Origin of the sequence: Bradyrhizobium sp. 153 (genome assembly GCF_023073835.1) — a bacterium.
In the GTDB taxonomy this organism is placed as follows: Bacteria; Pseudomonadota; Alphaproteobacteria; order Rhizobiales; family Xanthobacteraceae; genus Bradyrhizobium.
This window is the reverse complement of record NZ_JADPKH010000118.1, coordinates 1-45,964: the sequence shown is the minus strand read 5'-3', so window position 1 is coordinate 45,964 and position 45,964 is coordinate 1. Positions and strand designations below refer to the sequence as shown.

Here is a 45,964-nt window from a genome sequence, read left to right as displayed (position 1 = left end):
CTGCTGGCGCGAGTTCAGGCCGAACGGTACCGAGCAATAGAGTGCGAAGGTCGGATCCTTGCCGATGAAATAATAGGCGGCGGTGTGGCACATTTCGACCGTTGCGTTGCTTACCGCATCGACCGCCTGCAAAGCAGGCACGATCTCGCCGCCTGCGAAGGGCTGAATCTGAAACTTGTTGTCGGTAGCTTCTGCAACATATTTCGCGATCGTCTCTGATGCACTGAAAGGCACATCCAGTGACTTCGGCCAACTCGTGGTGCAGCGCCACTTCAGTTCAGGCATCGACTGAGCGATGGCTGGCGCAACAACGGCGGCAGACGCGGCGAGGCCAGCGCCTGCCGTACTTAGAAATTGACGACGTTTCATGGCGTTTTCCCCTGTGGATGATTGCGCATTGAATAAAACCGCGGCCCGCGGCCATTTCGACGGCAGTGCTTCTCCGGGGATCAATTTTTTATGCGGGCCTTCTTGGACGAACCCGGCACATATCAATTATATCAGACATTGGGATGCGCGGGAGATACGGACATCCGCCACCTGCGAGTCCAAATAGGACCGGATGGATTGGGAAGCGGTCATGCTGCGTTGCGGCAGTCTTGCGCCGACGAACCCCGCAAGCTCGGACTGAGACGAGCGCCAGCGTTGCGGCCCTGGACCTTCGCTTGCCATCTCGCCTGACGACGCAAGCCGAAGTGGTGGCGTCGTTTATATTGCGTCGCTTCGCGCCGTCAGTGGTTCGCAAGTTCGCGGTCCCGGTTGCGGGCAAGCTGAATCAGCGAGATCGGTCGAATGCCGAGCCCGTAGAGCGTCATCCCTCCGCCGTAGGACATTGCCGCCGGTAAATCGCTCCGGGCTATTTTACCGCCGTCGCACTCCGGCGCGGCCTCCTAGGGCCGCCCCGGCGATAGAGCGCACACGCGGCGATCTATGGCCGTTTGAGGTCCGCCTCGCTCAGCGCCAAATCGGCGAGCCGCGATACCGTGACGCCAGGCGCGCCGTTCTCGCTCACCACCGGCCTGCGCTGCCGGGCGTACGCTTGGCGAAAGAGCTGGTACGAGCCCCCGGCGTATTCGCCTAGTCCATGGTTGTGCTTAAGCGGGGGAGCAACGTGGCAGAGAAGCCGGTGATATTGGTCGTCGAGGAGGATAGCGACATACAGCGCATCGTCGAAGATGCTCTGACCGATGCAGGCTTTGAGCCCGCCGTCGCGGCCTCCGGTGAAGAAGCGTTCACGCTGCTCAAGGGTCGCGTGGGCCGCTATCGCGCGCTCGTTCTCGACATCAATTTGAGGGGCAGGATGAGCGGTTGGATCACCGGGCGGCAAGCCCGAGAAATCGATCCGGCATTTCCCATCATCTACATCACAGCAGGGGCCGGTCACGAGTGGCCCTCGCAGGGCGTGCCGAACAGCATCATTTTGCAGAAGCAGTTCGCACCTGCCCAACTCGTCACTGCTGTTTCGCAGCTTCTCAATGGGACGCCGCCAACATAGCCCGATCGTGATAGGCTCCTGGCGGGACAACCATGCCGGAGAGCGGCCATGCCGAAGGCTTACTTGATCGCTGAGCACGTCATCACGGAGCCCGCCGTATTCGAGGAGTACCGGGCCAAGGTCGGGCCGATGATCGAAAAATATGGCGGACGGTATCTGACAAAGGGCGGCGCACATCTATTGCCCGAAGGCGGCCATTGGGAGCCGGATCGGGTTGTCATCATCGAATTCCCGGATAAGCAATCGCTCGACGCTTGGTATAACTCGCCTGAGTATCAGCCGCTCATAAAGCTACGCAAAGAGAGCACGAGTGATCTCGATATGCTGATCACGCTCGAAGGCGTCTAACAAGACCCGCTGCCGCCGGGAAGCGTTCGAATCGTGAGCAAGGGCACTCAGCAAGTAAACAGCGCAACGGCGCCTGCCGGGCCGCATCACCGCCACAGTGGCCATGATGCCTAACGCTGGCGACGATCGGGGCTCGGTCGCTGATGTTTTCGCCAACGTCTATAATCAATGCATCGAGCTGATGGCCGGAAGGGCTGCCCAAGCCATGTTGCTCAGCGACCGCGATCCTGAGCCGCCCACCGATGATCTGCTGCAGGCGCGAGAGCTGGCCCTGCTATTCTGCAAGAGCGAGGAGGCGATCGAAACGTTCATCGCGCATTGCGATGTCGCCGCCCGTGATTTGTTGTTGCCCTACGGCGATGTCGTGATTGTGCTGTCCACCGTCCTGCGCATCAAGCGCACGCTGGACGGCGCCGAGATTGATCGAATCATCTGGGACGTGGAGACGCGCAAGGCGCTGGGGGCTGAGCATCGGCGCCGCGCCGAGTGGCGCGAGGCCGAGCTGGCGGCCGATCGCTTTCGTGCCTCATGTGATGACGCAACCGGGTCCTGATCTAAACCAGACCGGATGCGGTAATCGGCGACACCGAGGATCAGACGGCACGGCGGAGGTAACCGGCCTGATGATCGCGAATGGCCCCGGCGTCTGATAGCGTTGGGGCCATTTCTTTTTCGGTCGTGCGTGTGGCGCAGACGTTAGCTTTTGGGTGCGACATAGGTTCGACGCGGGCAAGCCCGCCAGCGTCGCTCCTTAGCGCGGCGTTACAAGGGCTGGATTTGCACCCTGCGAAACTTGATCGTTCCCGCGCCGTGTTGTAGCGCAATCCAGCCTTCATCGAACATTCCGTTCCGCAGTTCGGCCGTTTTCTTTTCGTTGAGCACGACGGTGATGTCGCGTCCCTTTGCCGTGATCTCGAACGTATTCCAATTGCCGCCGGCTTTGGGCATCTGGTTGACCTCGACGTAACGTGTGATCGCGCCAGTGCCGTAACTCGGATCGGGGCGCTCATCAAAGATATTTGCTTCGTAACAGGTCCGGTCGGTGATCTTCTTGGCGTCGAGGCAGCGGAAATAAACGCCGCTGTTTGCATCCTCGCTGGACCAAAATTCGACGTGTAGCACGAAGTCCTTGTACGGCTTCTTGCTGACGAGATAACCAGCCTCTTTGCCGTCCATCTTGTCGGCAATCACCACGCCGTCCTCCAGATGCCAATTGGAAGCGCCGACCTGATCCCATTGTTCGAGGTCTTTGCCATCGAAGAGCGTGATCCAGACCGCTTCCCGGGCTTTAACCTGCGGTAGCGCCTGACTCGCGGCGAAACCCGAGGCGACGAGTGCAAGTGCGACTGCAAAGAAGGTCGCAACGTCTTTGGCATGATCATCTCCTCCTGGTTGTCTGCCGGTTGTCTCTCCGGGAGCTCGTCTGACGATAGGCCCTCGCGCAAATTCTGGCTATTCAACGAAGATAGGAGAGGCATCGATGGACGGAGGCTCCACATGACGAAGTTGGCGATGCGCTCATTGCCTTCGCATGAGGTGCCATTTGGGGCGACGAGGCGCTAACTGTGCGACCGCAGTCGTGGACGCGCTGCGCTAAGAGATGACCCGACCAAGGGCATGCTGGCTGCCGAGGGCGGCCTTTGACCCCTAACGGACTCCGCCCACCGGCAATTTTGCTTGACGTAGCTTCAAGTTGGTAGAACTGTTTCCAAGTTAAGACGCCCGACCCTGCGGAATGAAATACGTCCGAGCGGTCCCGCGCCTTCTGTTTATGGCCCACGTTTGTTGGCAGGAATGGGAGGTGGCAATGGCAGTCGAATACATTTCACCTTCGATTTCGCGATCTCATGCAAGCCCTTCTCAACGGCAGTTCTTCTGCGATGAGATTGGGCGACGGGAATTTGTCTGCGGCGGAGGCGCCGGCATCCTGAGTGCAATACTTGCCACGCTCCTTGCTGGCTCGAAACCGGCTAGAGCCCAGGCCGTCACTGGATCAGTTCCTGAGCTTGACCACATAGCGGTTCGGATCGTGATCGATAGCTATCAGTTCGCTGTCGCTCCAAGCAGGAAGCTGCCTAATGTTGATATCCAGCATTTTGGCTGGGGTCTCAGCGACAAGCCGCCGGGCAGAACGTTGGTCAGTGAATTCGGCCTTGCGATGCAGGTCGAGTCACGACGCGGCAACGAGACGCGCAATATCCTGGTCGATTTCGGGTTCACGCCGGAAGCACTTCTCAACAATACCGGCCTGCTTGGCATTGATCCCGCAGCAATCGACGCCCTTGTGCTCAGCCACGGGCACCAGGATCACTTCGGCGGTCTCGTCGGTTTCCTGCAGGCGCAAAGCGGCAAGCTGAAGCGCAAACTGCCGCTATTTGTCGGCGGCGAAGGATGCTTTTGCGCGCGACAATGGACTGCACCTCCGGTGCGCGGCAACTTCGGCGTGATCGATCGCAAAGCGCTCGAGCAGGTCGACGTCGCCGTAACCTCCACCGAGAGACCCGCTCTGGTTGCCGATCACGCCTTGACCACGGGGCAGATCGGCCAGAAAAGCTTCGAGAAGGTGCTATCACCGAGCGCGATGACCATTGGTTTCGACCGAGGCGTCGGCTGTTATCCCGAGCGCCTCAGCGAGGCGGAACGCAGTGCGTCCGTCGTGCCGGATCAATTTCAGCACGAAATCGCCACCGCATTCAATCTGAAAGGACGCGGGCTTGTCGTTCTGACATCGTGCAGCCATCGCGGCGTGGTCAATGCGATCAGGCAAGCTCAAGCCGCCTCCGGCGTGGAAAAAATTCATGCTGTGATCGGGGGCTTTCATCTCGCGCCTTATCAGGAGGACTACGTTCGGGACACGGTCAAGGCGCTCCAAGAGATCGATCCGACTTATGTGGTTCCGCTGCATTGTACGGGCGAACCCTTCTACGAAATCGCGCGTGCTGCGATGCCGGCGAAAGTCCTTCGCGCGTACACCGGCACTCGCTTGGTTTTCGAGGCGTGACCGGAGCCTCGCGATTACGTAAATGTCCGTTAGTGGCCCTTCTGCGAAGTGTCCGGACGCCTCTTCGAGGTCCGGTGAGTGGGGGTATAGCGGACTAGATTTGCTCACGTTGAGTTCTTCGCATTTTGACCCGTTTCAGACATCGGACCTTGTCAGCGCCTGAGTGAGAGCCATGGATAGTTGCCCCAGCATCTGCGCTGCGATAGGCATCAGCAGGGTTAACATGAGACGACGTGATTTCATTGCCGGCCTTGGCGCCGCAGCGTTGCCTTTGCCAGCGTGTGCTCAATCGAAGAACGATCGTATCGCCCGCATCGCCTATTTGGGCGTTGGGAGCCCGGGCGCCTTCGATCCTCGGCAGATCGAAGGGTTCAAACAAGGTCTGCTCGAGAATGGCCTTGTAGAGGGCAGAACGATCGAGGTTGATTACCTGTGGGGCGAAGGCGATCCAAACCGCATCAAACAACTGGCAGCAGATCTCGGACAACGCGATCTCGATGTCATCATCACTGCCGGCTGGAGACGACACTTGCGCTCATAGCCACAGGAACCAAAACGTCCGTTGTATTTGCAATCATCAGTGATCCGATTGGGACGGGAGTTGTTAAGAGCCTCAGCCGACCCGGCGGTAATGTCACCGGTTTGGCGATGTCTGGCACAGATTTGGAAGCCAAACGCGTGGAAGTGCTGAAAGAGGCTGTACCAGCAACGACGAGGATCATGGTCCTGCATGACCCGAAGGTAGGGCAGGCCGGAGTGGCTGAGGTACAGGCGACTGCGCGTGCGCTCAAGCTTGACCCGCTGATTGTACAGGCCGCTGATCCCAATGAATTTGACGGTGCATTCGCGCACGCGAAGGAACAGGGCGCTGATGCACTTGTAACTATGGCATCTCCGTTCCTGAACTATAATCGCAAGCGACTGATCGAGTTGGCCGGACGCTATCGATTAGCATCGATTTGGTTTGGTGCCGCCTTTGTCAGAGAGGGAGGGCTGCTATCGTATGGTCCGAGCTTTCCGGATATGTACCGCCGGTCGGCCGGTTACGTAGCAAAAATTATAAGGGGCGCGAAGCCCGCCGACATCCCGGTTGAACAACCTGTAAAGTTTGAGATGGTAATAAATCTCAAGACCTCAAAGGCGCTCGGGCTCGAAATCCCAGCGATGCTGATCGCTCGCGCCGATGAGGTGGTCGAATAGCAGGTCACGTCCGCAATTGCCGCTGCCACTGCGACGCCAGCTTTTGACCTAACCCGGACATCGTTTGCGGGCAGTTTGATCGTTTGCATACACAGCATGGAACTGAAGCGGGACCAGCCTGTTGGTTCGATCAGCCAAGCGGAGTCTCGCAATGCGGATCATTCTGATAGCGGCGGTTGGCTGGGCGTTGTCGTGCGGATTTGCGACAGCACAGACCGATCCCAAGGACACGGCAACTGAACGCTCGGCACCGGAAGAAAAAGGTCAATTGCAGCCGCAAGGTTGGACCGGACCGATTGACACGAAATCGGGTGGCGCGCCGCCGGAAAGCCCGCAAGGTCAAAGCCCACCGGGAATGCAGGCAGCGCCGGACGGATCAACCAAAGTGGTGACCGAGCCACGGAAGTAAGTCGAGAGGTCGAGTCAGGGTTCGCCTGGGATGAGCTGACCCATACGTCTGCCTGTGGCCCTTCTGGGACATGCGGGACCGGCCGAACGTCCGGTCTGCGCCAAGAGCGGGCTTCCCCTGACCTGAGGCGTGGGCTCACCAAGCTCCGGCCGTTCTGCATACGGAGATGCGTTATAATTCACCGGCGCGATTTATTTCGGAAACAGCTTGTCTCGAATGTAACGCGAGGTTGGCGTCAACTTGAGCCCGCGCGGTTTACGCCAAGCCGCCCTGTCGATCTCCCTCTTGTCGCCGATCTTCAATGGACCTGAAACTTTCCTGCTCAGGAAGATTGCGTCGCTCATTTTTCGGCCGGACCTTCGGTTCTTGCCGTTGACTTCCTTCCACAGCCTCAACTCGCCAAGCCTGAGCTTGGGCAGCTCCTCCATGATCTCGCGATGGAGGCAGTTTCTCTCACTCTCGCCGGCCCGCCTGCGGCCGCCCGGAAACATCCAGCGCTTGTCGCGCCGCCGCCTGACCAGGAGCACCCTGCCCTTCCTTGCCACGACAAGCTTTGATGACTTCGCCATGCGCTAGTCCGCCAGCTCGATTCCGAGGGGTTGGTGGTCGGACGCATCGGTTGCTGCGTTGACCTCGATGCTGCGCACGCGACTGACCAGATCCTCCGTGACGAAGATGAAGTCGCGACAGTCCGGCCCGTCGGCCCATTGCGCGCGATCAAAGATGCCGCATGTCGGCGCCCGCGGGCGACCCGGACGATTGGCGGTCCACGCATCCCGATAATTCAAGCCAGGCCTGCTGGCGCGGTCGATCAGGGCGTGCTGCGGATCGGCGACGTCGAAATTGAAATCGCCGCACATCAGGCTCGACGCCGCGACGGTCTGGCTCCCATATGGCTCATCGTGCCGGGAGCTGGCCTGCCTGGGGCTCTCCGACGCGTCTTGTTGCAGATCCAGCAGCCGCGTGATCTGCGCGTGACGCTGATCGGCCGAATGAAACTCAAGATGCGTGTTGACGATGCGGATCGCGCCAAATGAGGCCTGAAGCGTCACCTCCAGGGCGTGACGGCGCATGCTGCGCATCCCACCTGCGCCCGGAAACGGCAGGAGGTGATTGGCGATCTGCAGCACCGGCAACCGCGACAGCGTCATGTTGCCGAAACAGTGGATCCTGCCCGCACGATCCATCGTCTCGATCGCCGGCCGGAATATCGCGGAGTAGCCGGGCAGCAAGGCTGCGAGCTGAGCGCTCTGATCCGCGCCATCGCCAAATCTCGAAAAATTGGCGCTCACCTCCTGGAAGCAGAACACGTCCGCATCGAGCGACTGCCTGGCGACGGCAACGATCCTGGAGAGATCGGTGACTCCGTCGCACCCCTTGCCGCACTGTATGTTCCAGGTGAGAAGCCGCATTACCGGATACCCGCGCGCATGAATGATTGAACGAACTGCCGCTGGAACAGCAGGAACGCGATCAACAGCGGCGCCATCGTCATCACGGTCGCGGCCGTGATCACTGACCAGTCCACACCGGTCTCGGGCGCGCCGAAAACGGCGAGCCCCACCGTGAGCGGCCGCGCTTCCACCGAATTCGTGACGATCAGCGGCCACAGGAAGTTGTTCCAGTGATAACTGACGGAGACGAGACCGAACGCGATGTAGGTGGGCCGGGCCAAGGGCACATAGACCCGCCAAAGGATCACGAGCGGGCCTGCTCCCTCGACGCGGGCGGCCTCGACCAGCTCCTGAGGCACGCTCTTGAACGTCTGCCGCAACAGGAAGATACCAAAGGCGCTCGCCAGATATGGCAGCGCGATGGCAGGAATCGTATCGAGCAAACCAAGCTTTGCGATCGCGCGGTAGTTCTCGACGATGAGGACGTCGGGCATGATCATGAGCTGGAGCAGCACGAGGGCAAACGCAATGCCGCTGCCCCTGAATCTGAAGCGCGCAAAGGCATAGGCGGCCAGCGTCGACAGGATGAGTTGGCCGACCAGGATGAACGTCACCAGCACGACCGTGTTGAGGTAGTACCGGCCGAACGGCGCCTGCTTCCAGGCCCGGGCAAAATTCTCCAGCGTCCAGGGCGCGGACAGGCTGAACGACGTGGCATAGGCCGCCGGATGCAGCGCGCTCCAGAAGGCATAGCCCAAGGGGGCGAGCCAGATCAAAGCGAGGAGCCATGCTGCGACGGCCTCGATGGGGTGTGTCCTGCCTCTCATTGGTAGTGGATCCTGCGATCGAGATAGCCGAACTTGAGCAGCGCAATCGCGCTCATCAGCGTCAGAAGCACGACTGTCAGCGTTGCGGCGTAGGAGGAGTCCAGAAACGTGAAGGCGACCTCATAAATGTAATAGAGCAGCAGCGTGCTGGCGTTGTTCGGACCGCCCTTTGTCATGATGACCAGATGGTCCACCAGCTTGAACGAGTTGATGACGGCATTGATGGCCACGAACAGCGTGGTCGGCATCAGCAGCGGGAACGTGATGCGGCGGAACGTGTACCACCGGCTCGCGCCTTCGATGGAGGCGGCCTCATCGAGGTCCGGCGAGAGCTGCTGCAGCGCCGCCAGATAGAAGATCATGAAGAAGCCGGCTTCCTTCCAGATCACCATGACGATCAGGCAGCCCATCACCGTCGAGGGATCACCGAGCCAGTTCCAGCCGCCGAGGCCGAACAGGCCGCGCAGCTGATCGAGCGCACCGTAATCCGGCGTGTAGAAGAACAGCCAGATGTTGGCGACGGCGATCATCGGCAGCACCGTCGGCGTGAAGTAAGCCAGCCGCAGAAATCCGCGGCCGCGCATGTTGCGATTGACCCAGACCGCCATCAGCAGCGCGAGCGCGATCGAGGTCGGGATCGTGCCGAGTGCGAACCAAAAATTGTTGACCAGCGCCTTCCAGAAGATCGGATCGGCCGCCATGGCCCGGTAGCTATCCGTCCCGACGAAGACCTCGCTGCCGTTCCGCTTGGTGATGAACAGCGAATGCCGGATCGTCGCCAGGATCGGCCAGTGCGTGAAGGCAACCAGCAGGACCGCCGCCGGCAACAGCAGCAACCACGCATTCACGGCATTCCACCACGCCTGCGACCGGGCGCGGCGTTCGGAGATTGGCGATGAGGCGGCGAGATCGGTCATCCTGGAGCCGGCGGGATGGCGGCGAACCGCCACCCCGCCACGTCCCTTGCTTTGCGATTACTTGGCGGCGCGCAGCACGCGGTCGGACTGCGCCTGCGCGGCGGCCAGCGCTTCCTGCGGCTTCTGCGAGCCAGTGACCGCGGCCTGCACGGCATCGTTCACGAACTTGTAGATGCGGCCGTTCTCGTGGACGGACAGCTCCGGCACGGCATGCTCGAGCTGATCGCGCGCGACGGTCGCCTGCGGGAAGCCCTTGGCGTAGTCTTCCATCGCCTTGGTCTTGTAGGCGGCCGGCGACACCGCGACGTAGCCGGTCTTCATGCTCCATTCCGCCGCACGCTCGGGCGCCGTCATCCACTGGATGAACTTGACGGCGGCCTTCTGCTGCTCGGCCGAAGCGTTCTTGAAGATGTAGAAGCTGCCGCCGCCGGTCGGCGATCCCCGCCGCTCCTTGGCCGGCAGCATGGCCACGCCGAACTGGAATTTCGCGGCGTCCTTGACCGCCGTCAGATTTCCGGTGGTGTGCCACATCATCGCGGTCTTGCCTTCGAGGAAGTCGGTGCGGAGCGTCGCCCAGTCGATGCTGCCGGTCGGCATGACGTTGTGCTTGCGCGACAGGTCGACCCAGTAGTCGAGCGCGCCGACCGTCTTCGGCGCGGTGAGGTACACCTGGGTGCCGGCCTCGTTCATCATCTTCTGGCCGTTCTCGATGGCGAGCGCCTGCAGCATCCAGTAGCCGTAGCCGGTCGTCGGGATCTCGACGCCCCAACGCGTCGTGTTGGCGCCCTCCTTCTTGACCAGCTTCTTCGACATCTCGACCATTTCGTCCCAGGACGCCGGCGCCTTCTCGGGATCGAGGCCGGCTTCCTTGAAGGCGTCCTTGTTCCAGTACAGCACGATGGTCGAACGCTGGAACGGGATGCTCCAGGTCTTGCCGTCCACCTGGCCGTTGGCCATGAACGCGGGATAGAACTCCTTGAACCAGGCCTTGTCGCCGACGAGGTCGTCAAACGGCACGATCGCGTTTTCGTCCATCAACGTGAACACGTCAGTCGACAGCAGCACCGACAGTTGCGGCGGCTGCCCGCCCTTCATGGCGGTCATCGCCTTGGTCATCGTGTCCGTGTAGTTGCCGGCATAGACTGCCGTTACCTTGACGTCCGGATTGTCCTTCTCGAAACGTGAGACCATGTCGTCGATGATCTTGGTGACGGGACCGCCGACCGCGACCGGATAGTACATGGTCAGATCCACCGCGGCGGCGGGACGTGCTCCCATCGAGAGCACGGCAAGTGCGGCTGCCATCAACATCGTTCGTCGCGCAAACATCTCTCTCTCCCTTTGTAATCCGCCGAGCGCCTGAAGCCACCGTTGCTATCCGGCGGAGGTCGCCAGCCGGCCCTCCCTGGCTGAAGTTTCCAATCGGCGTTCCGTAGCCGGATCGAACCGATGTTCGTGACCGGCCTCCCAGGCCAGGCGGACATCCTCGCCGGGCTGAACCTTGCTGAACCCGTCGAGCCGCACCGAGATCGGCTGACCGTCGATGTCGCAAAGCACGATGCTGTCGGCTCCGAGATGCTCGACGGCCTTGACCCGCGCGGCATGATCGCCACCGGGCACGATGCGGATGTGCTCCGGCCGGATGCCGATCAGATGATCGCCCTGACGCACCAGGTTCATCGGCGGTGTGCCGATGAAACGCGCCGTAAACGCCGTCGCCGGCCTGTTGTAGAGCTCTTCCGGCGAGCCGTTCTGCTCGATACGGCCATCGCGCATCAGGACGACGCGGTCCGCCATCGTCATGGCTTCGGTCTGATCGTGGGTCACGTAGACCATCGTCATGCCAAGGCGCTGCTGCAACGCGCGGATTTCCGTTCGCATCTCGTGCCGCAGCTTGGCGTCCAGGTTGGACAGCGGCTCGTCCATGAGACAGACCCGCGCCTCGGCGATGATGGCGCGTCCCAGCGCGACGCGCTGGCGCTGCCCTCCCGACAATTGCGACGGCTTGCGATCGAGCAGCTGCGCGAGACCAACAATGTCGGCGACGCGACGAAGCCGGGCGTCGCGTTCGGCGCGCGACACCCGCCGCACGCGCAGTCCGAAAATGATGTTCTCGGCCACGCTCAAATGCGGGAACAGCGCATAGGACTGGAAGACCATGGAGATCTTCCGGTCCGCCGGCGACAGGCGGGTCACGTCCACGCCGCCGATGGCGATCGTGCCGGCGTCTGCCTCCTCGAGCCCGGCGATCAGCCGCAACGTGGTCGACTTGCCGCAGCCGGACGGCCCCAGCAGCACCAGCAGCGAGCCCTCGTCCGCCGTCAGACTGATGTCATCGACGGCGCGCATCGCGCCCCACGACTTGGAGACATGATTCAGCGTAATCGCCGACATGGCCGGTTCGCTCTCAGCATGATGCAGCTACGCTGATGGCGGCTCGCTCCAACGGAGCAGCACAGTGCCGGTCAAAGACCAGTCCATGCGTCCTCCCTTGAGCCACGCGCATTCATCGGCGTAGCGACTATTTATGTTCATATGAACACAGTGTGACACCATATGAAACAGAAAATTGCGCCTTGGCCGTTCAAATGATACTTTGCCGCGAACGGAGGGCTCATGGCCAGGAGCGCCACGACACGTCAGGTCCACATACTGGAGATCGTGCGCGAGCAAGGCTTCGCTTCCATCGAGCAGCTTGCGGCGCGTTTCGAGGTGACCCAGCAGACCATCCGCCGCCTTGTGAATGCGCTCTGCGACCAGGGATTGCTTCGGCGCGTTCATGGCGGAGTCAGCCTCCCCGTCCAGAATCAGAACCTCGCCTACAGCAGCAGACACAGGCTGAATGCCGAAGCCAAGCGGCGGATCGCGCATGCGACCGCCAAACTCATTCCCGACGGGACGTCGCTGATGATCGGGCTCGGCACCACGCCCGAATATGTCGCGCAGGCACTTTCCCGTCGACGGGATCTGCGGGTGATCACCAACAGCCTGAACGTGGCCGCAGCCTTCTCGCATAATCCGGATGTTGAGATCACCATCGCCGGCGGCACGCTGCGGCCGCTCGACCGCGATATCATTGGGGAGGCCGCCGTGCATTTCTTCTCGGGATTTCGCGCCGACTTCGGAATCTTCGGCGTCGGCGGCGTCGATGCGGACGGCTCGCTGCTCGACTTCCATGTCGATGAAGTCAAGGCACGCCAATCCATCGCCGCCAACTCACGAACGTCCGTGCTCGTGGCCGACATCACCAAATTCGGGCGCAATGCAACGGTTCGCGGCGGCCACCTCAACGAGTGCCACCATCTCGTTATCGACGACCGATTGCCGGCAGCGTTCGAGCTGAGCGCGCAGCGATATAGCGGCCAGATCCATACGGCCGGCGACGCTCGCGCAGATTTCGAGCTCCTCGGCGACATCTAGCCGGCAACTGCATCTCATCGCTGCTCGGCCCGATCGCGCCTCCCGGAGGCGAGGTCCGCGGTCGTTCCACGCTCCGCGCCAACGGCCGGAGGACACCCAAGTTGTCGCAATTGACTTGTTATAACATTTGGGCAAATGTCCTAACTAACCGGAAGTATAAATCCGGATTTCGGGAGGACAGCATGACGTCATTCAAGCCGACGCGACGAACGCTACTCAAGACCGGAACCGCCGCCGCCGCTTTCGCGACACTTAGCCCGGCCTTTCTCCGGCAAGCTGCCGCGCAGGACGCCGACCTCGCGCCTTACAAATCCGCTCAGATCGACTGGCAGCGGGTTTCCGGCGAGACCATCACGGTCGCCGTGATCCCGGCGAGCTATTTCGAAAACCTCATTGCACTGGCGCCGCAGTTCAAGGCGCTCACCGGCATCGACGTCCGCTTTGAGAAAATTCCGCCGGCGCAGATCCGGCAGAAGAGCGTCATCGACCTGACCTCGAAGACCGGCACCTACGCGACCCATGCCGCCGATCCCATGTATTACGCGCTCTATGCCGCGAACAAATGGGTCGAGCCGCTCGACACTTACCTCGCCGACAGGTCGCTGACCGATCCGGCCTGGTTCAAGCTCGACGACATCATCCCGGCCTGGCGCAGCGCCAACGGCATCGACGGCAAGCTCTATGGCATGCCTTATGACGGTGAAGTCACCATTCAGGTCTATCGCAAGGATCTCTATGACGCGAAAGGCCTGAAGCCGGCCGACACGCTAGAAGCTTACATGTCGAATGCGGCGGCGTTGAACACGCCGAACGATCGTGTCTGGGGTGCAGCGCTGCGCGGCGTCGCCGGTGCCGGCCAGAACATGTACATCTATCCGTCGATCTTCCGCGAGTTCGGCGGCGACTGGATGAAGGGCGGCAAGCTCACCGTCAACGGCCCCGAGGCCGAGGCGGCGCTCGCCTGGTACGTCGACATCATGAAGAAGTACGCGCCGACCGCGGCGGCGAACTGGAACTGGCCGGATATCGCCGACGCCTTCTCGCAAGGCACCGTCGCCAGCTACATCGACGCACACTCGTCGGCTTCGGTCATCAACAATCCCGAGAAGTCCAAAGTGATCGGCAAGGTCGCCTATGCGCGCTGGCCCAAGGGCCCCTCGGGCAAGCGCACCACGTCGATCTGGAACTGGGGCTTCCCGATCAATTCCGCACTGCCGGAGAAGAAGCGCAAGGCGACCTGGCTGTTCATCCAGTGGGCCGCGAGCGCCGAGACCCAGGGGCGCACCGCGCACAAGTTCGCCGGTCCCACCAAACGCTCGGGCGTCAACCGCACCTCGGTATGGAAGGATCCCGACTACATCAAGCTGATGAACGGCTTTGGCGAGAACTTCGTCGAGGCCACGATGGGCGCCCTGCAGGAGGACACCGACGTCGACTGGCGTCCGCGCGTGCCGCAATGGCCGGCGATCGGCGACACCATGGCGACCGCAATCCAGTCGGCCCTCTCCGGCCAGGCCACGGTCAAGGCCGCACTGGACGATGCGCAGCGCCGCATCGAACCGATGATGCGCGGCTGAACCATGGTGACGACAGCGGTGACATCGGCCGGGATCGCGAGCGAGGCGCCTCGCAGCGATTTCGGCCGCGTCCTGACGCAGCGCGAACGCCGGTTTGCAGCGGCCCTGCTTGCACCGGCGTTTCTTGCGCTGCTCGCCACGACGACGTTTCCGCTGCTCTTCCTGGTCTACACCAGCACATTCCGGATGGACCTGGCGATGCCATTCACTAACGGCTTCGTCGGCTTCGAGAACTACCAAGTGCTGCTCTCCGACGAGCGCTTCTGGACCTCGCTGCTGGTGAGCCTGGTCTATACCGGCTCGACCGTCGCGCTGCAGGTCATCATTGGCCTCGCGCTCGCCTTGCTGGTCATGGACATGAAGCGCGGCCAGGGCTGGTTCAGGGTCATCGCCATCCTGCCCGTGGTGCTGTCGCCGGCCGTTGTGGGCATGATCTGGCGTACCTTCATGCTGGCACCAGAATTCGGCATCGTCGATTTCCTCGCCATCAACGCCGGCCTCGGCAGCAAGAACTGGCTCGGCGACCCCACGCTCGCGATGGTCTCGGTGATCGCGATCCATACCTGGCAGTGGACGCCGTTCGCGTTTATGGTGCTGCTGGCCTCGCTGGCCTCCTTGCCCGAGGACATCTACGAGGCCGCGCGGCTCGACCGCGCCTCGGCCTGGCAGCGCTTCCGCCGCATCACCCTGCCCCTGCTGCGCCCGGCGATCGTCATGGTCATCATCATGCGGACCATGGTGGCGCTAACCGCGTTCGCAGCGATCTTCACCGTCACCGCCGGCGGTCCCGGCACCGCGACCGAGATCCTCAATCTCTATGCCTATCGGAAATCCTTCACCGAGCTGTCGATCGGCTACGGTTCAGCGCTCGCGGTCGCGCTCCTGGTCGTGACCATCATCATCTCCGGCATCCTGTTCGCGATGCGGAGGGCGAAATGACCGCCAAGCGCCTCCGCATTATCGCCCTGCTCGCGATTTCCACGGTCTTCCTGCTCGCCTGGGCGTTTCCGATCGTCTGGAGCGTCATGAATTCGCTCAAGACCGATTCCGACGTGCTGGCCTATCCGCCCAAGCTGGTGTTCACGCCGACGTGGGAAGCCTATCGCGACGTGTTGTTCGGCTCGGGATCGATCCTGCCGAACCTGCTCTCCAGCGTCATCATCTCCGTCGGCACCACCGTGGTCACCATGCTGATGGCGGTGCCCGCGGCCTATGCGCTGGCGCGCCTGCGCTTTCGCGGCAAGAAGTTCGCGGGCTTCTACGTGCTGGCCACGCAGATGCTGCCGCCGGTCGGCATCATCATCCCGTACTTTCTGGTGCTGCGGAACATCGGCTGGATCGACACCTATCAGGGCATCATCCTGATCTATCTGTCGTTCTCCCTGCCCTTCGCGATCTGGCTGCTGGTCTCCTATTTCGAGGATATTCCCTTCGAGATGGAGGAAGCCGCCTATCTCGATGGCGCCAGCCGCTTGAAGACATTGTGGCGGATCATCATTCCGCAGGTCCGTGGCGGCATCGCCGTGACGGTCGTGTTCGTGTTTCTCAATGCGTGGAACGAATTTTTGTTCGCCGTCGTACTCAGCGGCAACACGGTGCGGCCGGTCACGGTCGCCATGTTCAATTTCGTCTCCGTCGAGCAGACGCTGTGGGCCAAGCTCGCCGCGGTCTCGGTTCTCGCCATGCTGCCTGTCGTCGTCCTCGGCGTGGTCGCGCAGAAGCATATCGTGAAGGGCCTGACGGTCGGTGCAGTCAAGGGCGGAGGACGCCGATGAGCGGCCAGGGTCAGGTCAGTTTTCGCAACATCGTCAAGATGCACGGCGAGTTCGCCGCGCTGAAGGGCGTCAATTTCGATATCAAGCCGGGTGAGTTCTTCGCCCTGCTCGGCCCGTCCGGCTCGGGCAAGAGCACGACGCTGCGCATCCTCGCAGGCCTCGATGCGCCGACCGCCGGCCGCGTGCTGATCGACGACAAGGACGTCACCTCGACCGATGCGCGGGACCGCGACATCGCCATGGTATTCCAGAGCTACGCGCTCTACCCGCACATGACGGTGGCCGAGAACATCGCCTTTCCGCTGGAGATGGCCAAGCTGCCGAAGTCCGAGATCACGCCCGCCGTGAAGGATGCGGCGCGCAAGGTGAAGATCGACCATTTGCTCGATCGCAAGCCGGGCCAGCTCTCGGGCGGCCAGCAGCAGCGCTGCGCGCTGGCCCGCGCCATCGTGCGCAAGGCGCGCCTGTTCCTGCTCGACGAGCCGCTCTCGAACCTCGATGCAAAGCTGCGGCTGGAAACCCGCGCCGAGTTGAAGAAGCTGCAGCGTTCACTGGGCGTCACCGCGGTCTACGTCACCCACGACCAGGAAGAGGCCATGACGCTTGCGGACCGCATGGCGGTGTTCATGTCGGGCGAGATCCAGCAGGTCGGTACGCCCGCGGAGGTGTTCGCCCGTCCGAACTCGATCGACATTGCCGGCTTCATCGGCAATCCCCCAATGAACCTCGTCCCCGCCCGCTACGTGGATGGCGACGTCATCATCGCGGGCCATCGCCTCAAGACGACGGCCACGACCGCAGGTGAGCGCGACGTGGTGGTCGGGCTTCGGCCCGGCGCCCTCCGCATGGCGGAGGGTGGCCTCGGCGCGCGCGTCGACCTGATCGAGGATCTCGGCGATACCGCCGTGCTCGACCTCGACTGCGCCGGCACCATGATCCGCATGCGCGTCGCCGACGGCAACATTCCTGGCGAGGGCGACACGATCTCGATCACGGCCCGACCGCAAGACATTCATCTGTTCGATCCAGCAACACGCATGCGGCTCTGACACCATGGCTATTCAAACACGCAAGAAGAAGCCCGCGCCGCTCGGCAGCGATGTCGTTGAGGAGGGATCAACGCCCCTGCATATCCAGATCCGTGAATCCATTCGCAGCCAGGTGCGCGACGGCAAGTTGATCGACGAGACTGGCCGCCTGATGACCGAGGCCGAGCTCGGCCGCCATTTCGGCGTCAGCCGCATCACCATCCGCAACGCCATAGCCCCCCTCGTGAACGAAGGCATGTTCGACCGGTCGCGCGGCCGCGGCACCTTCCTGCGCTCGAACCAGCCCGAGAACTGGGTCGGCCACCTCATGGGCTTCTCGGAAACCATCCGCGACGCCGGCTACCAGGCCGGCGCCACGATCCTGCAGCAGGGCATGACCAACCGGCACGATGCCGCCGTTCGCGAGCAGCTGCGCGAACGCGCCGTCTGGCAGCTCCGGCGCTTGCGGCTGGCGGACGACACGCCGATCGCCATCGAGCACGCCTTCTATCCCCCGGATATCGGTCTCGAGCTCGAGAAGCGCGACCTGGTCTCGATCATCATGTACCGCGTCTTCGAGGACGAGCTTGGTCTCGCCATCAAGGACGCCCAGCAGACCATCAGCGCCGACCTCGCCGACGCCGGCAGCGCCAAGCTGCTGGGGGTGAAGGTCGGCTCGCCCCTGCTCTCCATTGAGCGCGTCACCTTCGGCAAGGACGGGCGGGCGCTTGAGCTGCTGCGCGCTGTGTACTTGCCGAAATATTTCCGCCTCAGCATCAGCCTGACGCGCCGCCACTAGCAACGCCACACGTCGAGAACGAGGACACAAACATGCCGAATGGCGCAAAGACCCCCGATAGCCCCAACATCCTGCTCATCCTCAACGACGACATGGGCTTTTCGGACATCGGCTGTTACGGCGGCGAAATCCAGACGCCGAACCTCGACCGCCTCGCGGCGAATGGCTTGCGCTATTCGCAGTTCTACAACACCGCCCGCTGCAGCCCCTCGCGCGCCTCGCTGCTCACCGGCCTGCATCCGCATCAGACCGGCATCGGCATCCTCACCTACAGCAACGGCCCCGAGGGCTACGCCGGCAATCTCAACAAGAGCTGCGTGACGATCGCCGAGGCCCTGAAGAGCAAGAACTACACGTCCTACCTCAGCGGCAAATGGCACATCGCCAGCAGCCTGACGGAGCCGACCGACGCATGGCCGATGCAGCGCGGCTTCGACCACTTCTACGGCACCATCATCGGCGCCGGCTCCTTTTACCATCCCAACACGCTCACCCGCGGCAACGACAATATCGAGCACGAGGCGGTGAAGGATCCCTCGTTCTTCTACACCGATGCGATCAGCGATCAGGCTGCCGCCTTCATCCGCCAGCACAAGGCACAGAAGCCCGACGCGCCATTCTTCCAGTACGTCGCCTATACGGCGCCGCATTGGCCGCTTCATGCCCATGACGAGGACATCGCCAAGTACAAGGGCCGCTTCGATGCGGGCTGGGACAGGCTGCGCGAGGAGCGCCTCAAGCGCCTGGTCGACGACGGCATCATCCATCCGAACTGGCGCCTGACCGATCGCGATCCGACCCAACCGCCGTGGACCGACGCGGAGCAGCGCGAATGGACGCTGCGCTGCATGGAGGTCTACGCGGCCCAGATCGACCGGATGGACCAGGGCATCGGCCGCATCCTGAAGGCGCTGGACGAGACCGGCCAGATGGACAACACGCTGATCATCTTCCTCTCCGACAACGGCGCCTGCGCCGAGGACATTCCGGAAGGCGTCACGGCAAAGGAGCTGGTCGACCAGCTCATGATCGCGCAGGCGAAGACGCGCGACGGCAGACCGGTGCGCTTCGGCAATGACCCGACCCTGATGCCCGGCGCCGAGGACACCTACCAGAGCTACGGCACCGCCTGGGCCAACCTCTCCAACACGCCGTTCCGTCTCTACAAGCACTGGATCCACGAAGGCGGCATCGCAACCCCGTTCATCGTGCACTGGCCGCGCGGCATTTCCGAGAGAGGCGGCCTGCGGCACAATCCGAGCCAGCTCACCGACGTGATGGCAACCATTCTCGACGTCACCGGCGCCACCTATCCCAAGGAGTATAACGGCAACGCCATCCTGCCCTGCGAAGGCGAGAGCCTGGTGCCGTCATTCGCCTCGGCCTATGGCAACCGTGGCCCGCTGTTCTGGGAGCACGAGGGCAATGCGGCCGTCCGCGTCGGCAAGTGGAAGCTGGTGCGGAAGTATCCCGGCCCCTGGGAGCTCTACGACATGGAAACGGACCGAACCGAGATGAACGATCTCGCCGCGCAGCATCCGGATCGCGTCCGCGAGATGACGGCGCAGTATCAGCAATGGGCCAATCGCTGCGGCGTGATCCCCCGCGAGAAGATTCTGGAGTTGATGAAGGCGGAAGGCGGCACAGCCTTCTGGGAGGAAGAGAAGCAGAAATAGGACATGACCGGGGATCGCTCACACTGTTGCACCCAGCGCGCCGCCGGCAGCGGGCCGGCGACGGGCGAGGATGCGCACGCGGCGATCACTCCCAGTACAACCCCGATCCCGCGCCGCTGGAGCTCGCTGATCGGCGGAACCTTCCACATGGGATCCGCCGGTATCGGATTCGTCGAGGACGGCGAAGGCCCGGTACGGCTGGTGACGTTGTCGCCGTTTGCCATTGCCTGCCACGCCGTGAGCAATCTCCAATTCGGCGACTTCGTCCGGGCCACGGGCTACACGACGGATGCCGAACGCTACGGCTGGAGCTTTGTCTTCGACGGGCTGTTGCCGGAAGAGACACGTGCGGCCCGCACGACGCGCGTTCAGGAAACGCCATGGTGGGTCCCGGTGCTGCGCGCCTATTGGGCGCAGCCGGAGGGACCTGCGAGCAGCATCCTGGACAGGCTCGATCATCCCGTCGTCCACGTCTCCTGGAACGACGCACAGGCCTATTGCCGATGGTCCGGCACGCGCCTTCCGACCGAAGCGGAATGGGAGATGGCCGCGCGCGGCGGGCTGGACCAGGCTACCTACCCCTGGGGCAACGAGCTGCACCCGGGCGGTGAGCATCGCTGCAACATCTGGCAGGGCAGCTTCCCCGACCGCAACACCGTGGATGATGGCTACTTCGGTACGGCGCCGGTTCACAGTTTCGTGCCCAACGGATATGGCCTGCACAATGTCGCCGGAAACGTCTGGGAATGGTGCGAGGACTATTTTTCGCCGAGCTATCACCGCCTCACGCCATCACGAGACCCCTTGAACCGCGAGCCTGCTCCCAACCGGTCGATGCGCGGCGGATCCTTCCTCTGCCACGAGTCCTACTGCAATCGCTACCGCGTCGCGGCGCGAAGCTCCAACACGCCCGACTCCGCGTCCAGCAATATCGGCTTCCGCGTCGTGCGCGCCGAACCACCGCGGGATCCGGCCTAGGATGGCGCCCGCATCACATCCTGCGAAGCCGGCCGCGGCTCCCGGCATCCGCCTGCTGCCGTTGTTCCTGCGCAACTTCGTGCGCAATCGCGAGACCGGCCTCGTGCTGGTCGCGATCGTCGTCGGACTGCTCAGCGGCGTGCTGGTGGCTGCGATCTCGAGCCTCAGCCAGGTTTCTCACGCCCTGCTGTTCGACATTCCTTTCGATGCACATCTCAGCGCCACCGGCGTGATCTCCTGGCAGCGCACGCTGCTCGTGCCGATGATCGGCGGCCTGGTGCTCGCGCTAATCGGACTATATTTCGCCCGGCGCGTGAAGGGACAGCAACTCGCCGACGCAATCGAGGCCAATGCGCTCTATGGCGGCCGGGTGTCCTTTCGCGGCAGCCTGCTGATCTCGATACAGACGCTGCTGTCCAACGGGTTCGGCGGATCGGTCGGTCTGGAGGCCGGCTATACCCAGATTTGCTCGATGTTCGGCTCTCATGTCGGCCAGCGCCTGGCTGCCCGTCGCAACGACATGCGGCTGCTGGTAGCCTGCGGCGCCGCGGGGGCGATCAGCGCCGCGTTTTCCGCACCGCTCGCGGGCGCCTTCTACGCCTTCGAGGTCGTGCTCGGCGCCTATACGTCCGCCGGTCTCGTGCCGGTCATCGCCAGCGCCGTCACCGCATGGCTCGTCGCGCGGCAATTGACGCACCAGTCCTTCCTGATGGTGCCCGGCTTCCCCTCGCCGGTCTCCGTCGAGATGATCGGGCAAACCGTGCTGATCGGCATCATCTGCGCTTTCGTCAGCATCCTCGTGATGCTCGCCGTCGCATTCTCCGAGCGCTGCTTTCAGCGCATCACGGTGTTCAAGGGCTTCTTGCGCCCAATTCTCGGCGGCCTCCTCCTCGGCGGCCTCGCCTTGCTGACGCCCACTGTGCTCGGCGCCGGTCACGGCGCGATGCAGATCCTGCTGGTCAGCAATCCGACCTGGCTTCTGCTCACGACCACGATCGTGTTCAAGATCCTGCCCTCCGCCATCTCGCTCGGCTCCGGTTTCCGCGGCGGCCTGTTCTTCGCCTCGCTGTTGCTGGGCGCGCTGATCGGGCAGCTCTACAGCATCGTGCTGACGGGCCCTCTTCCCACGCTGGCGCTTCAACCCGGCACGGCCGCCATCGCGGCGCTCGCCGCACTCGGGACGGGCGTCCTTGGCGCACCATTCAGCATGGTGTGTCTTGCGCTCGAGATCACCGGCGATTTCTCCGTCACCGTTGGAGCGGTGGTCGCGTCGTCGGTCTGCGCGCTGATCGTGCGCGAGCTGTTCGGCTACAGTTTCGCCACATGGCGCTTCCATCTGCGCGGCGAGGTGATCCGCGGCCCGCAAGACATCGGCTGGGTCCGGCAGATGAGCGCGGCTTCGCTGATGCGCACTGACTTCGAGAACGCGCTAACGACGATGCCGATCGGCGAGGCGCAAAAACTGTTCTCGCCGGCACAGGTTCGCCAGATCGTGCTCCGCGATCCCAGCGGCATCTATGCGGGCATCGTGCCCGCCGCGACGCTGCATTCCGTCGCCAACCAGGACGATGAGCAGCTGGGTTCACTGGCCCAGCAACAGGATGAGTGCCTGCTCCCGACCACGCCGGTGCGCGAGATCCTGAAAGCCTTTGAACGCAGCGAGGCCGATGTGCTCGCGGTCGTCGATCGCACCGATCATCGCGCGACGATTGGCACCTTGAGCGAAGCCCACGTCCTGCGCACCTACGGGGAGGAGCTCGAGCGCCGGAACCAGGAACTGTTCTCGCGTTGAGAGGGCTAGGGCCGCAGATCCATGTCGATCCGCACGAAGTCGCCGCGATAGGTGACTTCGCCAAGATAGATTACAGTGCGGTCCGCGGTCGTGAAGATGCGGCGGACTTCTGCTACCGGCGAATTCAGCGGAACGCGCAGCAGCCGCGCGGCTTCGATGTCCGCGGCACCTATGGTCAGGGTCTGGCGCGCGCTGGCGATGGCGGGATCCCTCAGATCGTTCAGGATCGGAATCACGGTCTCGTTGCGAAAACGCTTCGGTGACCTGCGGAAGATCTTCTCGTCGAGATAGATGGAAATGACGCAATACGGCTGCTTCTCCCGCGAATGCAGCCGACGCATGAAGACATATTTTTCGGCCGGCTTGCCGTCGCCGGGAAGCAGCGGCGCGTTGGTGCGGCTTTCCGAGATATTGATGATCTCGGGCGAAGTGTCGCGGTACATGTCGGCGAGATCGGAGAGCGTCGTCTCGACCTTGAGCCAGCGATCCTGCCGCACGGCCCCCGTGACGAAGGTGCCGCGGCCCTGCTGGGCCTCGATCACGCCGTCGCGGGCGAGCAGCTCCACTGCCTGCCTGATCGTGACGCGCGACACGCCAAACTCGGCTGCCAGTTCCTCGTTGGCCGGCAGGCGAAACCCCTGGGTCCAGACGCCGCGTGCGATGCGCTGCCTAAAGATGTCGGCGATCTGCGCGTATTTGGGGACGTGACTATCGGAACTCAATTCCATCTCGCCCTCCACAATTCAGGCCGCGCGATCAAGCCATGACCAGTGCGGCACCGCGTTCGCCAATCATCAGGCTGGTCGCGTTGGTGTTGGCCGACGTGATCTGGGGCATCACAGAGGCGTCGATCACCCGCAGCCGCTCGACGCCGCGCACGCGCAGCTGCGGATCGAGCACGGCCTGCGCGTCGCCGCCCATGCGACATGTCCCGACGCAATGAAACACCGTGCCCCCCGTATTGCGTGCAAAATCCCACAGCCCGGCATCATCCCTTGCTGCCTCACCCGGCACCATCTCGATGTCCCAGAGCGGGCGAAACGCCCTCTGCTGATAGATCTCGCGGAGAATCTTCAGACCTGCAACAATGGTCTTGCGGTCGATCTCCTCGGCAAAATAGTTTGGTACGATACGCGGCTGTTCGAACGGATCTGTTGAGCTGATCGCAAGCCGTCCGCGCGACTTTGCGTGGCACTGCCAGACCGAGGCGGTGAAGCCGGAATAGCCGTGCAGGGGCTCGCCGGGCTTGTCGACCGACAGCGGCATCACGTTGAACTGCACGTCCGGCCGTCCGCCGACCGCGTATTCCGTACAGGCTGCGCCGCCCACCTGCCCCGCCCCGACCGTCAGCGGGCCGCTGCCCGCCAGCATCCACTGCAGACCCATCTTCGCAAGCTCAACGGGATTGCGGACCTGGTCGTTGAGCGAGATGCGATCCTTGAGGCGGACGATCAGCCGGGCCTGATAATGGTCCTGGAGATTGGCGCCGACCTCCGGAGACTCGGCAATAACGGGAATGCCGAGCTTGCGCAGCAGATCGGCTGGACCAACGCCGGAGAGCTGGAGGATTTGCGGCGACTGCAGCGCGCCGCCGGACAGGATGATCTCACGATCAGCCGCCGCACTGTGGACCTGCCCCTTGCTGATCCACTCGACGCCGGTGGCGACGCGACCGTTGAAAACGACCCTGCTGACCTGCGCATGGGTGATGATGGTGAGATTAGGACGGCCGGCGACGGGGCGCAGAAACGCAGAGGCCGAACTGGTCCGCCAGTGCCGCCCGATGCCGAGCTGGTAGGTGCCGACGCCCAGCGTCGTGGCACCGTTGAAGTCGGGATTGCGCGGCAGGCCGAACTCCACACCCGCCTCGACCCAGGCCTTCGATGCCTGGTTGTCGTTGCGGAGATCGGAGACCTCGAACTCTCCGAGCCCGCCATGAAACTGGCTCTCGCCGCCGCGGTAGCGCTCGTAGCGCCGGAAATACGGCAAGAGTTCGCGATAGCTCCAGCCATCGGCGCCAAGGCGCTCCCAATCGTCAAAATCCTCGTGCTGGCCCCGGATGAAGATCAGACCATTGATCGAGGACGAGCCGCCGAGCACGCGGCCGCGCGGCCACACGATGGCACGGCCGCCGCTGCCCTCCGAGGGCTCGGTCCTGAACAGGCGCGAGAACCGCTCGTTGTAGATGGTCCGGTAATAGCCGACCGGAAGCTTCAGCCAGAAATTTCGATCCGACCCGCCGGCCTCCAGCAACAGCACGCGGCAGGACGGATCGGCCGACAGTCGGTTTGCAACGACGCAACCGGCCGAGCCCGCGCCGACGATGATGTAGTCGTAGCCGCGTGCTGACATCAGATCGTCCGGTATTGTTCGATGGCGGCAAGATCGGGCGTGATGCCGAGACCTGCCTCGTCGCCGAGCGTGATCATGCCGTCGTGGACATCGAGCACGGGACCGCAGAAGCGGTCGCGCAGCGGATTTTCGTTGCTGTCGACTTCGAGCAGCCCGTCGCCGCCGACGCCGGCGAGAAGATGCGCGGATGCCAGGAGGCCGATGCCGGCGCCGAGATAGTGCGGGCAGAACATCTTTCCGGACGCAAGGATATCGCGCGCGATGCCAGCGCAAGCCGACAGCCCGCCCCATTTGGCGATGTCCGGCTGGACGACACCGAGCACCGGCTCACGCAGCACCTCGGCAAAGCCGGCATGGCTCGCGATGTTCTCACCGGCCGCGAGCGGAAAGCGGATGGCCTCGCGCAATTGCGCCCATTCCCGCCGGGGACGATCGGCGCGGATCGGCTCCTCGAGCCAGGCGAGACCGAAGTGCTCCAGTTGCGGCGCGAGCTCCAATGCCTGCGCAATGGTCCAGCCCTGATTGACGTCGGCGGCCAGCAGACCTTCGCCCACAAGACGGCGCAGCGCGGCGAGATTGGCGCGGTCGGTTGCCGGATCGAAGCCGATCTTCAGCTTCAACGCGCGGTATCCGCGGCTCAGGGCCGCTTCGGCCGTCTGCTCGGACCCGACCGGATTGATGCCGCTGGCGTAGACATTGATCGTGCGCCTCGCCCCGCCGAGCAGCTTCCACAACGCAACGTTCTGGCGGCGCGCGAAGAGATCCCAGACGGCGAGATCGATGCCGGCGATCGCCTGCGCAAACGGGCCGGCTTCGCCAGATTGCAGCGCAAGCACCGAGGTTCCCCGTGTCAGATGCGCGAACGCAGCGGACGGCTCGGAGGCGGTGAATCCGACCAGAGCTGGCGCAAGCACCTCGTTGACGAGCCGAACACGATGTTCGGCTCCCGGTGCTGGAAAATTGCACCACACTTCACCCCAGCCGACATTGTCGTCGCCGTCCTCGACGCGGACGAAGACGGCCGGCCGATCCTTCATCCGCCCGAAGGACGTGATAACCGGCGTGGTCAGCGGGTAGCGATAGCCAAAGGCCTGGACGCTTCGGATGGTGAAATGCGGCGATGTCATGCGGGAAAGCCTGCGACGCCTACGACCAAAGGCGCCACTTGTATGGTCATCCTATTTATAATATGACGTTTGAAAACATCAACCGCAATCTGGGTGGACGCGTCGAATGAACGGAGCTGGCCTGAGACGCCTCGGTCTCGGATTGATACCGTGGATCGGTGCAATCCTGCTCTGGTACGCCGTGCGCTGGAGCGGCTTCGTCAACGTCTCGCTGATCCCCGCGCCGCACCAGGTCGCCGCCAAATTCTTCGAGCTTCTGGCCAAGGAAGGCCTGCTGATCGACATCTTTGCTTCGACCCGGCGCGTCTTTCTCGGCGTCGCGCTCGGCATCCTCGTGGCCGTGCCGGTCGGATTTCTGCTCGGGTGGTATCGCCCCGCCCGCACCTTCGCCGACCCCATGATCAACTTCTTTCGCGCGCTGCCGCCGATCGCACTGATCCCGCTGGTGATCGTCTATTTCGGCGTCGACGAGCTCGCAAAGCTTGTCATCCTGTTCTACGCCTCGTTCTTCTCCGGCGTGATCGTGATGTATGAGGGCGTCTCCCAGATCACGCCGCTCTACATCCGCGTGGCGCAGACGCTCGGCGCCAACCAGACCGAGATCTTTCGCAAGGTCATCATTCCCCTCACCGTCCCGCACATTCTCACGGCGCTGCGCGTGGCGCTGGGCGTCGCTTGGGCGACGCTGGTCGCATCCGAGCTGATCGCGGCGCAGCGCGGGCTCGGTGCCATGATCCAGAATGCCTCGACCTACTTCCTGCTCGACGTCATCTATGTCGGCATCATCTGCATCGGCCTGATCGCGCTGATCATGGATTTGATCCTGCGCAAGATCACCGCGCGGCTGTTGGTCTGGCAGGATCGGGCCATCGCATGAACAAGCGCGCGCAGTTCGACAAGGTGTCGCTGTCCTTCGAGACGCCGAAGGGTCGTCTCAACGTCGTCGAGAACGTCAGCTACGACATCAACGACGGCGACTTCATCGCGGTGATCGGGCCGTCCGGCTGCGGCAAGACCACGATGATGAGCATGCTCGCCGGCTTCCAGAAGCCGACGACCGGCAAGGTACTGTTCGACGGCCGTCCCGTCGCCGGTCCCGGCCCCGAGCGCGGTGTCATCTTCCAGGAATATGGCGTCTTCCCTTGGTTGACGGTGAAGCAGAACATCGCCTTCGGCCTGACGCTCAGCACCAACCACGTCCCGACCGCCGAGCGCGACGCGATCTGCGATCACTATCTCGGCCTGATGGGCCTGTCCGACTTCGCCAATTCGTATCCGAAGCATCTGTCCGGCGGCATGCGACAACGCCTCGCAATCGCGCGTGCCTATGCGGTGAAGCCCCAGTTTCTCCTGATGGACGAGCCGTTCGGGGCGCTCGACGCCCAGACCCGCTCCAACATGCAGAACCTGCTGCTCAAGGTGCTGGAGACCGAAGGCAAGACCGTCATGCTGATCACCCATTCCGTCGAGGAGGCGATCTACCTCGCCTCCCGCATCGTGGTGGTGACGGCGCGGCCGGCGCGGATCAGGGAGATCATCGACGTTCCCTTCGCTTACCCGCGCGACGAGTCGATCCAGGAGCGTCCGGAATTCGCGGAGCTGCGCAGCCATATCAGGCAGCTGGTGATGGACGAATATCGCGCCCAGCAGGCGCAGATGCGTCCGGTCTCATTGTCGGAATAACAAGCAAAACGGAGGACACATCATGGATCGGCGGCAATTTCTGACCACGACGGCAGGCCTTGCGCTCGGCACCTTCACGGCCTTGGCACCGGCGATCGCGCAAGCGAAAACAAAAGTCCGCGTTGGTTATCTCCACACCGTCGCCGTCGACGGCCAGATCTGGACCGGCATGGACCGCGGCTCCTTCGAAAAGCAGGGCCTCGATCTCGAGCTGCGGCAGTTCAACACCGGCCTCGAAATCTTTCAGGCGCTGATCGGTGGCAGCCTCGACGTGCTGGCGACCGGTGCTGTCCTCTCGAACTTCCCGGCGCGCGGCCAAGGCAAGGTATTTCTCATCAACGACATCGAGGTCGCAACCGCGCAGCTGTGGGTCCGCGGCGATCAGGGCATCAAGTCATTTGCGGACCTCAAGGGCAAGCGCATCGCGACCGCGACGGGCACGACCGCGCACGTCTTCCTTGATACGGCACTCCGGGCCAACAAGGTCGATCCCAAGGAGGTCGAGCTCGTCAACCAGACCATGCCGGCGGCCGTGACCGCTTTCATCTCCGGCGCCGTGCCTGCCGTGGCGCTCTGGGTGCCCTTCAACGTCACCGTCCGCGACAAGGTGCCGGGCGCGACCATGCTCGCCGATGCGTCGGCCTATTATCCCAAGGCGGCCATCATCGGCGGCTGGGCGGCGGCGAACGACTATTACGAACCCAACAAGGAGACCTTGGCCAAGCTGATCCGCGGCTGGGCTGATGCCAATGACTATATCGTCGCGAACAGCAACGAGGCGATGGAGAAGCTGCAGAAGGGTCATTACAGCCAGACGCCGCTGTCGGACATCAACGAGTCGTTCAAGGCGCAGAAGATGTTCACGTCCAAGGACTGGAAACGGATGTACTCGGACGGGACGGTCACCAATTGGCTGCAGCAGTCGACAGACTTCTTCATGGCCAACGCCGGCATCAAGGACTTCACGCCAGCAAGCAAGTACTTCGATCCGAGCCTGTATTTGAAGACGATCGCCTAGATACCAAGGCACCGAGAGACCTCGCCGGACACGTCAGCTGTGCGGCGCGCGCCAGTTGTCTTCATCCCGACCGATGATTTGCTGACGTACCAAGCATGTGTTGAGCACCGAAGCGACATCCCGTCCCTTCCGCACGCTCAACTGCGCTGCTGCACTCCCCTGTTCAAAGCGGTATGGATTGCCCTCCCACGTTGCAACTCTAACCATTCAGCGAGCCGCCTTTCGTTCCGCTCAGCCGCTGTCGCAATTGCGGGAGGACCTGGCAATGAGCACGGACCACGGTACGTGGCCTAGTCGCCCGTCGGGGTAATGCGAAACTCGATTACCTCTGGCAAACCGCGCAGATGTTTAGCAAGTCTTTCTGCATTAAGCCGGTCGCGGCTCTTGATCGTCATGCGGTATTCAAACTGCAGCCCGCCTTCGCTTAACCGGGAAGACAGGTTGGCGATGGTAAACCCGTGAGCGCCGATCATCTTGTGGACTTCATCTTCACCCATGACCCGATCTCGGGCGAACCGAAGCATATGATGGGCGTAAAACTCGCTAGGCAACCGAGCCTCGATATACCTGAACAAGGCGAGCACAATCAGAGTCGCGAGGGCACCGACAACGGCAGCAAACCAGAACCCTATTCCGACCAGAACACCGATGGCCGCGGTAACCCAAATGGACGCCGCCGTTGTCAGTCCACGCACGGTCAGGCCCTCCTTAAAGATGACTCCCGCGCCCAGAAAGCCAATGCCGGTCATGATCCCCTGCGCCATGCGCGTCGGGTCGGTTCGGATCGCATCATGTTCAAGGAACGTCATCCACTGGTGCTGATAGACGGTTACGATCATCAGAATCGCTGATGCGACGCACACCAGAGAATGGGTTCTAAACCCTGCCGGTCGACCGTGAAACGTACGCTCGAATCCAATCATCGCGCCTATGACGAGGGCACCCGTCACTCTGACGACGATCACAAATTCATCGTGCCCCATGGCTCACGTCCCGTAAAATTACATTTGTCACAAGTTATGATCATATGTATAGTCCGCTAATTCAAGCTGCTAAATGGGGTGCGTCAAAAGAGGATAACGTCCGAACCTCAAATCGCTTGTTACAAAATCATTCAACGCGCAGAGACAAGGCGCGAAGTCAATCCAGCGATAGACCGCGGGCGCGACGGATCTACAGCGGGAGGAGGTATCCAGCAGAGGCGTCATGGTCCGAATCATTCAGATTTCCGATACGCATCTCAGCCCGAGCAAGCAGCACTTCGATGCAAACTGGACGCCGCTTGCGCGTTGGATCGCGCATCATAAACCAGATCTCGTCATACATACCGGCGATGTAACGGTCGACGCCGCCGATCAGGAAGCCGACGCAGCCTATTGCGCAACTCAACTGGCGTCGCTCGGCGTCCCGTTCGTGGCGGTTCCGGGAAATCATGACGTCGGCGAGGTGGGCAATCTGCATCAGCCGGTGAATGAGGAGCGGCTCGATCGCTTTCGTCGACATTTCGGCGACGACTGCTGGCTACGCGATCTGGACGGGTGGCGCCTGATTGGGCTCAATTCGATGATCTTCGGCGGCGGCCCCGAGGAGGCGCGGCAAACCGAATGGCTCAAAGCCGCGATGGCCGATGCTGCTGGGCGTCGCCTTGCCTGGTTCACGCATCGGCCACTGTTCATCGAATCACCGACCGAGGGCGACACCGGTTACTGGTCGGTCAAACCGGAGCCACGCCGCGCCCTGCTCGATTTGCTGCATCGCTACCGGGTCGAGATCGTAGCCAGCGGTCATCTGCATCGCTGGCACGAGATCCGGCTAAACGGAACGCACTACGTCTGGGGGCCGGCGGCCGGCTTTCTGGTCGGTGAGAAACTGGCGCCGCCAATGGGCGGCGCCGCCCGGCTCGGCGCAGTGGTCTACGACATCGAGGGCGAGAACATCGAGGTGAGCATTCGTCCGGTGCCTGGCCTTACCGATTACTGGATCGACGACGTCGTTCACGAAGTCTATCCGCCCCGAAAAGCTGAGGACTAATCCGCGATGGCCGGCCTCACATTGCGCGGCATCCATAAGACTTTCGGCGACACGACTGTCCTCAACGACATCGATCTAGACATTGCGGACGGCGAATTTCTGACGCTGGTTGGTCCCTCCGGATGCGGCAAGTCGACGCTCCTGCGCATCATCGCCGGCCTCGAATCGCAGGACGGCGGCTCGGTGTCGATCGGCGAGACCTCGGTCGATCATCTGCGGCCTCATGAGCGCAGAATCGCCATGGTGTTCCAGAATTACGCGCTCTATCCCCACATGTCAGTGTTCGACAACATCGCGCTGCCGCTCACCATGACGCGCCTCAACCTGTTCGAGCGCCTGCCGATCATGCGTCATTTGTCTTCCCGCCGCCGGCGCGTCATGGGCGAAATTGCGCGCGAGGTGCGGGCCGTCGCCGAGCAGCTTCGCATCGAAACCTTCTTTCATCGCAGGCCTGGGCAGCTCTCGGGCGGGCAACGACAGCGCGTTGCGCTCGGCCGCGCAATGGTGCGTCACCCGCAAGCCTTCCTGATGGACGAGCCATTGTCGAACCTCGATGCCAAGCTGCGTGTGCACATGCGCGGCGAGCTGACCGAGCTCCATGCACGGCTGGGCGCGACGATGATCTACGTCACCCACGACCAAGTCGAGGCGATGACGATGTCCGATCGCCTGGCCGTGATGGATCACGGCGACATCCTCCAGCTCGGCACGCCCGCCGAAGTCTATGAGCGTCCCGCCACGACCGCGGTCGCCCAGTTCATCGGCAGTCCGGCGATCAATCTGCTCCCAGCCCGCCTCGGCCCCGGTGGCCAGGTCGAGCTTCTCGGCCGCACGCTGCCGATCGACGTTCGGAACGCCCCTGCCCCGGAATTGATGGTTGGCGTGCGTCCGGAGGCGATGCGGATCGGAGGCGGACCGTGCACGATCACCTGCCGGTTCCGACGCCGCGAGAATCTCGGCTCGGAGAGCATTCTTCATTTCGACCTCACGGCCTCACCCGAGGTCGCAGTGCTCTGCCGGATCGACAACGACGTGCCAATCCCCGAGGGCGAGGTCACGCTCTCCTTCGAGCCGCGGGACTGTCACGTCTTCGACAACAACGGCCGACGCATCGAGGCTGACAGCCGCGCCGCGGCTGGCCGCGACTTGCGCCGCGCGAGCGAGGTCCGATGACCACCGCCGCGGTCGAGATCGCCCCGCTCGGCGCCGCGCCGCCGGCCAGCCGCCAACGCTGGATCGAGCGGTTCGCGGGGCTGGGCTTTGCCGCGCCGGCCTTCATCCTGCTGGTGCTGACAAATCTGGCGCCTCTTGCCGCCCTCGCATTCCTGAGCTTCACCAATTACGAGCTGGGCGCGCTCGACTTCTCGTTGGTCGGCCTCAAGAACTTCAACACGGCGCTCCAGGATCCCGTGATCCGGCGTTCGGTGACCAACACCCTGCTCTATGTCGCGATCGTGGTGCCCGGCGGCGTCCTGATCTCGCTGCTGGTCGCAATCCTGATCCATCAGCGCAAGCGTACGCGCAGCCTCTATGAGGTCATCTACTTCCTCCCGGTCACCTCGACGCTCATCGCAATGGCCACGATGTGGCAGTTCTTGCTGCATCCGACCCTCGGGCTCGTCAATCAGGTCCTCAAGAGCCTGGGTTTAGGGCCGACGGCATTCCTGAGCGAGCCTAGCCTCGTCATCCCGACCCTCGCCGCGATCGGCATCTGGCAGCTCATCGGTTTCAACATGGTGCTATTCCTCGCCGGGCTCTCGGCGATCCCAAGGGATCTCTACGAGGCCCTCGACATCGACGGCGCGAGCCATCCCGTCGACCGCTTTCTCAAAGTGACGTGGCCGATGCTCGGTCCGACCACGATGTTCGTGACCGTGACGACCTTCATCACGGCCTTCAAGATCTTCGACACGGTCGCGGTGATGACCCGTGGCGGCCCCGGAGGTGCATCCGAGGTGCTGCTGTATGCGATCTATCTCGAAGGGTTTCAGTATTTTCACATGAGCTATGCGGCGACCCTCACGCTGGTCTTCCTGGCGTTCACGCTGGTCTTTTCCGTGCTGCAGACCTTCGTCCTCGACCGCCGGGTGCACTACTGATGCATCAGCCAGCCACGATCCTCCGCCCTTCCGCACCGGTCGCGATCCGGATACGCCGCCTCGTCTCGCTCGCACTCGTGCACGCGGTGCTGATCGGCGGCGCCGTCTTCATGCTGCTGCCCTTTGTCTTCATGCTGACGAGCGCGATCAAGCCGCCAGGCGAGATCTTCGAGGCGACGTTTCGGCTTTGGCCGCGTCAGTTCTATGGATGGCAGAACTTCGAATCCGCCCTGAGCACCGCGCCGTTGCTGCGCTTCCTGCTCAACGGACTGATCGTCTGCGGCGGAATTCTCATCGTCCAGCTGCTGGTCGCAATTCCCTGCGCCTACGCGCTCGCCAAGCTGAAATTTCCGGGACGCCCGGTCCTCTTCTCGCTGGTCCTGCTCGGGCTCTGCATTCCGGTCCAGGCGCCCTCGCTCCCGCTCTACATCGCGTTCGCCGAGCTCGGAATTCTCAACACCTACCTCTCGATGATGATGCCGTTCTTCCTGTCGGTCTTCGCGATCTTCCTGTTCCGGCAGTTCTTCAAATCCTATCCGGACGAGATCATCCAAGCGGCGCGGCTCGATGGCGTCGGCGAATTCGAAATCGTCTGGCGCATCGTCGTGCCGAGCGCCTGGCCTGCCATTGCGGCGTTCTCGATCTTCTCGGTCGTGGCGCACTGGAACGACCTCTATTGGCCGCTCATCGTCGTCTCCGACACCAAGCTCGCAACACCTCCGCTCGGCATGATGTATTTCGCCGATTCCGAGCTGGGCTCGAATTACGGCGCGCTGGCCGCCGGTGCCACCATCATCACCGCGCCGCTGGTGATCGCGTTCCTGATCGCGCGGCGGCATTTCATCGCCGGCATCACGATGACCGGAATCAAGTGACGTCAACCACTGCTAGGGGAGACACTGTCATGCTGCATCGCCGAGACCTCCTGAAGAGCGCCGCCGCCGTCGGGAGCACCGCGCTTTCAAGCCCGTTTCTGGCGCGCTCCGCACAGGCGCAGGAAGTGACGCTGGACGTCCTCTATGCCTTCCCCGCCTTCGCGAAATTCCACGAGCCGATCGCCCAGGAATTCATGAAGCAGCGATCGGGCATCAAGGTCCAGTTCCGGGCCCCGGCGGCGAGCTATGACGAAGGTCATCAAACCATGCTGCGGCAGGCCGTCACCAACCAGCTTCCCGACGTCTACTATTCGGGTTACCATTTGCTCGCGGAGCTCGTGCGCACACTGGTGAAACGCAACCAGATCACGGAAGTCGCGCCCTTGCTGCAGAAGGAGGATGCCGCCTGGCGCAAGGCCAACTACTCCGACGGAATCCTGGCGCTCGGCGCGGTCGACGGCAATATCTATGGTCTCGCGTTCAATGCATCCCTGCCGGTCATCTATTTCAACACGCAGCTCGTGAAAGCGGCCGGCGGCGATCCCGACAAGATGCCCGACAATTGGCCCGGCATGATCGACCTGGCGGCCAACATCAAGACCAAGGGCACCGATGTCGCCGGCATCGCCTACAACATCCATGATTGGCCGGACGACTGGCTGTTCCGCTCCCTGATCCTGCAGGGCGGCGGCCAGATGCTCGACGCATCGGAAACCGCTGCCGGTTTCGGCAACGAGACCGGGCTCAAGGCGCTCAGCCATTGCCGCAGATTCGTCGCTGACGCCAAGATGCCATTGATCGATTGGGATTCCTCGCGCCAGCAGTTCATCGCCGGGAAGATCGGCGTCTTCGCGGACACGCCGGCCCGGCTGCGCCAGGTCACCGACCTGATCGGCGACAAGTTCACATTGCGAACCTGCACGTTCCCGATCGACGACAAGCAGAAGGGCGGACTGCCGACCGGCGGCAACGCGGCGATCATCACGGCAAAGGACGCCGCAAAGCAGCAGGCCGCCTGGGAGTTCCTGAAGTTCGTGAGCGGACCTGAAGCGCAGAAGATCGTGGTCGAGACCACGGGCTACATGCCGACCAATCTGCGCGCCTCGGGGCCCGAATTCCTGGCCCCGTTCTACGATAAGAACCCGAACTTCCGCACCGTTTCGCAGCAGATCGAGCGCGCGAAGCCTTGGCAGGGTTACCCCGGCGGGCAGTCCGTGAAGATATGGCGCACGCAGCGCGAGACCATCCACGCCGTGATGCGCGGCGAGACCACCCCCGAGGCCGGGCTCGATCGCATGGTCAAGGAAAGCAACGCCTTGATGAAGAGCTCTTAAGTACTGGATCATCGATTGCGGCAACGGCCACGTGCCGGCCGCAACGCTTCAGGAGACGGAATTACGTGTTCATCATTGCCCAGCTGAGCGATCTCCATGTGCGATCGCGCGGCAAGCTCGCTTACGGCCACGTCGATACCAACGCGATGTTTCACGACGCCATCGACGCGGTTCTGATGCTGGACCCGCGGCCTGATTGTGTCGTAGTCAGCGGCGACCTTACGGATGGCGGGCTCGCGGAGGAATACGGGATCGTCGACGCCGGCCTCGCTAGGCTGCCGATACCTGTGTTCGTCATTCCCGGCAACCACGATAACCGCGAACAGCTCGTCCGCTCGCTCCGGCCACGCCACCATTATCTGCCGCCCGATGGCTTCATCAACTTCGTCGTGGACGATTTCCCGCTGCGGTTGGTGTTCCTCGACAGCGTCGAAGCCGGACAAGGCCACGGGACCTTCTGCGCGACGCGACAGCAATGGTTGCGCGACGCACTGGCGGCGGGGGGCGGCAAGCCGACGCTCGTGATCATTCATCACCCACCGTTCCTGGTCGGAGCCGACGGGATGGACGAGCTGCGCCTCATCGGGGCCGATCCGCTCGACGCAATTATCAAGGACCATCTCGAAATCGAACGCGTGCTGTGCGGCCACTACCATCGCTCGATCACGACGCGCTATGCGGGCACGGTGGGCTATGTCGCCCCCGGCACGGCACATCAAGTGGCGCTCGACCTGCGACCCGGGCACGCCAACCGCTTCATCATGGAGCCGCCCGGATTTGCCTTGCATTGCTGGCAGCCGGACATGGGCGTCAGCAGCCACGTGGTCCCGATCGGAGACTACGGGTGCTCGCTCGAATTCGTATCCGATCGCCAGCCCAGGACGGATCGAGATGACGGCCTTTCGACCCTGCTGGCCCGCGCGGACACGGTCGTCGACGAGGCCGCAGCCAGGCTGGTCGCGATGCAATTCTCGCCCCTGCACACCGAGCGCAAGGAGGGGCTCGACATCGTCACCGAGGCGGACCTCGCCTCCGAGGCGATCGTCGTCGCCGGCCTGAAGCGCCTGACGCCGGATGCCGGCATCCTGGCCGAGGAGAGCGGCGCAAGCCCGGGAGATCACGCCGCGCGCTGGATCATCGATCCGCTCGACGGGACGATCAACTACGCGCGCGGGCTGCCGTGGTTTTCCGTCACGGTCGCCTACGAGGTCGGCGGCGAGACCAAACTTGGCCTGATCGACGCGCCGAAGATTGGATTGAAGGCGCGCTACCTCGCCGGGGAAGGCGCGACGATCGACGGCGTGCCGGCCCGCGTCTCCTCGACGCGTTCGCTGTCGGATGCGGTCATCTCCGTGATCCTGACCTCGCATTTCACGCCCGAGGAAGTCCGGCGGACGGCGCGTGTCATCGAACTGCTCGGCGAGGTGGTGCGCGGCGTGCGTATCGTCGTTTCGGGCGCCTTTGAGACGACGATGGTGGCCTCGGGCCGCCTCGACGGCTTTGTCTCGCTGAAGGCCGACATCGTCTCGCACGCGGCCGCGATGCCAATGGTGTGGGCCGGCGGCGGCAAGGTCACGACGCTGACTGGACGGCCGTGCCGCAACGAAGATCTCGACAAGATCGTCTCCAACGGATTGATCCACGACGAGTTGCTGGCGCTTCTGCGCCAGGCGCTGCAATGACGGAACGCTATCGCGGAAACAGCTTGTCGCGGATGTAGCGAGAGGTCGGGGTCAATCTGGCGCCGCGCGGCTTCCGCCAAACCGCGCGGTCGATCTCCTTCTTGTCGCCGACCTTCAGGCGCCGCGACACCTTCTTGGCCAGGAAGATCGCATCGCTCATCCGCCGGCCGGTTCCGCCTTCTTCGCCTTCACTTCCTTCCAGAGCTTCAACGGCCCGAGCTTCAGCTTGGGCAACTCCTCCTTGATCTCGCGTCGAAGGCAGCGCCTGTCGCTCTCGCCTGCCCGCCGTCTTCCCCCCGGAAACATCCAGAGCCCGTCGCGCCTGCGCCTCACCATCAGGACGCGGCCCTTTCTCGCGACGACGAGTTTGGATGATTTCGCCATGGCCTTACGGGCAGATGATCGCCTTGATGATTCCGTCGCGCCGCGCGACCTGCTGCTCGAACGCGGCAGGCGTCTGGTCGAGCGAGAAGCTATGGGTCGCCAGCGGCGCGAGCTTGACCTGCCCAGACTGCGCGAGGGCGATGGCGCGCGGATAGACCTCAGGCATGCGGCGCGAAAACTTGATCGACAACCCCTTCCGGCGCGACTCCGCGCCGCTGAGGACATACTGGTTGTTCTCGGGAATGCCGACCAGAACGACCCGGCCGCCGATGCGCGCACAGCGTGCGGCATGCTCGAAGCCGTGCGAGGAGTCGGTCGCTTCGATGACGAGATCGACGCCGCGGCCTTCGGTGGCTTCACCGACCTCGGCGAAGCTGCGGCAGGCAACATCCGCACCGAGGTCGCACGCCAGTGCCGTGCGCTGCTCGACAGGGTCGATCGCGATGATCTTGCCGCTACCCGCGAGCCGCGCCAGCTGCACCAGCAGCAGTCCCACCGGCCCGCAGCCGAGCACCGCCACGGTCTCCTGAAGCCGCGGTCGCGCCAGATCCATGGCATGGATCGCGACACCGAGCGTCTCCAGGATCGCCGCGCCGGCGGGATCGATGCTGTCAGGCACCACATGCACGGCGGATTTCGGCACGCAGACGAATTCGGCCATTGCCCCGTTGTGAGGCGCGTAGCCCAGAAACTTTACATTTGGGCAGAGATTGGTGTGACCGCGGTGACACCACTCGCAACGGCCGCAGGGAATGGACGGATCGACCGCCACCAGCGCATCGGCCGAGAACCCCGCCTTGCGGGCCGAGTCCGGCGTCAGGACGCCCGAGAATTCATGTCCCAGGACGAACGGCCTGACTTGCGTCGGGCCCGTCGTTCCGCCCTCAAGATAGGAGTGCAGGTCGCTGCCGCAGACACCGACCGCCTTGACGCGAATGATGAGCTCGTCATCCGCGAGCGGCCTCGGCTCGGGAATATCGAGGACGCGGATATCACGAATGTCCTGGAGCACCGCAGCGCGCATGTCGAAGCATTCCCTCTGAGTAATTGTCTCCGTTATATTACATATGTAATTGTCAGGTGACAAATGCTTTCCACATGCTCACGGCGCACGTGCGTGACCATCGCGCTCCCGGTACCGAAGGCGCGCTCCCCTCTACGCTACGGAAATGCCGCTATTTCTGCTTGTCGAACAGCTTCAGCGCGGCGACGGCGGTGTTCTCGTCCGTCACCAGCACCTTGCCGATCCGGCCGCGCAACACCGCCGCGATGATCGGGGCCTTGTTCAGCCCCCCGGCGATCAGCATCGAGGTCGGCACGCGCGCCAGCTTTTCCAGCGGCATCGCAATGGCGCGACTGTTGATGCCGTGATCGATGGGCCGGCCGGCCTTGTCGAGGAATTGCGCCAGCACGTCGCCGACGGCGCCCGCCGCCCGCAGCTGCTCGGCACGCACGTCCGGCGGCAGTCCATGCCGCATCAAGAGCGAGCGCGGCGTCAAATCTCCCATGCTGAGCAGCGCCAGATCGATCTTCTCGACGCTGTTCAGCACCTCCTGATAGACCTCCTGGGCCAGGAAGGTGTCGCGGGAGCGGCGGCTGCTGACGAAAATCGGTGCCGCCAGATAGCTGCACTGGGCGTGCAGCCGGTGCGCGAGCTCGCCAGCGATTTCGAACGTGTTGAGCTCCAGCCCGCGCGACAGGCCGCCCATCATCGAGACGATCGAGAGATCAGGATAGTCCGCCGGCGTGACGTAACGGATAGTCTCGCGCAAGGTCGCACCCCAGCCGATCCCGATGATGCGCGGGCGCTTCTGCTCGAGGAATTTCGACAAATAGGCTCCGGCCGCCATCCCGATCAGGCTGCCGGTCTGCTCGGGATTCTCCGGGCTCGGAATGACGACGACATCCTCGAGGCCGCATTCCCGGCGCAGGCGGTGCTCCAGCTCCGTGCAACTCGCAAAGGCGGAGTTGAGGCGGATATTGACGATGCCGGTCTGCCGGGCATCCGAAAGCATGCGGTTGACGCGGGCGCGGGTCAGCCCCAGCCGCTCGCCGATCTCGGCCTGGGTCAGATTCTCCATGTAGTAGAGCCAGGCGACCCGCAGGATGGTTTGATCAGTCACGGCGCAGTCCCAAGCAGCGGCCTCGAAACGAGGTCGGACGTCGGAGCATTTGAGGCGATCTTTCGTTGGCCGTCAAATCGGCACCCTGCGGAGATCGTCATGCGGCCTTCGCGCCCGGCACGCCGTCCTCGACTACGAAGCTCGTCAGCCGCCGCACGGCGCTGCCGGCGTCCTTGACGTGGTCGAGGGCCTCGAATCCCACGGTGCAATGCCGGGCGTCGAGCTCGACCGTCGCATAGCCGCGCTTGTCGCCACGCGCATAGATGAGGTGCGGATTCTCCGCCAGCGCCTTGCGGACTCCGGCTTCGCTCGGCCCGTCCGAGGTGATCGAGGTGCCGACGAACTCGGTCGCAATGGTCGGCCCGTCCGGCCGGGCGAAGTCCTGCTTCAGATCGGCGGTGAAGAAGGCGTGGCGGTCGCCGCCGATCACGATCGGATTGCGCCGTCGCTGCGCCACGAGCGAATCAAGTAGCCGGCGGCGGGCATTGGGATAGCCGTCCCAGCCGTCCATCCAGAAACGCGCGCCGTCATCCCCTTTCCGCTTGTCCTGTGCCATCAAGGTCTGCTGCGCGACGATGGTCCATCGGCCGCGGCAGTCGCGCAGGCGCGCATCGAGCCATCGTTCCTGTTCGCGGCCCAGCATCGTTCGCGCTTCGTCCGTCCGGTCCGCGCAGTCCGTCACCCAAGTCGGCCGTCCGCCTCCGACACAGGCCGACGCCGAGCGATATTGCCGGTCGTCGAGCAGCAGCACGTCGAGCATCTCGCCGAAACGATAGTGCTCGTAGATCGTGGCGTCGGCCCCCCGTGGCTGCGCCGAGGGCGGCAACGGCATGTGCTCGTAATAGGCCTGATAGGCTGCCGCACGGATCTTCAGGAACTGAGCGGCATCGCCCACCGTGTAGGAACGAGCATTGGCATAATCGTCCATCACCTCGTGGTCGTCCCAGACCGACAGCCAGGGAAAGGCGGCGTGCGCCGCCTGCAGATCGCGATCGCCCTTGTAGAGCGCGTAGCGGTTGCGAAATTCCTCGAGCGTGGTCGGAATTCCGACGCCGTGCTGGCGGACGTGGCGCGATCCCCAGGATTTCTCATAGATGTAGTCGCCGAGATGCACGACGAGGTCGAGATCGCGTGCGGCCATGTCGCGATAGGCGGCAAAATAGCCCTGCTCGTATTGCTGGCAGGAGGCGAAGGCAAAGCGGAAGGGCCGCGCCGACCCCGCAGGCGCGGTTCGCGTGCGTCCGACCGGGCTGAGCGCCGGGCCGGCACGGAACCGGTACCAGTAGACACGGTCCGGCAGCAAGCCGGTCGCCTCGGCATGCACGGAATGGGCAAGCTCGGCCGTCGCCCGCGCGACGCCACGGGCGACGATGCGCGAGAAGGCCTCGTCGTCCGCAACCTGCCATTCGACGTCCACCGACGCGTCCCGCATGCCGCCGCCCTCGAGCGGCTGCGGCGCGAGGCGGGTCCACAGCATGACGCGATCCTGACGCGGACATCCCGAGCCAACACCGAGCGTGAAGGGATCTGCGCTGAACGACACCGGCGCTCCCCGCACGAAGCCGGCGGGCGCAGCCAGGGCGGCGCTCGCCAGCGATCCCACGAGAAAGCGGCGGCGCGGAATCATGGGCGCGCCGGCATCGTTTCGAGCCTGCGACGAATGCTCACGGCGAGATCCGGCCGATCGGTCGTGATCTGCCGCACCGGCTGGGCAAGCCAGTAAGCGATATCCTCCGGCTCGTTGGTCACCCATGCGCCGAGGCGCTCGGAGCCGAGCATCCTAAGGGCGAGCGGCAAGGCGAGCCCCAGCAGCGATTTTTCAACCGCAACGATGCAGCCGGGAATAGCCGCCAATTGCGCCAGCGCGGGCTCAATCCCGCCCATCATCTCTGCGGAACGGCGGTCGAGCGAAACGAGCACCCGCGCCTCCGGCCACAGCCGGCGCACGGTCTCGATCACGCCGGGCACGAAGCAGGTGACGACCGCGCGCCGTTCCAAGCCCCGGCGCTTGATTTGGTCGATCAGGCGCGCCTCGAGGCCGGAATAGGGATTGCCGAGGGCATCCGTTTTGATCTCGATATGCAGCTCGAACGTGGTCTCGCTGTACACATCGAGCACCTCGTCCAGGGGCGGAATGCAGTCATCGCCGGCATCGCGCAGGCGCGTTGCCGTCAATTGCCGCAGGCTGCGCTCGCCCACCGGCCCGGTCTCGAAGGTGGTGCGATCGAGCAGCGGATCATGGATCACGACAAGACCGCCATCCGTGCTCTGATGGACGTCGAACTCGACTGCGTCGACCCCTTCCCCGCACAGATTGCGGAAGCCGGTCAGGCTGTTCTCCGGCCAAAGATTGCGTCCGCCGCGATGCCCGGCGATGAAAACCATGATCAGACCTACTTGCTGCTGTCGACAAGACCCTTGATGAACCAGCGTTGCAACAGCAGAACGACCAATACCGGCGGCAACATCGTGAGAAGCGCACCGCTCATGGCGATGTTCCAGGCCGGCTCGCTGTCGGAGCGCGGGATCAGGCCCTTCAACGCGATGACCGCCGTTGCCATGTCCTTGTCGGTCGTGAACAGCAACGGCCAGAGATACTGATTCCAGCCGAACAGGAACAGGATGATGGCGAGCGCCACCATGTTCGGCACGGACAGCGGCAGCAGGATGCTCCAGAAGAAGTGCAGCGGCGAGGCGCCGTCCAGCCGCGCCGCCTCGCACAGCTCCTCCGGGATCGTCAGGAAGAACTGCCGAAACAGGAACGTGGCGGTGGCCGAGGCGATCAACGGCAGGATCAGCCCGGGATAGGTATTGACCATGTTCCATTCGAGCGCGATCGCGATCTTATGACCGCTGATCCAGGTCCAGAGATCGGCGACACGCAGAGTTTCCAGGAGCCATTGCAGCGGCAGCGCCGCATTTGCCACGGCTTCGAAGGTCGGCACGATCCGAACCTCGATCGGCAGCATCAGCGACATGAAGATGAGCCAGAATGCGAGCATTCGATAGCGGAAGCGGAAATAGGTGATCGCGAAGGCCGAGAGCAGCGATACCGCAATCTTGCCGGCCGTGATGCCGAGCGCCACGATGATCGAATTGGCGAAGGTGCGGCTGAAATTGCCCTTGCTCCAGGCCAGCTGCAGATTGTCCAACAACTGGCCGCCCGGCAGCCATGGCAGCGGCACCTTCTGCACCTCGGCCACCGTGAGCGAGCCCGCCACGAAGGCGAAATACAGGGGTACGCAGACCATCAGCGCGCCCGCGATGAGGATCGCATGGCAGACCATGTTGAGGACCGGCGAGCGTTCGACCATGCGGCTAGACCCCGTAATTGACCTTGCGGTCGAAGTAGCGGAATTGCAGCAGCGTGCAGATCAGCGCAAAGCTCATCAGGAGGACCGATTGTGCGGCCGAGGAGCCGAGATCGAGATTGACGAAGCCGTCGACGAAGACCTTGTAGACCAGAATGTTGGTCGCACCGGCTGGTCCGCCTTTCGTCACGGCATCGATGATGGCGAAAGTTTCGAAGAAACCATAGATGAAGTTCATCACCGTGAGGAAGAAGATGGTGGGCCCGAGCATCGGCAGCGCAATCGAGACGAAGCGGCGGATCGGTCCCGCGCCGTCCACGGCGGCGGCCTCCATCAGCGAGACCGGCACCGCGAGCAATCCTACGACCAGGAAGATGTAGTCGTAGCAGATGTGCTTCCAGGACGCGGCCAGCGTCACCAGGATCAGCGCATCGGTCGGATTGAGGTTGGGGTCCCAGGCAATGCCGAAACTGTGCAGCACCTGCGCGAGCGGGCCGACCGCCGGATTGAACAGGAAAGCCCACAGGATGCCGGCGATCGCGGGCGCTATGGCATAGGGCAACAGGATGATCGTGCGATAGGCCGAGCGACCGCGCACGATCCTGTCGGTGGCGAAGGCCAGCACGAGCGCGCTGCCCAAGGTCAGCACGTTCTGCGCCACCGTGAACCAGAACGTCACCGCGATCGACTGGCGGTAGTCGGTGCTCGCCAGCAGCGCCTTGAAATTGTCGAACCAGACGAACTGGACATTATTGCCGAAGGGATCGCTGAGCAGGACGGATTGCATCAGCGCCCGCAGCGATGGAATGAAGAAGAAGAACAGCAGGATCAGCAATTGCGGCAGCAACAGCAGCGTCGGCAGGCCCGGACCGTCGCCAAAATTGGCGCGCTTCAGTCCGGCCTCCTCGCGCCGCCGCGTCTTTCCCGCCCTGCGCGAGCTGCCGGCGGCCGCCACCGGCTGGGCCTTGGACCCGCCGCTCCCGTGCCTTCTCTGAAGCACGGGGGCGCAAGCGTCACGCCACGGGATGGACAGGCGCAGCGTCATGGACGCTCGGTTTCCGGAGTCTTCCCGGCATTGAGCTTCTCGAACTGCCGCAGGATCTCGTTACCCCGCTTGACTGCGTCATCCATCGCCTGCTGTGGCTGCTTCTGACCGGCGAACACGGCCTCGACCTCCTGGCGCTGCGCCAGCATCGTCTGCACGAAGTTGCCGAAGCGGAAGCCGCGCGAGTTCTCGTTCGGCGTGCCGCGCGAGAGCTGCAGCACCGCGATCTCTCTTGTCGGATGATCCTTGTAATAGCCCCGCTCCCGCGCGAGCGCATAGGCGCGGTTGGTGGCGGGAACATAACCGGTCGCACCGTGCCACCAGACCTGGGTTTCCGGCTGGGCGACGAAATCCAGAAAGGCCGCGACGGCCTCGTAGCGCTCCGGCGTGTGACCCTTCATGACCCAGATGGCGCCGCCCCCGATGGTGCTGTTGAGCGGCGGATTAATGTCGCTCTCGTGCGGCAGGAACGTGGCGCTCCAGTTGATGGTCGCGTTGCGCTCGATGTTGCCGTGCGAGGCGGTCGAATTGACGAAGGTCGAACACCGGCCCGACGTGAACAATTGCTCGGGACTGAAGCCCTGGCCCGCGATCTGCATCACACCGTCATCGAGCCATTTCTTGAGCCGCGCGACTTGCGATACCACCTTCGTTTTGTTGTAGACGAACTCGGTGCCGAGCCCGTCGAAGCCGTTCGCGAGCGTGCCGTAGGGCTGGTTGTTGATGGCGCTGTAGTTCTCGAGCAGGCTCCAGTAGAAATCGCCGGGCAGCACCGTGCCGCACTCGCTGATCCCCTTGGACTTGATGGCGTAGAGCTGCTTCTCCAGCTCCTGCCAGGTTTCGGCCGGCTTGTCGAAGCCGGCCTTCTGGAAGTGATCCTTGTTGTACCAGAAGATGGGCGTCGACGAGTTGAAGGGCATCGCGGACATCCGCCCCTTGTAGCTCCAGAAGCTCGCCACGGGCTTGATGAAATCAGAAAAGTCGATCTTGTAACCCTTCTGCTCCACCAGATCCTGCACGGGAACGATGGCCCCTGACAGCAGCATGGTCATGTAACCGCGCTCGGCGATCTGCACCATCTCCGGCGGCCGCTTGGCGCGATAGGCGGCGATCACCCCGTTGGTCACCTCGTCATAGTTTCCCTTGGCAACCGCCACGACCGTGTACTTGTCCTGCGAGCTGTTGAACTTCTCGACCAGCTCATTGAGCCGGTCGCCGAGGACGCCACTCATGGCGTGCCACCACTGGACCTCGACCCGTGCCTGCGCCGGACCAGCCAGTGCCAACGCGCCGAACAAGGCCGCAATGAATGCGACTTTCCTACCCATGGGCAGCCCTCCCTCGCCAGGCAAGGACACCTGGACTATACATTTGTATTTCTATCATGACATATGTGTCGATATGATGAAAGAGGGTCGAGGGCCCTCGCGCACAACAGCCAACACGGGCGCCAGAAACGAGCGTGCCTGGGGACACCGGGTCCAGCCTGCAGAGCGGCTAGGAAGCGCTTCTGATATCCCGACCGACCTTTTGCAGGGCCTCGAAGGCTGCAAAGCGCCGGTCGGCCCAATCTGCCAGAGCGGCCTGGGGTCGATGGATGTCTCCCAGAACCGACATCGCCTGCATCGCCTCGCCGAGATCGGCATGGTCGCCCGAAGCAACCGATCCAAGCATGGCGGAGCCGAGCAGGACGGCCTCCGGTGAGGCCGACGCGGCGACCGTCAAGCCTGTCATATCGGCGACGACTTGCCGCACGAGGGGACTCTTTGCGGCGCCACCGCTGACCACCATCGTATCGACCGCGATGCCCTTGTCTTGCTGGGCGCGAACGATCTGCCGCGCGCCGCAGCCGAGACCGCACAGCCCGGCGAGATAAAGCGCCAGCAGGCTGTCCAGATCCGCGCGCATATCGAGCCCGGCAATCAGCGCACGCGCATCAGGATCCGCGAACGGCGCGCGATTGCCGAGGAATTCGGGGACCACATGCACCTCGCCGACCAACTGCGGAATCATTCCGGCACCGCCGCGGGATTCGGTTTCGGAGGCCAGCCAATCGGCAAGCGTCTGCTGCTTCTGGCGTGCAGCCTGCGTCGCTTGCGCGGAATGCGGATGCATCTGCAACAGATGCTCGATAGCAGCGCCGGCGGCGGACTGCCCCCCTTCATTGATGGTGTGGAACGGCCCTTCGAACCGGCATCAAAAGTGCCTAACGTGGTCGCGTAGAGAGGCGCCACAAAGGAAGGACCGTTCCATGGAGAAGATTA

43 protein-coding genes and 3 pseudogenes are annotated in these 45,964 nt (G+C 63.2%); 25 read left to right on the top strand and 21 right to left on the bottom strand.

Annotated elements, in window-relative coordinates; genetic code table 11:
* Nucleotides 1–369 (bottom strand): annotated as a pseudogene (locus IVA91_RS27405) (ABC transporter substrate-binding protein); the annotation flags it as partial.
* Nucleotides 370–1,111: 742 nt separating this feature from the next.
* Here IVA91_RS27405 and IVA91_RS27400 point away from each other — a divergent pair.
* The 3 genes from IVA91_RS27400 to IVA91_RS27390 all read left to right on the top strand — a co-directional run bounded on the left by IVA91_RS27400 (nt 1,112) and on the right by IVA91_RS27390 (nt 2,396).
* A complete protein-coding gene (locus IVA91_RS27400; RefSeq protein WP_247459528.1) occupies nt 1,112–1,495 on the top strand; it encodes a response regulator in 384 nt (127 codons plus the stop codon).
* A 48-nt stretch (nt 1,496–1,543) separates the two neighbouring features.
* A complete protein-coding gene (locus tag IVA91_RS27395; RefSeq protein WP_247459526.1) occupies nt 1,544–1,843 on the top strand; it encodes a DUF1330 domain-containing protein in 300 nt (99 codons plus the stop codon).
* A gap of 97 nt (nt 1,844–1,940) precedes the next feature.
* Nucleotides 1,941–2,396, top strand: a complete 456-nt coding sequence (locus IVA91_RS27390) for a hypothetical protein (protein ID WP_247459524.1) — start codon at nt 1,941–1,943, stop codon at nt 2,394–2,396.
* 209 nt (nt 2,397–2,605) lie between these two features.
* Here the strand turns inward: IVA91_RS27390 and IVA91_RS27385 are convergent, their stop codons facing one another.
* Nucleotides 2,606–3,112, bottom strand: coding sequence for a DUF1080 domain-containing protein (locus IVA91_RS27385; protein ID WP_247459536.1), 507 nt, complete (start codon nt 3,110–3,112; stop codon nt 2,606–2,608).
* Between the two features lie 538 nt (nt 3,113–3,650).
* On the opposite strand from IVA91_RS27385, the gene IVA91_RS27380 reads away from it, so the two are divergent.
* The 4 genes from IVA91_RS27380 to IVA91_RS27365 all read left to right on the top strand — a co-directional run bounded on the left by IVA91_RS27380 (nt 3,651) and on the right by IVA91_RS27365 (nt 6,453).
* Nucleotides 3,651–4,844 carry an MBL fold metallo-hydrolase gene (locus tag IVA91_RS27380; protein ID WP_247459522.1) on the top strand — a complete coding sequence of 398 codons (1,194 nt, stop codon included), beginning with the start codon at nt 3,651–3,653 and terminating at the stop codon, nt 4,842–4,844.
* 223 nt (nt 4,845–5,067) lie between these two features.
* Nucleotides 5,068–5,385 carry a hypothetical protein gene (locus IVA91_RS27375; RefSeq protein WP_247459520.1) on the top strand — a complete coding sequence of 106 codons (318 nt, stop codon included), beginning with the start codon at nt 5,068–5,070 and terminating at the stop codon, nt 5,383–5,385.
* Nucleotides 5,277–6,044, top strand: a complete 768-nt coding sequence (locus tag IVA91_RS27370) for an ABC transporter substrate-binding protein (protein WP_247459519.1) — start codon at nt 5,277–5,279, stop codon at nt 6,042–6,044. Before IVA91_RS27375 ends, IVA91_RS27370 begins: the two co-directional genes overlap by 109 nt.
* 151 nt (nt 6,045–6,195) lie before the next feature.
* Nucleotides 6,196–6,453, top strand: coding sequence for a hypothetical protein (locus IVA91_RS27365; RefSeq protein WP_247459517.1), 258 nt, complete (start codon nt 6,196–6,198; stop codon nt 6,451–6,453).
* A gap of 191 nt (nt 6,454–6,644) precedes the next feature.
* On the opposite strand, the gene IVA91_RS27360 is transcribed toward IVA91_RS27365, so the two are convergent.
* From IVA91_RS27360 to IVA91_RS27335, 6 genes are all read right to left on the bottom strand, one after another.
* Nucleotides 6,645–7,022 (bottom strand): NUDIX hydrolase, encoded by a 378-nt coding sequence (locus IVA91_RS27360; RefSeq protein ID WP_247459515.1) that lies wholly within the window; start codon nt 7,020–7,022, stop codon nt 6,645–6,647.
* 3 nt (nt 7,023–7,025) lie between these two features.
* Entirely contained in the window at nt 7,026–7,865 is an 840-nt protein-coding gene (locus IVA91_RS27355) for an endonuclease/exonuclease/phosphatase family protein (RefSeq protein ID WP_247459534.1), read from the bottom strand.
* Nucleotides 7,865–8,674: a carbohydrate ABC transporter permease gene (locus IVA91_RS27350; RefSeq protein WP_247279409.1), complete on the bottom strand. Its 810-nt coding sequence runs from the start codon at nt 8,672–8,674 to the stop codon at nt 7,865–7,867. Before IVA91_RS27350 ends, IVA91_RS27355 begins: the two co-directional genes overlap by 1 nt.
* On the bottom strand, nt 8,671–9,591 hold the full coding sequence (locus IVA91_RS27345; protein WP_247459532.1) for a sugar ABC transporter permease: 921 nt from the start codon (nt 9,589–9,591) through the stop codon (nt 8,671–8,673). The genes IVA91_RS27350 and IVA91_RS27345 overlap by 4 nt, the downstream gene beginning before the upstream one ends.
* A gap of 57 nt (nt 9,592–9,648) precedes the next feature.
* The gene (locus tag IVA91_RS27340; RefSeq protein ID WP_247459530.1) at nt 9,649–10,902 is read right to left on the bottom strand and encodes an ABC transporter substrate-binding protein; all 1,254 of its coding nucleotides are present in this window, start codon (nt 10,900–10,902) and stop codon (nt 9,649–9,651) included.
* A gap of 63 nt (nt 10,903–10,965) precedes the next feature.
* Nucleotides 10,966–11,985, bottom strand: coding sequence for an ABC transporter ATP-binding protein (locus IVA91_RS27335; RefSeq protein WP_247459513.1), 1,020 nt, complete (start codon nt 11,983–11,985; stop codon nt 10,966–10,968).
* A gap of 222 nt (nt 11,986–12,207) precedes the next feature.
* Between IVA91_RS27335 and IVA91_RS27330 the strand changes: the two genes are divergently transcribed.
* The 9 genes from IVA91_RS27330 (at nt 12,208) to IVA91_RS27290 (ending at nt 22,636) form a co-directional block, all read left to right on the top strand.
* The gene (locus IVA91_RS27330) at nt 12,208–13,011 is read left to right on the top strand and encodes a DeoR/GlpR family DNA-binding transcription regulator (protein ID WP_247459510.1); all 804 of its coding nucleotides are present in this window, start codon (nt 12,208–12,210) and stop codon (nt 13,009–13,011) included.
* A 182-nt stretch (nt 13,012–13,193) separates the two neighbouring features.
* Nucleotides 13,194–14,588, top strand: coding sequence for a sugar ABC transporter substrate-binding protein (locus IVA91_RS27325; protein ID WP_247459508.1), 1,395 nt, complete (start codon nt 13,194–13,196; stop codon nt 14,586–14,588).
* 3 nt (nt 14,589–14,591) lie between these two features.
* On the top strand, nt 14,592–15,527 hold the full coding sequence (locus tag IVA91_RS27320) for a sugar ABC transporter permease (protein WP_247459506.1): 936 nt from the start codon (nt 14,592–14,594) through the stop codon (nt 15,525–15,527).
* Nucleotides 15,524–16,363, top strand: coding sequence for a carbohydrate ABC transporter permease (locus IVA91_RS27315; protein ID WP_063684287.1), 840 nt, complete (start codon nt 15,524–15,526; stop codon nt 16,361–16,363). The genes IVA91_RS27320 and IVA91_RS27315 overlap by 4 nt, the downstream gene beginning before the upstream one ends.
* Complete coding sequence (locus tag IVA91_RS27310; protein ID WP_247459504.1) at nt 16,360–17,412, top strand: ABC transporter ATP-binding protein; 1,053 nt, start codon at nt 16,360–16,362, stop codon at nt 17,410–17,412. Before IVA91_RS27315 ends, IVA91_RS27310 begins: the two co-directional genes overlap by 4 nt.
* A 4-nt stretch (nt 17,413–17,416) precedes the next feature.
* Nucleotides 17,417–18,190: a GntR family transcriptional regulator gene (locus IVA91_RS27305; protein ID WP_247459502.1), complete on the top strand. Its 774-nt coding sequence runs from the start codon at nt 17,417–17,419 to the stop codon at nt 18,188–18,190.
* A gap of 32 nt (nt 18,191–18,222) precedes the next feature.
* Nucleotides 18,223–19,866 (top strand): arylsulfatase, encoded by a 1,644-nt coding sequence (locus IVA91_RS27300; RefSeq protein WP_063684290.1) that lies wholly within the window; start codon nt 18,223–18,225, stop codon nt 19,864–19,866.
* A 3-nt stretch (nt 19,867–19,869) separates the two neighbouring features.
* Entirely contained in the window at nt 19,870–20,844 is a 975-nt protein-coding gene (locus tag IVA91_RS27295) for a formylglycine-generating enzyme family protein (RefSeq protein ID WP_247279416.1), read from the top strand.
* A 1-nt stretch (nt 20,845) separates the two neighbouring features.
* Nucleotides 20,846–22,636, top strand: coding sequence for a chloride channel protein (locus tag IVA91_RS27290; protein ID WP_247459500.1), 1,791 nt, complete (start codon nt 20,846–20,848; stop codon nt 22,634–22,636).
* Nucleotides 22,637–22,641: 5 nt separating this feature from the next.
* Here the strand turns inward: IVA91_RS27290 and IVA91_RS27285 are convergent, their stop codons facing one another.
* From IVA91_RS27285 to IVA91_RS27275, 3 genes are read right to left on the bottom strand one after another with little or no spacing between them, the layout of a single operon-like run.
* Nucleotides 22,642–23,364: a GntR family transcriptional regulator gene (locus IVA91_RS27285; RefSeq protein ID WP_247279418.1), complete on the bottom strand. Its 723-nt coding sequence runs from the start codon at nt 23,362–23,364 to the stop codon at nt 22,642–22,644.
* A gap of 28 nt (nt 23,365–23,392) precedes the next feature.
* Entirely contained in the window at nt 23,393–24,988 is a 1,596-nt protein-coding gene (locus IVA91_RS27280) for a GMC family oxidoreductase N-terminal domain-containing protein (protein WP_247279419.1), read from the bottom strand.
* Complete coding sequence (locus tag IVA91_RS27275; RefSeq protein WP_247279420.1) at nt 24,988–26,115, bottom strand: mandelate racemase/muconate lactonizing enzyme family protein; 1,128 nt, start codon at nt 26,113–26,115, stop codon at nt 24,988–24,990. The genes IVA91_RS27280 and IVA91_RS27275 overlap by 1 nt, the downstream gene beginning before the upstream one ends.
* Before the next feature lie 106 nt (nt 26,116–26,221).
* Between IVA91_RS27275 and IVA91_RS27270 the strand changes: the two genes are divergently transcribed.
* The 3 genes from IVA91_RS27270 to IVA91_RS27260 are packed head-to-tail and all read left to right on the top strand — an operon-like array spanning nt 26,222 to nt 28,816.
* A complete protein-coding gene (locus IVA91_RS27270; protein WP_247279421.1) occupies nt 26,222–26,992 on the top strand; it encodes an ABC transporter permease in 771 nt (256 codons plus the stop codon).
* Entirely contained in the window at nt 26,989–27,798 is an 810-nt protein-coding gene (locus IVA91_RS27265; RefSeq protein WP_247279422.1) for an ABC transporter ATP-binding protein, read from the top strand. Before IVA91_RS27270 ends, IVA91_RS27265 begins: the two co-directional genes overlap by 4 nt.
* A gap of 22 nt (nt 27,799–27,820) precedes the next feature.
* Nucleotides 27,821–28,816, top strand: a complete 996-nt coding sequence (locus IVA91_RS27260; RefSeq protein WP_247279423.1) for an ABC transporter substrate-binding protein — start codon at nt 27,821–27,823, stop codon at nt 28,814–28,816.
* A 290-nt stretch (nt 28,817–29,106) separates the two neighbouring features.
* Here IVA91_RS27260 and IVA91_RS27255 read toward each other — a convergent pair whose 3' ends face one another.
* The gene (locus tag IVA91_RS27255) at nt 29,107–29,799 is read right to left on the bottom strand and encodes an MgtC/SapB family protein (protein ID WP_247279424.1); all 693 of its coding nucleotides are present in this window, start codon (nt 29,797–29,799) and stop codon (nt 29,107–29,109) included.
* A 223-nt stretch (nt 29,800–30,022) separates the two neighbouring features.
* On the opposite strand from IVA91_RS27255, the gene IVA91_RS27250 reads away from it, so the two are divergent.
* The 6 genes from IVA91_RS27250 (at nt 30,023) to IVA91_RS27225 (ending at nt 36,837) form a co-directional block, all read left to right on the top strand.
* A complete protein-coding gene (locus IVA91_RS27250) occupies nt 30,023–30,847 on the top strand; it encodes a metallophosphoesterase (protein WP_247279425.1) in 825 nt (274 codons plus the stop codon).
* Nucleotides 30,848–30,853: 6 nt separating this feature from the next.
* Nucleotides 30,854–32,020 (top strand): ABC transporter ATP-binding protein, encoded by a 1,167-nt coding sequence (locus IVA91_RS27245; RefSeq protein ID WP_247279426.1) that lies wholly within the window; start codon nt 30,854–30,856, stop codon nt 32,018–32,020.
* Nucleotides 32,017–32,946: a sugar ABC transporter permease gene (locus IVA91_RS27240; protein ID WP_247279427.1), complete on the top strand. Its 930-nt coding sequence runs from the start codon at nt 32,017–32,019 to the stop codon at nt 32,944–32,946. Before IVA91_RS27245 ends, IVA91_RS27240 begins: the two co-directional genes overlap by 4 nt.
* Before the next feature lie 110 nt (nt 32,947–33,056).
* Complete coding sequence (locus IVA91_RS27235) at nt 33,057–33,821, top strand: carbohydrate ABC transporter permease (protein ID WP_247279489.1); 765 nt, start codon at nt 33,057–33,059, stop codon at nt 33,819–33,821.
* Nucleotides 33,822–33,850: 29 nt separating this feature from the next.
* Nucleotides 33,851–35,155 (top strand): extracellular solute-binding protein, encoded by a 1,305-nt coding sequence (locus tag IVA91_RS27230; RefSeq protein ID WP_247279428.1) that lies wholly within the window; start codon nt 33,851–33,853, stop codon nt 35,153–35,155.
* A gap of 65 nt (nt 35,156–35,220) precedes the next feature.
* Entirely contained in the window at nt 35,221–36,837 is a 1,617-nt protein-coding gene (locus tag IVA91_RS27225; RefSeq protein ID WP_247459496.1) for an inositol monophosphatase family protein, read from the top strand.
* A gap of 7 nt (nt 36,838–36,844) precedes the next feature.
* Here IVA91_RS27225 and IVA91_RS27220 read toward each other — a convergent pair.
* The 9 genes and pseudogenes from IVA91_RS27220 to IVA91_RS27180 form a co-directional block, all read right to left on the bottom strand.
* Nucleotides 36,845–37,221, bottom strand: a pseudogene (locus tag IVA91_RS27220) (NUDIX hydrolase).
* Between the two features lie 4 nt (nt 37,222–37,225).
* A complete protein-coding gene (locus IVA91_RS27215) occupies nt 37,226–38,245 on the bottom strand; it encodes an alcohol dehydrogenase catalytic domain-containing protein (protein ID WP_247279430.1) in 1,020 nt (339 codons plus the stop codon).
* Nucleotides 38,246–38,396: 151 nt separating this feature from the next.
* Nucleotides 38,397–39,344, bottom strand: coding sequence for a sugar-binding transcriptional regulator (locus IVA91_RS27210; RefSeq protein WP_208764256.1), 948 nt, complete (start codon nt 39,342–39,344; stop codon nt 38,397–38,399).
* 97 nt (nt 39,345–39,441) lie between these two features.
* Nucleotides 39,442–40,971, bottom strand: a complete 1,530-nt coding sequence (locus IVA91_RS27205; protein ID WP_247279431.1) for an alkaline phosphatase D family protein — start codon at nt 40,969–40,971, stop codon at nt 39,442–39,444.
* Complete coding sequence (locus IVA91_RS27200; protein ID WP_247279432.1) at nt 40,968–41,729, bottom strand: glycerophosphodiester phosphodiesterase family protein; 762 nt, start codon at nt 41,727–41,729, stop codon at nt 40,968–40,970. The genes IVA91_RS27205 and IVA91_RS27200 overlap by 4 nt, the downstream gene beginning before the upstream one ends.
* Before the next feature lie 8 nt (nt 41,730–41,737).
* Entirely contained in the window at nt 41,738–42,658 is a 921-nt protein-coding gene (locus tag IVA91_RS27195) for an ABC transporter permease subunit (protein WP_247459494.1), read from the bottom strand.
* 4 nt (nt 42,659–42,662) lie between these two features.
* A complete protein-coding gene (locus IVA91_RS27190; protein WP_247279434.1) occupies nt 42,663–43,700 on the bottom strand; it encodes an ABC transporter permease subunit in 1,038 nt (345 codons plus the stop codon).
* Nucleotides 43,697–45,028, bottom strand: a complete 1,332-nt coding sequence (locus tag IVA91_RS27185) for an extracellular solute-binding protein (protein ID WP_247279435.1) — start codon at nt 45,026–45,028, stop codon at nt 43,697–43,699. Before IVA91_RS27185 ends, IVA91_RS27190 begins: the two co-directional genes overlap by 4 nt.
* Nucleotides 45,029–45,197: 169 nt before the next feature.
* A pseudogene (locus tag IVA91_RS27180) lies at nt 45,198–45,869 on the bottom strand (FGGY-family carbohydrate kinase); the annotation flags it as partial.
* Nucleotides 45,870–45,964: the final 95 nt, after the last annotated feature.

Coding starts and splice junctions, on each gene's coding strand:
- IVA91_RS27395 (WP_247459526.1), top strand. CDS start 1,544: ATGCCGAAGGCTTACTTGATCGCTGAGCACGTCATCACGGAGCCCGCC.
- IVA91_RS27380 (WP_247459522.1), top strand. CDS start 3,651: ATGGCAGTCGAATACATTTCACCTTCGATTTCGCGATCTCATGCAAGC.
- IVA91_RS27375 (WP_247459520.1), top strand. CDS start 5,068: ATGAGACGACGTGATTTCATTGCCGGCCTTGGCGCCGCAGCGTTGCCT.
- IVA91_RS27365 (WP_247459517.1), top strand. CDS start 6,196: ATGCGGATCATTCTGATAGCGGCGGTTGGCTGGGCGTTGTCGTGCGGA.
- IVA91_RS27360 (WP_247459515.1), bottom strand. CDS start 7,022: ATGGCGAAGTCATCAAAGCTTGTCGTGGCAAGGAAGGGCAGGGTGCTC.
- IVA91_RS27355 (WP_247459534.1), bottom strand. CDS start 7,865: ATGCGGCTTCTCACCTGGAACATACAGTGCGGCAAGGGGTGCGACGGA.
- IVA91_RS27350 (WP_247279409.1), bottom strand. CDS start 8,674: ATGAGAGGCAGGACACACCCCATCGAGGCCGTCGCAGCATGGCTCCTC.
- IVA91_RS27345 (WP_247459532.1), bottom strand. CDS start 9,591: ATGACCGATCTCGCCGCCTCATCGCCAATCTCCGAACGCCGCGCCCGG.
- IVA91_RS27340 (WP_247459530.1), bottom strand. CDS start 10,902: ATGTTGATGGCAGCCGCACTTGCCGTGCTCTCGATGGGAGCACGTCCC.
- IVA91_RS27335 (WP_247459513.1), bottom strand. CDS start 11,985: ATGTCGGCGATTACGCTGAATCATGTCTCCAAGTCGTGGGGCGCGATG.
- IVA91_RS27330 (WP_247459510.1), top strand. CDS start 12,208: ATGGCCAGGAGCGCCACGACACGTCAGGTCCACATACTGGAGATCGTG.
- IVA91_RS27325 (WP_247459508.1), top strand. CDS start 13,194: ATGACGTCATTCAAGCCGACGCGACGAACGCTACTCAAGACCGGAACC.
- IVA91_RS27320 (WP_247459506.1), top strand. CDS start 14,592: ATGGTGACGACAGCGGTGACATCGGCCGGGATCGCGAGCGAGGCGCCT.
- IVA91_RS27315 (WP_063684287.1), top strand. CDS start 15,524: ATGACCGCCAAGCGCCTCCGCATTATCGCCCTGCTCGCGATTTCCACG.
- IVA91_RS27310 (WP_247459504.1), top strand. CDS start 16,360: ATGAGCGGCCAGGGTCAGGTCAGTTTTCGCAACATCGTCAAGATGCAC.
- IVA91_RS27305 (WP_247459502.1), top strand. CDS start 17,417: ATGGCTATTCAAACACGCAAGAAGAAGCCCGCGCCGCTCGGCAGCGAT.
- IVA91_RS27300 (WP_063684290.1), top strand. CDS start 18,223: ATGCCGAATGGCGCAAAGACCCCCGATAGCCCCAACATCCTGCTCATC.
- IVA91_RS27295 (WP_247279416.1), top strand. CDS start 19,870: ATGACCGGGGATCGCTCACACTGTTGCACCCAGCGCGCCGCCGGCAGC.
- IVA91_RS27290 (WP_247459500.1), top strand. CDS start 20,846: ATGGCGCCCGCATCACATCCTGCGAAGCCGGCCGCGGCTCCCGGCATC.
- IVA91_RS27285 (WP_247279418.1), bottom strand. CDS start 23,364: ATGGAATTGAGTTCCGATAGTCACGTCCCCAAATACGCGCAGATCGCC.
- IVA91_RS27280 (WP_247279419.1), bottom strand. CDS start 24,988: ATGTCAGCACGCGGCTACGACTACATCATCGTCGGCGCGGGCTCGGCC.
- IVA91_RS27275 (WP_247279420.1), bottom strand. CDS start 26,115: ATGACATCGCCGCATTTCACCATCCGAAGCGTCCAGGCCTTTGGCTAT.
- IVA91_RS27270 (WP_247279421.1), top strand. CDS start 26,222: ATGAACGGAGCTGGCCTGAGACGCCTCGGTCTCGGATTGATACCGTGG.
- IVA91_RS27265 (WP_247279422.1), top strand. CDS start 26,989: ATGAACAAGCGCGCGCAGTTCGACAAGGTGTCGCTGTCCTTCGAGACG.
- IVA91_RS27260 (WP_247279423.1), top strand. CDS start 27,821: ATGGATCGGCGGCAATTTCTGACCACGACGGCAGGCCTTGCGCTCGGC.
- IVA91_RS27255 (WP_247279424.1), bottom strand. CDS start 29,799: ATGGGGCACGATGAATTTGTGATCGTCGTCAGAGTGACGGGTGCCCTC.
- IVA91_RS27250 (WP_247279425.1), top strand. CDS start 30,023: ATGGTCCGAATCATTCAGATTTCCGATACGCATCTCAGCCCGAGCAAG.
- IVA91_RS27245 (WP_247279426.1), top strand. CDS start 30,854: ATGGCCGGCCTCACATTGCGCGGCATCCATAAGACTTTCGGCGACACG.
- IVA91_RS27240 (WP_247279427.1), top strand. CDS start 32,017: ATGACCACCGCCGCGGTCGAGATCGCCCCGCTCGGCGCCGCGCCGCCG.
- IVA91_RS27235 (WP_247279489.1), top strand. CDS start 33,057: ATGCTGCTGCCCTTTGTCTTCATGCTGACGAGCGCGATCAAGCCGCCA.
- IVA91_RS27230 (WP_247279428.1), top strand. CDS start 33,851: ATGCTGCATCGCCGAGACCTCCTGAAGAGCGCCGCCGCCGTCGGGAGC.
- IVA91_RS27215 (WP_247279430.1), bottom strand. CDS start 38,245: ATGCGCGCTGCGGTGCTCCAGGACATTCGTGATATCCGCGTCCTCGAT.
- IVA91_RS27205 (WP_247279431.1), bottom strand. CDS start 40,971: ATGATTCCGCGCCGCCGCTTTCTCGTGGGATCGCTGGCGAGCGCCGCC.
- IVA91_RS27200 (WP_247279432.1), bottom strand. CDS start 41,729: ATGGTTTTCATCGCCGGGCATCGCGGCGGACGCAATCTTTGGCCGGAG.
- IVA91_RS27195 (WP_247459494.1), bottom strand. CDS start 42,658: ATGGTCGAACGCTCGCCGGTCCTCAACATGGTCTGCCATGCGATCCTC.
- IVA91_RS27190 (WP_247279434.1), bottom strand. CDS start 43,700: ATGACGCTGCGCCTGTCCATCCCGTGGCGTGACGCTTGCGCCCCCGTG.
- IVA91_RS27185 (WP_247279435.1), bottom strand. CDS start 45,028: ATGGGTAGGAAAGTCGCATTCATTGCGGCCTTGTTCGGCGCGTTGGCA.